The following is a 54364-nucleotide window of genomic DNA, read 5'->3' as shown; positions in this document are numbered from 1 at the left end:
CCTGGTGTGCGCGGGTGGGCGCTCCTCGCTCTGGGAGCGCGGCGCAGGGCCCCGCGGATTCTTCTGCTCGGCAGCAGGGCGCGACGACGCGTCGGGCGGGTGCTGAAATCGGCATACGGTGCCGCGGTCACGTTCTTTCCCCCGTATCGCTGTGTGCCGGGTCGGCACAACGGCTCATACGCCTTCAGCGTAGGAAGGCGCCTCGGAAAAAGTCAAGGCGGTCCCGAATTTACCCTGTTTTACCCGGCGCCGCTTTTAGGCTTTTCGTATTTACCTTCTTGGAGAATGTCGGGCGCGCGGTTGCCCGCTCCGGGGCGGTGGGTTGCGGTTCGTTGCGCGACCTTCCCTTGGCGGGGGCTTGTCGCGCAGTTCCTCGCGCCCCCGGTGTACCCGGCGGGGCATCGCGCACTCCGTGCGGGGGGCGGGGTCAGGGGCCGCCACGGGGCACCTCCTCGGAATGCGCGTCCGACCTCATGAGCTAGGTGGCGGGTCCTGCGCGCGCATTCCTCCGGGGGCACCCCGCACCGACCCCCTCCCGGCCGGAATGGCGGCTGCCTGCCGGTGGGGGTGAATGTTTTCGGGGACTGCGGCTCGCCCCCGACGGCGAACCCGCCCCACAGGAAGACCGCAACTTTCGCTCCTACCTGCACGGGTGGTGGGGGTGGGAAACACCTCGCGCCGCCAGGCGCGGGCACCCCCGCGGCGGGAAAGCCGCACGCGTGCGGGCACCCGCCCGTAGTCCGTCACATCCTCATCGCGTCCGGGTCCTCGTAGGTCTCGTCATCGCTGTCGCTCTGCGAGCCGAAGTCGATCTCCATGAACTTCGGGCCCTCCGGGTCCGACTGCGGGTCGGAGGGCGACGACCCGTCCGACATCTCGACGTCCGGGCTGCTGTCGGGCATGCTCGCGTCGTCGAACTCGGATTCCGAGACGTCCTCCAACGTGTAGACGACCGCGCCGCCGGTGTCGTCCTCGGTCACCCAGCCGGCGTCGATGTAGGCCTTGATCAGTTTGGTCCTGCGGTCCTTGGGGATGTCGCTGCGGGTCATGGCGGCCGCGAGGGTGTCGGCACTGCTGGTGAGGGGGGTTTTGCCCGCGGCCCTCGCCTGCACGTACTCCTGATGCCAGAGGTGGGTGGCCTTGTCGATCGCCAGCGCCTGCAGGGCGAACGTGTCCATCTCTTTGGCGTCCAGGGTCGTCCGGGCGCCCCATTTCTTCTTCGCCCACGCGTAGAAGCGAGCCGGGTCGCTCGGGTCCTCACCCGACCTGATCAGGTCGTTGATGTCCGGCCGGTTGTTCCAGGTGTCGTACAGGGCGTTGTTCAGGGTGATCTTGATCTTCTCCGGGACCATCACCCGGCGGTGGTTGCCCGAGCTGGTGCCGTACTCGACGTCGAACCGGAGATCGCCCCTCTTCAGGCCGACCATCTTCTTCTCCATCTGGCGCCACATGCCGGTGCCCTGGTTCAGCGACCACTGCGGAACGATGTTTTTGTCCACGTCCGTTCCGCCGACCTCCAGGCCCATCACGTGCCCGCGGTCGTACCCGGCCCCGCCGAACAGGTCCTTCCAGATCGCCTTCTTGTCGGGCCCTCCGCTCCCGCCGGACTTCTGCCTGTACGCCGTGACCAGCGAGGTGACGGCGATCGGCTCGGGCGCCTGCTTGCGTCCGGTGGTCTTGACGGGGGCGATCTTGCCGGTGACCCGCTTGGGACGCTCGATCGTCAGATCGCTCTCTGCTTCGCCGCCGCTGGTGGGGGCGTAGTGCGAGAGGGTCGCGGTCTCCAACTGGGTGGTGCTCGTGCGCTGCACCATGTCCGTGTCCGCCGCCGCCGGTGCGGCGTCCTCCGCCTGCCGCTGCACCTCCGGTGCGGGACCCGCCATGGCCTTCCGGGCGTTGGCCTCGGCAGCCCGCTCGAAACGGTCACCGGGGTCCGACACGGAGAACCCCTGCCCGGTGGTGGTCCCCGACACCGGGCCGCTGCGCTGCTGGACCACATGGGTCAACTCATGGGCCAGTGTGTGCTTGTCGCCCCCGCCCTCGCCGATCACGACATGGCTGCCGGAGGTGTAGGCGCGAGCACCGATCTCGGCCGCCGACGCCCTCGCGGCACTGTCGGTGTGGATACGCACGTCGGAGAAGTCGTGCCCGAGACGCCTCTCCATCTCGGCCCGCCTGGTCGCGTCGAGAGGGCGGCCCGGCCTGCGCAGCACGTCGGAGACGGTCGAACGCCGTTGCACCGCGGACGCGTCGGCCTCCGCGCGGCCCGCACGACGCATCATCTGCACGACGGCGGCATTGCCCACCGTGGCCTGGAGAGCTGCCGGTCCCTGCGTGGGCCCTGCCGGACCGCCCCTGGCGCGCGGGAGGTTCTGCCGCCGCTCGTGGTCGCTCGACGTCTGTTCCGGTTCGTGAGCGCGCATCGCGACCTTCCTCATGGGCCGGGGCAATCCTCTCTTGATACGCCACCGGCACCTGCCATGACCAGGAACGCGGGGGCAGAGTTCGCTGCCCCCGCGGCCCGCTACGCCCTACGCGCCCGCCGCACCTCACGGCCCTGCCCGCGTACGGCGGGCGCGAACGCGGTGCCCCCCTCCGGCGCCGCCTCCCCCACACCCACCGCACGCGGGCCGTCCTCGACCAGGCCCCGAGCAGGGACCCGTCACCCTTCTGACGCGACGTCCCCCCGAATCCGTTACACCCCCGACGCAGAACCCCTGCGGGGGGCTTGCGACTTTCCCGCCGCGGGGGTTGCCCGCGCCTGGCGGCGCGGGGTGTTTCCCACCCCCACCACCCGTGCGGGTAGGAGCGAAAGTTGCGGTCTCCCTGTGGGGCGCATTCGCCGTCGGGGGCGAACCGCAGTCCCCGAAAACATCCACCCCCACCGGCAGGCAGCCGCCAACGCTCCTGGGAGGGGGTCGGTGCGGGGTGCCCCCGCAGGAATGCGCACCGAGTGGCCGCCTCCTTGCGCGTGAGGTCGGACGCGCATTCCGAGGAGGTGCCCCGTGGCGGCCCCCGACCCCACCCCCCGGGAAAGGGCGCGATGCCCCGCCGGGTACACCGGGGGCGCGAGGAACTGCGCGAGCAACCCACCACCGGCAGAGGGTCGCGGGCACCACCGCAACCCCCCGCCCCGGAGCGCCCCCCAAGCACAGCGCAGCGCTACGGCTGGCGCGGCGGCCACGGAACAGCCGCCCCCGCGGCGGGAGCCGCGTAATCGACGCCGGGGACGTCCCACCCGTACAGCCCCCGGAATTGCGCGTAGAACCACGCCGCCCCGCCCGGCGCGAGGGCAAGCGCGGCCGCCGGGTCGGACCACAGCTCACGGACCCGCGCCTGCACCGCGGCGTCCAGCTCCCAGCCGTCGAGCCGGATGCGGTCCTGCGCGTCGAGGCGGAGCGCCGCCTCGTCCGTGAGCTGGGCCCAGAGGTCGACGGCCTGGTCCGCGGTCGTGCGCCAGCCATCGGCGCCGAGGGTGTCGCGGAGCAGGGAGATGTAGAGGGCGAGGGAGGGGATCGCGGTGGCGGCCTGCGTGACGGCGGCGCCCGCGACGACGGTGAAGGCGCGCCCGCGTCCGGCGAGGACGTCCGCCTGGAGGCGGCGCGCGGTCGCCTCCAGGTCCGCCTTCGCGGCGCCGATCGTGCCCTGCCGGTAGACGGGCGCGGTGATCTCGGAGCCGACGTACGAGAGGGCGACGGTGGTGAAGCCCTCGCCGAGGAGGTTCTCGTCGGCGAGCGCGCGCACCCACAGGGCCCAGTCCTCGCCGCCCATCACCTTGACGGTCGCGGCGCGTTCGGCGTCCGTGGCCGCCGTCAGCTCGACGCTGCCGATCTGCGGGATTCCGTCCTCGAAGACGAGCGAGGGCGAGGTGTGGTCGCCGCCGAGCGGCTTGATCACCGAGTGGTGGATCTCGCCGGTGGCCGGGTCGGTGCGGCGTGGCGAAGCGAGCGAGTAGACCAGGTGGTCGACGGGCCCGTACCGCTCGGTGAGGAGTTTCAGGACGTCCGCGCGGGTGCCGTCGGCGTACGCGTCGGCGTTGAGGAAGGTGAGGTCGCCGCCGGAGGCGCTGGCCAGTTCGGCCATCTCGGCGGTGCGGTACCACCCGGCGGTGGCGGTGCGCCGTTCGGTGCCGCCGTTCTCGTAGGCGACGCCGATCCCGCGCACCCCGTGCCGCCGCAGGCCCGCGAGCAGGACGGCCATGCCGTACCCGGCGCTCGACCCGAGCACCAGCACGACGGGCGCGCGCCCCTCGTGCGGGGCGGGCGGGATCGACTCCCACACCTGCCGCACGCTCGCGGCGCACCCGGCGGGGTGCGAGTTGACGATCAGGTAACCGCGCTGCTTCGGCGTGATCTGCTGCGGGCCCATGCGGTGTCCTCCGGAGGTCGCGGGCGGATGGGGGTCGGCCGGCGGGCCGGGCCGGCCGTACGGCACCCGGCCCCACCCCGCGGCCGATGGGGTCGGCCTGTACGGGCGGCCGGTCCGCGGGCGGGTGACTGTACGACCGCCGAAGAGCGGCCCCCGGCGGGGCGGGCGGCCCCACCGGCCCGGATGCCGGTTTGTCCGGTTTCCGCCATCGTAACCGGCGCCGTGAGCCCCCTCCGTGCGCCCGCGGCACGGAAGTGGCGTGGTGTCCTTGTCGGTGGACGGGCTTGCGCCGGCCGTGTCGGGCGCGGTAGCCGCACGGCGGGCGTCGCTACGATGGCCGATCGTGTGTCCGCGCGGGGCGGACGCCGAAGGGTGGTGCGGGCGATGCGGGACGACATCGAGGACTTCGCGCGGGTGGCGGGGGTCCGGCCGATGGCCGGCGAGGCGCTGCCCTGGGAGGAGGCGACGCGAGCGGTGGGCGTCGAACTCCCCGCCGACTACCGGGCGTTCGTGGACGCGTTCGGCCCCGGCGAGCTGTACGGGCGGCTCGCGGTGGGCACGCCCGGCCCGCTGCGGGACGGCTCCGACGGCACCGCCGCCCTGCGCGCGTACCTCGGGGACGCGACGACGCTGTGCGACGCGCTGCGCGGCCTGCGGCTCGAATACCCCGACGCCTTCCCGTACCCCTTCCACCCCGAGCCGGGCGGGCTGCTGCCGTGGGGCGGCGGTATCGGCGGTGAGCAGCTGTTCTGGCTGCCGCGCGCGGGCGGCACGCCGGAGGAGTGGCCGGTGGTGGTGTGGGACAAGGCGCAGTGGCGCGAATACCCGCCGGGGATGGTGACGCTGATGCGCCTGGCCGCGTCCGGGGCCGACGACTTCCTGCGGGCGCTCTTCCACGACGCGGACGCGGCCGTCTGGACGCCCCGCGACTGACCCCTTCCCGGGCGGGGGCTACGCCGGGTGGGGCTACGCCGGGTTGTGGCGCCGGTAGTAACGGGCGACGCGCGCCCGGTTGCCGCAGCGCGCGGACGAGCACCAGCGGCGGCGCGGGTGCGCGGGCAGGAAGAGCATCACGCAGCCGTCCGCCTCGCACTGCCTGAGCCTGCCCGCGGCCGCCGGATCGGCGAGGAGGTCGGCGGCGGATTCCGCGAGGGCGGCCGCGAGCCGTACGCCGAGGGGCCCGGAGCGGCGCGGGGTCGCGGTGACGGCCGTACCGTCCCAGGCGAGTTCGCGTACGGGCGGGGCCGCGCGCTGGGCGGCGGTCAGGCCGCGCAGGGCGGCGGCGGGGGGCGCGGCGCCGTCGAACAGGGCGCGGACGGCGGCCTCGGCGTGCGCCCGTACGGCGTGGACGGGGGCGAGGTCTGACGCGGCGGGGGTCTCCGCGCCCTCCGGGAGGCGGTGCGCCTGGGCGGCGAGCCAGCGGGTGAGCTGCGCGGGGGTCGCCAGGAGGTCGGTACGGTCGCCGTTCCCTTGCGCGGGGCGGGTGTTGACCAGGTCCAGGGCGAGGGCCTCGCCGGTGAGCGGTTCGCTGTCGTCGGGCATGGCCACATGGTAACTCGGGCCCTTCATGCATTAGTATCGCCGACGACGCCAGGCCTAATGCATTGTCGCGCCCAGGAGGCATGTGACATGAGCTTCACGCACCGCACCGGCACACCGCCGCGGATCGCCGTTCCGGCGCAGATCGTCCACCGCTTCGTCGAGGTCGACGGGGTCGAGGTCTTCTACCGGGAGTCGCTTCCGGAGCGTCCCGACGCGCCCGTCCTGCTGCTCCTGCACGGATTCCCGTCCGCGTCGCACCAGTTCCGCCGCCTCATCGACACGCTCGGACGCGACTTCCGGCTCGTCGCGCCGGACTACCCCGGCTTCGGCCACACCCGCGCGCCGCGCGACTTCACGTACTCCTTCGACCGACTCGCCGATGCCGTCGAGGCCTTCACCGAACGCCTCGGCCTTGCCCGCTATGCGATGTACCTCTTCGACTTCGGCGCGCCGGTCGGCTTCCGCCTCGCCCTGCGCCACCCCGAACGCGTCGCGGGCCTCGTCGTCCAGAACGGCAACGCGTACGAGGAGGGCTTGTCGCAGGCCGCCCGCGACTTCACGGCGCTCACGCCGGAGACGCCGGGCGCGGAAGCCGCCCTGCGCGGCCTGCTCTCCCTCGACTCGACCCGGGGCCAGTACGAGGGCGGCACCTCACGCCCCGAACTCGTCGCCCCCGAGGGCTGGTTGCTCGACCAGCACTTCCTGGAGCTGCCGGGCCGGGCGGACGCGCAGCGCGCCCTCGCGTACGACTACAAGTCCAACGTGGCCGCGTACCCGGTGTGGCAGGCATGGCTGCGCGCCCACCGCCCGCCGACCCTCGTCACCTGGGGCGCCCGCGATCCCTTCTTCCTCGCGCCGGGCGCGCACGCGTACGTCCGCGACGTCCCCGACGCCAAGGTCCACGTCTTCGAGACCGGCCACTTCGCCCTGGAGGACCACCTGCCCGCCATCGCGCCGCTGATCGCCGACTTCCTGACCCGTACGTGGCCGGGCGCGTCCGCGCCGCTCAGCCCGGGAGCCGCCCGGCCTTGACCTCCCCGAGGAAGGCGGTCCAGGCGTCCGCCGCGAAGAGGAGGGCGGGGCCGTGGGGGTCCTTCGAGTCCCGGACCGGGACGAGGTGGGGGTGGTCGAGGACGACCTCGACGCAGCTGTCGGGGTTCGACCCGCCGCTGTAGGAGGACTTGCGCCAAGCGGCGCGGCGCAAGTCAGGAACGGATTCAGGCATCCCGGGCTCCTCTCCTGCCGGGCCGCCTCAACCGGCGGCCCGATCAGCCCAGTTATGCCCGCCGGTCAGACCGGAAAACGGTCACCCTTCACGTCCGCGACGAACGCGGTCCAGGCCTCCGCCGGGAAGACCAGGGCGGGGCCCTGGGGGTCCTTGGAGTCCCGCACAGGGACGACGCCGGGGAAGTCGTCAGCGACCTCGATGCAACTGTCGGGGTTCGTGCCGTTGCTGTACGACGACTTACGCCAGGCGGCAGTATTCAGGTCTCGAGTGGAGTCGGGCATGACGTGTGGTCCTCCAGCGTGCTGCGCAGCAGGGCAAGAGAATCGGCTGTGGATAGCGCGGAATCCCTGAGGAGATCGTAGGACAAGCGCAGCTGCTCCACCTCCTCGGTTTCGGTGATGACCTGGCCGCTCCAACTGCTCTCGACGTAGGCGACCATCCGCCCACTGGGCAGCCACAGGATCCGGACCGAGCCCTCCAGCAGGGGATGCGGCCCCGCGTCGAACGGCACGATCTGCACGGCGACGTTCCGCTCCTGAGTCGCCTGCACAAGCCTCTCAAGTTGATCAGCCCAGATCTGGGGGTCGGCGACGGGCCGTCGAATCACGGACTCGTCCAGCAAGGCCCGGTAGTACAGGGCATTGGAGCCTGACAGGCGTTCCTGCCGCGCCATTCGGCCCTTCACATGAAGATCCAGCGCTTCATCGCTGGCCGGGCGCTCCATGCTCATCAGCGCCCTGGCGTATTCGGGGGTCTGCAACAACCCCGGCACGGTGCCGACGCTGAACTCGTGGATGCAGGTGGCCTCGGCTTCCACCTCGCCGAAGCCCGCGAAGCGATTGGCATTCGCCTCGCGCTTCGCCAAGCGCCACAGGTCTGCAAGCATTTCGCCCGTCCCGTACACCGCGTCCAGCGCGCAAGCGGCCTCGAGCGAGCCAAGCCGTCCCCCCTTCTCCAGCCGATGCAGGTAGGACGTGTCGTACCGCGTCTTCTCGGAGAGCTGAGCGAGGCTCCAACCGCTCCGGGCTCGAAGCCAGATCAGCGCCCGATGGTAGGCAGCGCGTATAGACAAAGGACCCGAACTGTTGTCCTGCATGCGTACGTACGCACCTCACTCTCGTTGCCTCGCCTCCAGGCAAAACCCCGCTGCCCCCCCGACCGCACGCCTGCCACCTGCACGCGAAGCGTGACAAGCGTCCGAGGCAGCGCGGTCGTCTGCCGGTCCAAAGGGGGCAATGCACCAGCCCTACCGACACTAGGTCACTTCACGCCATTCTGCCTACGGAACGTCAGATTCCCATCACGCAGAGGCGGCCCCCACCCATGGCTACGGCATCGCACCCCTACTCCCCCGCGCAGATCCTGTGGCCTGCCACACCCCGCGGCGTGCATCAGGCGCGGCACTCGCTCGATCGTCAACTCACCCGGTGGGACATGGAAGATCTGGTCCCGGAGGCCGGCCTCGTCCTCACCGAGCTCATGACGAACGTGCTTCGGCACGCCGCCGTCGCCGGGCGGAAGACGGGCGTCAGCATCCTGCGCGTACCGGGCGGGGTGCGGATCGAGGTGCATGACGCGCGGGGGCGGGCGGAGGGCGTGCCGGTCGCGCGGGAGGCGGCGCCGCAGGCCGAGAGTGGGCGGGGGATGACGGTCGTGGACCGGCTCACCGGACACCGGTGGGGGGTCACGGACCGTGTCGGGCCCGGCAAGGTCGTGTGGGCGGAGTGCGTGCGCCCCGGTGCGTGACGGCGTACGCCCCCGCGTGCGCAGTGCGCGCCCAGCGCCGGAGGGGTCGGCGCCGAAGGGGTCAGCGCGGGCCCGCCGCCTGGTGGATCTTCGCCAGGAGCCGCCGGAGGACGACGTTGCGGTCGCTGTCGGCGGGGAGCCGCGCGAGGCAGGCCTCCAGGGCCGCGACGTGGTCGACCCGCATCCGGCCGGCGCCGACCTTGTCGAGGACGGCGATGATCGCGTGGAAGCCCCAGTATTGGCTGAACGCGATCGGCTCGTCGTCCAGGACCGCCTGCGTCAGGTCGTCCAGGTAGTGCCCGTCGGGGCGGGCGTACTGCCGGGCGTACGCGGCCAGCCGGACGCCCGGGGCGGGGGACGTGAGCGCGGCCCTGACGTCGAAGTCGTCCTGCTGCCGGGTGGCGGTCACCAGGTCGGCGAAGATCTGCTCCATGTGGTCGGTGCGGGCCAGGCTCCTCGGGGTGGCGCGCACGCTCGCGTACTCGTCCGCCAGGCGCTCGACGTTCCCGGCGGGCCCGGCGGCGGTGTCGGTGTATGCGCCCGGTGCTCCGGCGTCCTCGCCGCCTCTCGTCACGATGGCGAACCGCGCGGTGCGCGACGCGTCGTCCGCCGTGCGGCCCGCCTGCGCCGAGCGCTCCTCGGCGGCCTCCACGCGTTCGGCGAGCTGCCGGTATTGGAGCTTCGTGCCGCCGGGCAGCTCGATGCTGTCGAAGAGGTCGCCCAGCCACGGGACGACGGCCACGGCGAGGAGTACGACGGTGACGCCGTCGACCTTGAGGCCGGGCCTGACCATGTGCACGATCGCGGCGGCGACCGCCGCGCAGGTGACGACGACGGCGATCACGTCCCGCCTGCGGACCCGGCCGCGGTCCGGCCGCTCTCCCCGCCCGCCCGCTGCGTCCGCTCCGTCCGCTCCGTCTGCCACGCGGACCACCCTGGCAGACGCCCCGCCGCCCGCGCGAGGGGATCGCGTTCTCAGTCCTCGTCGCGGTGGGTGAGGCGGCCGCCGGACAGCCGCCAGTGGTGTCGGTGGTCGCCCAGCCGCCAGGTCTCGTCCGCGGTGAGCGCCTGCTCGATCCACGCGCGGAGCTGCGGGAGGGCGTGCGCGCGCAGTTGGGCGCGGGTGGCGGCGCGGGCGGCCGCGTCGACCGGGTGGACGTCGATGCGGAAGCCGACCGCGTCCGGGTGGACGCCCCGGCCGTACGTGCGCGGTGCCGGCGCTGTCCAGGCCGCGGACAGGACGAGGGTGCCGCTGTCGTGGCCCGTGAGGAAGCGCAGGTCGGTGACGTGGTCCATGAGCGGGCCGAGGCATGCGGAGACGTCAGTGGCGGTGAGGGGCCGGGCGAGGTGCGCGGGGAGTCGTCGGTCGCGGGCGGGCACATGAGCCAGCGTGGCAGATGCCCGCGGCGAACGCCCGTGCCAGGATGGGCGGATGGGGATGCGGAGGGCCGTACGGCGGCTGGACCTGGGGTACTTCGTCCGCCCGGCGGCGGAAGTGGGCGGCCCGCAGCCGCGGGTGGAGCCCGTCCTCGCGTACCTCGTACGGCACGACGACGGGCTCATCCTCTTCGACACCGGCATGGGGGACGCGGGGCCCGAGACCGAGGCGCACTACCGGCCCCGGCGGCGGGCCCTGCCGGAGGCGCTGGCGGCGGCGGGAGTGGGCCTCGACGACATCGCGCTGGTCGTCAACTGCCATCTGCACTTCGACCATTGCGGCGGGAATCCGCTGCTGGCCCGGCGGCCGATCCTCGTCCAGGACGTCGAGTTGGCGACGGCCCGGCGCGGCGACTACACGGTGGACGCGCTGGTCGACTTCCCCGGCGCGGTGTACGAGGAGCTGGAGGGCGAGGCGGAGATCCGTCCCGGGGTGTGGGTCGTCCCGACGCCCGGGCACACCGCGGGGCACCAGTCGCTGGCCGTCCGGCAGGACGACGGCACGGTGGTCCTCGCGGGCCAGGCCCACGATTTCGCCTCGGAGTTCGCCGCCGACCAGCTGGCCCGCGAGGCCGCCCGGGACGGCGCGGAGCCGCCCCTCCCCGGCTACGCCCCCTGGCTGGACCGCCTCGCGGACTTCGACCCGCGCAGGGTGCTCTTCGCGCACGACTGCTCGGTGTGGGAGCCGTCGCACGTGGCCGCGGGCTGAGCGGCGGGGCGGCGCGCAGCCGGGCCGGTCACCCGAGACCGAGGCGCCGGCCGCCTCCCGCGCCGGGCCGGGCGAGGTGCCGCGGCTCGCGGGTCAGGCGGGGAGGAACACCGTGGGGAACGTGTACCGGTACTCCTCGCCCCACGTCAGGCGGCCGTCCTCGTCCCGTTCGAGGGCACCGCAATCGCACTCCTCCTCCGGGTCGCCGACCCGCAGGGCGCTCGGTGGGTGGATCATGCAGTGGTCGCACCGCACGTAGGCGTCGGGCCGGGAGAGCCACTCGTCGGCGCTCTGCGGGGAGTCGATCCTGCCGGCGAACCGCAGGGGTGTCCCGTCCTGCGCGGTCACGGCCAGGGGCGGGTGGTCCGCATGTCTGTCCGAGCCGTCCGAGCCGTCCGAGGGGTATTCGTCGACCTTGCCTCCGCCGACGTACAGCCCGAAGTCGTCGTAACCGGCGGGCAGCAGGTCCCCGGGCGATCCCCGGTAGAGGGGCTCGAACAACGCGCCCAGGCCGTCGTCCGTCGCGATCCAGTACCCGAAGGTGGAGCGCCCGTCCCGGTGGACGTCCTGCTCCGGGCAGCGGCTCACCCACACCTGGCATCCGCCGCGCCGCATCGCCGCCACCTCGCGCTCGACGAACGCCTCGGCCGCTTCCTGCACGGTCACCATGGCCGCCCCCGCCCCCGCTCCCGCGCCGTCCCCGCCCACCGCAGCCCCCATCGTCGACAGCCCCCTCGTGTTCACCGAACGCGCCACGAGCGTAGACGGTGGTTCGGACACCCGGGCCCGCGTCCTAGGATCGGCGGCGCGGGTTCGCCGTTTCGCGGGAGGAGACAGGGTGATGAGCGCGTTCGACGTACCGCTGGAGGACGAGCGCACGCAGCTCGACGCCTTTGTCGAGGACTACCGCGCTGCCGTCGAGGCGGCGCTCGACGGGCTGAGCGAGGAGCAGGTGCGGCGCAGGCTCGTGGCGTCGGCGACGACGCTGCTCGGGCTCGTCAAGCACGTCACGTGGATGCAGCGGGTGTGGTTCGAGGAGTGCGTGGGCGGCATCCCGCGCCGCGAACTCGGGCTGGCGCTGGGGCCGGACGAGTCCTTCCGGCTCACCGACGAGGACAGCGTCGCGTCCGTCACGGCGGCCCACCGGGCGGCGTGCGCGACGGCCCGCGCGCTGGTCGCGGGGCTGCCGCTGGACACCGTGGTGACCGGTCACCGCACCGGGCCGCGCACCCTGCGCTGGGTGTACTTGCAGGTGCTGCGGGAGCTGGCCCACCACTGCGGGCACGCCGACATCCTGCGCGAGCAGGTGCGCGCGGGCTGAGCCGGGAACCGCCCCCGGTCACAGCCCGGGGAGGACGTCGGCGAAGAACGCGTGGTCCCCCGCGAAGGTCGGCTCCAGCTGCCGGTATTCCTCGACGGTGACCCAGCGGGCCTCGCTGACCTCCCTCGGATCGAGCGTCAGCTCACCGCCGGTGATCTCGGCCGTCCACCAGTGCAGGACGAAGCGGCCGTCCGCGCTCGCGCTCTCCCAGACCTTGCCGAGCGGCGCCACCCGCAGCCCCACTTCCTCGTACACCTCCCGCACCAGCGTGTCCGGCTGCGCCTCCCCCGGCTCGACCGTGCCGCTGAGCGGCGCCCAGTACCCGGGCTCCGGCACCTCCGGCCCCCGCCGGATCACCAGCACCCGGCCGCCCTCGCGCAGGACGGCCACGACACCTTCGCGTTCGGCCTCGGTCTGCTCCATGGCGGGGAAACTACCCTGCGGGGATGACCTATGTGAGCCCGCTGGGGTATCTGCTGGGCATCGAAGGAGCCGCGCTGCTGCGCGGGTTGCGGGAGGGGACGGCTGACCGGGCGTTCGTCGAGGCGCGGGTCGCGGAGGTGCGGGCGCTGCTGGACGACCCGGGGCTCGCCGCAGGGGTGGAGGCGGGCGAGGGCGGGATCGGGGTGGCGGAGGTCTACCGGGAGTGGGCCGCGCGCTACGACTGCCCCGGCAACCAGATGGTCGACGTCGAGCAGCCGGTCGTCCGGCGGATCCTGGACGGGCTGCCGGTCGGCACCGCACTGGACGCGGCCTGCGGGACCGGGCGGCACAGCGCGTATCTGCGGGAGTTGGGGCACGACGTGATCGGCGTGGACGCCTCACCGGAGATGCTCGCGCGGGCCCGCGTGCGGGTGCCCGACGGGGACTTCCGGGAAGGGGACCTGCACCGGCTGCCCGTCCCGGATGCCTGCGCCGATGTCGTCGTGTGCGGGCTCGCCCTCACGCACGTGCCCGAACTGGCGCCGGTGCTGGCGGAGTTCGCGCGGGTGCTGCGGCCCGGCGGGCATCTGGTGATCTCGGACGCCCATGTGATGTCGGCCTACCTGCGGCCGACGCCGGTACGCGGCGCCGCGTCCCTGCTCACCGAATACCACCGCCCGCTCAGCGCCTACCTGGCCGCCGCGCTCCCGCTCGGCTTCCGCGTCCTGGCCTGCGAGGAGCCGGTACGACCCCGGCCCGCACTCGGCCCGGCCCCCGAAATGCTGCCCGACCACGTCTCGTGGGGCCTGCTGCACCGCTACCCGGACGCGGCGGCCGCGGCGCTCGACGGCTCCCCCGTCGCGGTCGTGTGGCACTTCCAACTCGACGGCTCCGACAGGTAGGGAAGGGCCCATGGACATCCTCCCCGCGACCGTCGCGGACCTCCGGCAGGTGCTCGCCGACCACCACCGCTACTGGGGCGAGCGCGACCTGCGCGCGCTCCATCTCAGCGCCCTGGTGCAGGAGTTCGGCGACACCTGCCTCACCGCCCGCGCGGCGGACGGCATTCGCGGATACGTCATCGGCTTCGTCACCCCGGACGCCACGGGCTACGTCCACCTCATCGCCACCCGTGACGAATCCCGCGGCAGCGGCCTGGGGCGGCAGTTGTGGGCCGCCTTCGCCGAAGCGGCCCGAGCCCGGGGCGCCCTGCGGCTGAAGGCGATCACCTCGCCGGGCAACACCGGCTCGATCGCCTTCCACCGCAGCCTCGGCTTCTCCGCCGAGACCGTCGCCGACTACGACGGCCCCGGCGTGGACCGGGTGGTCTTCCGGCGCGAACTGCCCCCGCGGCCGTGACGGCGGCTCAATCCCACCAGAAGCGCCACACCGGGTCGGCCACCAGCTGGTTGGCGGCGTACTCGGCGAGTATCTCGTCCTCCTCCTGGACGATCGTGTCGGAGGAGAAGGCGAAGTGCTCGGCCGCGACGCGCTCCGCCTCCTCCGTGGTACGGGGCGGGGCGGCGACGGAGAGGATCACCGTCTCGTGGTCGAGGCCCACCAGGCGGGTGCCGAAGCGCTCCTCCCAGGAGGCCAGGACGGCGGTGAACTCCTCGGCGCCGTAAGGGAAGAGGTCCGCCACCCCGGGGCGGGCGAGCAGGGCCGCGGCCTCGGCCGCGCGGTAGGGGCGGTCGAGGGCGAAGGCCGGGCGGTCGCCGATGATGCCCTGGCGAGCGTCGCGTTCGTACTGCTTGATACGGCGCTTCTGCGCCGCCTGCACGTCGGCGAGCACGTGCGCCGCCAGCTCGTCCGGATCGGCGTCCCAGGGGCGGGCCCGGGGCGGGGCCAGGCCCGGCCAGCCCGCGCCGAAGGGGGCGACGACCTCCTCGTAGGAGTCGGGCTCGCCGTACAGCGCGACGAGACGGGCCCGTACCTCCGGGTCCGTCCCGTCGTCCGCCGCCGCCTGCGCCGCGTACGCCGCCCACTGCCGGGCCAGCACCTGCTCCGCCGTCGTCTCGCTCATGGGCGGGAAGTTATCCGACGCCACCGACATCGGGGAGTGAGACGTAGAGGCGGGTGCCCGCGCGGCGGAAGCCCGTGCGGGCGTAGACGCGTTCGGCGTCGGGGCCCGAGGATTCCAGCCACACGGAGGCGGCGCCCTGCGCGAACAGGGCCGAGGTCAGGGCGGCGGTCACCGCGGCGCCGATGCCGCGGCCGCGGTGGGCGGGGCGGGTGCCCAGGCCCGCGAGTTCGGCGGTGCCCGCGGCGGGCGCCGAGCAGGAGCCGCCGCCCGCGCAGCCCGTACCGTCCGGCAGGCGCACGAAGCGGACCGCGCCGCCCGACTCCTGCGTACGGCGCAGGCGCGCGGCCCCCTCCGCGGAGGACGGGAACTCACCGCCGAACGCCTCCGCGAGGGCCGCGTCGATCGCGGCGAAGTCCGCGTCAGCGGACGGGGTTTCGACGCGGACGGACGCGGGCGGCACGGTCAGGGTGCCGGGCGTGCACACGAGGTAGTCGTGCACGGCCTCCGTACGGAATCCCGCCGCCCGCAAAGCGGTTGCGACCACGGGCGCGGCTTCCGGCGCGAACTCCAGCCGGGGCAGCAGCCCGCGCTCCCGGAAGGCCGCGACCAGCGCGGCGACCTCCCGCGCGGACGGCTCCGCACCGGGCAGCGGGGTGGCGTAGTTGACGTAGGGGCTGTCGGTGCCCGGGTCGAACCCGGCGACGAAACCGCCGACTTCGGCGGCCGCGGGACGGCGGCGGAGATTGGCGACGGCGAACTGCTGGACCTGGGTGGCGTCCATGGTGAAGGGGTGACCTCACGGATTCTGCGCAGGCTGCTGCTGCGCACGGGAAGGCAGGGCAAGGACGCGTCGCCGTACGCCGTCCGGACGCGTGCGGTCCGGGGTACGCGGGACGCGCGGGGGTGTGCTGCCGCCGTCGCGGATGCTGCGCCGGGTGCTGCTCAGCGCGCGCGGCGGCCGGTGCGGCTCGCCGGAATCATTGGCGTTCGGTCCTTGCCGTGAGTGAGGTCGAGGTACTGCGGCGCTCACCCTCGCACGCGGCCCCGCGGCCGTCAACGGAAAAAGGGCGTTGTCAGTGCCCCCTGCAAGACTTGCAGGCATGGCGACATGGGAGCGGTTCGAGGAGGAGGCGGCCGAGCTGGCGGCCGCCGTGCGCGCCCGGTTCGGGGCGGGGCAGACGCATGTGCTGGCCACGCTGCGGCGGGACGGTTCGCCGCGGGTGAGCGGCACGGAGATCGACTTCCGCGGTCCTGACCTGTCCTTCGGCTCGATGCGAGGCGCGGTCAAGGCGCGCGACCTGCTGCGCGACGGGAGGTGCGCGATACACGCCCACCCGTACGGCGACGGGGACGGGGACGCGAAGGTCGCCGGACTCGCGGTCGAGGTCACCGGCGCGGACCGGGCGGCGTACACGACCGGCACCGAACCGGCGGGCGACTTCCACGCCTTCCGGCTCGACCTCCACGAGGCCGTCCTCACCCGGGTGGTGGGCGAGGAGCTGGTCATCAGCGTGTGGCGCCCGGGGCGCGGGGTGGCGACGCACCGCCGGGCGTGACGCGGGACGGCCGACTCCCCCCGGGGAGTCAGCTCCGGCCGCCGCCGCGGAGGTTCGCGCGGTCCGCGGCGGATTCGCCCTCCGACCAGCCCGCCGCGTCGCGGGCGCGCAGCCGGGAGGTGGTCGTGGACGGGAAGAGGCGGCGGGTGGTGTCCTCGACCGCGAGGGCGCGGGACGCGAGAGCCGGGAGCAGTTCGGGGGCGGACGCGGCGGACGCCGACTCCGCCGCCGCGGTCGCGTCGGTCAGGCGGGCGCGGATACGGGACGCGTACGCGATGAGGAAGGACTCGCGGAAGTCGCGGGAGCGGGAGACGCGTCCCGCGTGGAGGGCGCGGTCGGCCTGGACGAGCAGCGAGGTGTAGAGGATCTCGGCGGCGTCGAGGTCGGCGGTGTGGCCGACGACGGTCGCGAAGCCGTAGTCCGAGGACCACACGGACTGGCAGCGGTTCGCCTCCGCGACGGCGTCCAGCAGCAGCGCCTTCGCGCCCTCGTACGGCCGGTCCACCCCGATCCGCCGCGCCCCCGGCCCCTCCCCGGCGGCCGCCCCGAGCAGGGCGGCGTCGATGCTGTGCCGCGCCATGAGGTGCTGCGCCTTCGCCGACAGCGCCTCGGCCTCCTCGGGAAAGCCGGTCGACTCCGCCTTCGCGAGCAGCGCCCGGATGCGGGCGAGCATCTTCCCCGCCCCCGGGGGCGCCTGCGTGCCCGGCGCCTGCAGCGCGGGCAGCCGCGGCAGCCGCCCGTACAGCCGGAGCAGCTCGACGCACACGGTGGCGGCGGAGAACCGGTCGAGCTTCTCCCCCCGCGCGAACCCCGTCATGACGCCGGGCGCGTCCCCGGAGGAGCCGCTTGCGGGGGAGGAGCGACGGGAGCTTGCGCGGGAGCCTTCGCCGGGTGCGGCGCCGGAGGAGCCGCCTGCGCCGGACGAGCCGCGGGAGCCCGCGCCGGAAGCCTCCCGCGCGCGGGAGCCCCCGCCGGGTGCGGTACCGGAAGCTTCGCCTGCGCCGGAGGGGCCGCCTGAGGCGCCGGGTGCCGTGCCGGAGGCGTCCGGGGCGCCGTCCGCGAGGGTCAGGGCCAGGCGTTCGTGGCGGGCGCCCAGTTCGCGGGCCGCCATCCGTACGAGGTCCTGCGGCTGCCAGCCACGCCGGGCGCAGCCGCTCATGACCTCGGCGGCCCGCCGACCCGCGGCGCCGTCCCAGTCGGGCTGGGCGGCGAGCACGGACGCGGCCGCGTCCACCTCGTCCTCGCCGCCCCCGAGCGCCCGCGCGTACGCCGCCGCGAATACGTCCTCCACCTGGCCATTGTCCCCGAGCCGCCGGTCAGTCGGTGTGCTCCCCCTGGGCGACCTCGATGGAGCCGTGGAGGTCGTGGGCGGCCTCCAGGGCGCAGGCGGCGGAGAGCGCGAGGCACGCGGCGAGGGCGGTGGCGACCGTTTTGGGGGCGCGGGGCGCGCGGGGGTGGGACAGCAGGGCGGCGACGCGGCGGGGGACGGGGCCCGCGGCCGCCGGGAGGGCGGTACGGGGACGGGCCGCGGTGGGGCGGGCGGCGAGGGCGGCGCGGCCGATGGCGCGGGCGGCGACCCGGCGGTCGCCCACGGCGGCGGCCGCGGTTTCGTCGGCCCAGCGTTCGAGGGCGTAGGACAGCGGTGCGCGCAGCATCCGCAGGGCCGGGTGGCAGGCGGCGGCGAACGCGAGGGCGGTAAGGAAGTGGTGGTGCCGCCCCGCGAGATGGGCACGCTCGTGCGCGAGCAGCACCTCGCGCTCCGCGGGGTCGAGCGCCCGCAGCATGCCCGTCGTGACGACGATCCGCCCGGGGCGGCCGGGCAGCGCGTACGCGTCCGGCCCGTCGTCGTCCAGGACGGTGAGGTCGCCGCCCGCGGGCCCGGCGGCGTCGGCGGCGCGCCGGGCCCGCAGGCTGGTCCGCACGCGCTGCCGGTACGTACGCGCCAGCGCCGCCCCGACCGCCGCGAGCAGCCCGGCGGCCACGCACGCGGCGGGCACCGTCACCTCGTCCCCGACGACCGGCAGCACGAGGTGCCCGAGCGCGGCGACCGGCGGCAGCCGCAGCGCCCCCGCCCCGGCGAGCAGCGCGAGCGCGGCCGTACTGCACGCGGCGAGCGCGACCGCCGACCCGGCGAGCAGCCACGCCCCGACCCGCGGCGCGACGGCCTCCGCGAGCCGCCGCGCGACGGGAGCGGCGAGCAGCGGCACCACCAGCGGCAGCCAGACGGCGTAATTCACCGCCCCTCACCTCCGCACCCGCCCCGGGCCTGCCCCGGCCGCACGCCCTCGCCGGGGACGGCACCGCGCACGGGGTCCGCTCCCGCCGCAAGGCCCACACCCGAGGTGCGGCGCGAAACGGCGCGCAGCCCACCGCCCCGACCCGCGAGGAGGTCCTCCCCCGCCGCGGAAGACCGGCGCGGCCGCACGCCCGCAAGGCGCCCGGCACCGCCTGCCCCCGCCACGGAAACGAACCGGCGGGCCACGCGTCCCCACCCGGCGCCGCCCGCACCCGCCACGGAAACGAACCGGCGGGCCACGCGTCCCCACCCGGCGCCGCCCGCACCCGGCACGGAAACGGATCGCCGGGTCATGCGGCGCCGCCCGGCACCGCCCGCACCCGCCGCGGGAACGAACCGGCGGGTCATGCGTCGCCGCCCGGCGCGTCGGGGGGGTCTGCCTGCGTCAGCAGTTCGCGGAGGAGGCGTTCGTCGGCCGGGTCGAGTTCGGAGACGAAGCGGGCCAGGACGGTGCCGCGCTGGCCCTCGGCGGATTTGTCGAGTTCGGAGCGCATGCGGCGGGCGGCGAGGCCGGGCGGGTCCTGGGCGGGGAGGTAGGCGTAGCCGCGGCCCGCGCGGGTGCGGCTGACGGCGCCCTTGTCGTGGAGGCGGGCGAGGATCGTCGTGACGGTCGTGCGCGCGAGGTCGGCGCCGAGGTCGCGCTGCACGTCCGCGGGGGTGAGGGCGCGGCCACCGGCCGCCCACAGCGCGGCGAGCACGCTCGCTTCCAGCTCGCCCGACGGGCGGCGGGCCGCGCCCGCCTGCGTCTCGGGGGTCTCGGGGGACTCGCCCTGAGCCCCGTGGACCCCATCCGCCTCCGGCATGGAATCGCTCCTTCCCGCTCGTTCGTCTACAGTGCTGTAGACCGACTACATCACTGTAGACGGCGGGGGCGCCGCACCGCGCCCCGGAACCCCATTATGGGAGGGCTCCCCCGTCATGCTCCTGCCGATCGCCGCGCCACCACCCGTACCGGTCCCGCACGGGCCCGCCGCCCCCCTCGCGGTCAACGTCCTCGACGCCACCTCCCTCCTCTCCTCCTTCGGCGCCCTCGGCATCGCCGTCATCCTCTTCGCCGAGACGGGCCTGCTCGTCGGCTTCTTCCTCCCCGGCGACTCGCTGCTCTTCACCGCGGGCCTGCTGTGCGCCTCCGGCACCTCCGGCACGGTGCACCTCACCCTCTGGCAGGTGCTCCTCTCCTCCGTCGCGGGCGCGCTGCTCGGCGCGCAGACGGGGTACGTCCTCGGCCGCCACGGCGGCCCCGCGCTGCTCGCCAGGACGAAGAGCGCCCGGCTGCACGAGGGCGCGGCCCGCGCCACCGAACTGCTCGACCGCTACGGGCACGCCAAGGCCGTCGTCCTGGCCCGCTTCGTACCCGTGGTCCGCACCGTCCTCAACCCGCTCGCGGGCGCGCTCGGCGTGCCCGCCCACACCTTCGCCGTGTGGCAGGTCGCCGGCGGCACGGTGTGGAGCGCCGGGCTCGTCCTCGGCGGGTACGCGCTCGGCTCGTCCGTACCGCACGTCGACACGTACCTGCTGCCGATCGTCGCCGTCATCGTCGTCGTCTCGCTCGTCCCGCTCGCCCGCGAGGTGCTGCGCGGGCGCCGTGCGAGGACCGGGGAGGACATGTGACCGCCACCTTCGACGCCGGGCTCTACCGCTGGGTCGTCGGCCTCGCCCACCGCACCCCGGAGCCGCTCGACGACCTCGTCCGCGCCTTCAGCGACTACGGGCTCGGCATCTTCGCCGCGCTGATGCTCGCCGTGTGGTGGCGGGCGCGGGCCGCCGACGACCGGCGGATGGCCGCGGCGCTGTGCGTGCCGCTCGTCGTCGTCGCCGTCTTCCTCGTCAACGACGCGGTGAAGTCGCTCGTCGCCGAGCAGCGGCCCTGCCGCACGCTGCACATGACCGCGACCGTCGAGACCTGCCCCGGGCTCGGCGACTACGCCTTCCCGAGCAACCACTCCGCGATCGCGGCGGCCTGCGCCGTCGCGCTGCTGCTCGCCCGGCGGCGGGCCGGACTGGCCGCCGCGCCCGTCGCGCTGCTCATCGCGGCGTCCCGGGTGTGGATCGGCGTCCACTACCCGCACGACGTACTCGCCGCCCTCGCGCTGGGCGCGCTGGTCGCGTGGCCGCTCGCCCTGGCCTCCCGCCGCGCGGCCCCGCTCGTCGCCCGGCTGCGGGCGACCCGCTGGCGCGCACTCGTCAGCACGCCCGCGTAGGGGCGCCCCCACAGACGGCGGTCCCGTCCCGGACCCGTGTCGGCGGGGCCTGGGACGGGACCGCCTCCACCTGCCTCAGTAACGGTCGAGGATCGTCTGCGTCTTGAGGATGTCGCCGTGGTAGAGCCAGCCGTGCGCGTCGGCCACGGAGATGGCGTCCGCGTGCAACTGCGCGGCGTCGTCGTAGTCGTCGACCTTGAAGGAGACCTCGACGATGTACTCCGTGCCCGTGCCCGCGGCGTTCCGCACCGGCAGCACCTCGATGCTCGCGTCGTCCGAGGACTCCCAGGAGCCCTCCCACACCTGCGAGGTGACCGGGCCGTGCACGGCCGACGCCTGGAGCGTGTTCTTGCCCCAGTTCGAGGACTTCCAGTCCTCCAGCTTGCCGGGGATCTCGTTCACCAGCCACGACAGGCCCGTGCCCGCGGCGGGCATCGACGTCCCCGAATAGCCGCTGCCGCTGTGGCTCTTCTCGTCGCTGAAGCTCAGCGTCTGCTTTGCGTAGCCCCAGTCGACCTCGGCGTCGTAGTTGTCGTCGCTGCTGTCGAACCCGGCGGCGTTCGCGGTGTCGAGAGCCGCGTCGATGTCGCCGCCGGTCACCGGGAAGCGCTTCTTGTACGACTCCTCGAAGTCCTTGCCGGACTTGTGGCGCAGCCGTACGTCCCAGCCCTCGGCGTTCAGGGCCAACCCCGAGGTGTCGAAATACTCGTACGAGCGGGCCTTGGACGAACCGGAGATCCCGAAAGCGGACTTCACCGCCGAGGTCGGGGCGTGCGAGGCGTCCAGGGCGGACGCGGTGAGGTCGATCTTGACCTCGTAGGTCGGCTTCGCGTTCGACGCGGCGCTCGCCGGGGCGGCGGGCACGCATACGGCTGCGCCGCTGAGGGCGAGCAACGTCACGAGCAGGCGCCTGCGGCGGGCGTGGGAGGAAGTGGCCATGCCCGCACGGTGCCGCCCCCCGGCGAGCGGGGGGTTCACGCGGGGCGCCCCCCGCATGAACGCTTCACGTCACGCCGGGGGACGCCCCGTCAGGGGAGCTACGCGGGCAGGTGCGGGTCCGACGGGAGGGTCAGAGCGGAGTTGTAGGCGGTGTCGTCGCCCGTGACGGCGCGGCTGGGGGCGCCGGTCACGGAGACCGGGACGTCCCCGACGAGGGTGATGCGCTGCACCCGCCGCGCCTGGTCCCCGTAGTCCGCGACGGCGTAGTGCTGGGTCGCCCGGTTGTCCCAGAAGGCCACGTCCCCCGGCGCCCAGCGCCACCGCACGGTGTTCTCCAGCTCGGTGACGTGCGCCTGGAGCACGCGCAGCACGTCGCGCGAGTCCGCGCCCGTCCAGCCGACGAAGCGGCGGACGAAGCCGCCGAGGACGAGCGCCTTCTCGCCGGTCTCGGGGTGCACGCGCACGACCGGGTGCTCGGTGACGTACTCCGTGGAGGTGAAGACCTCCCGCCGCTTGCGTGCCTCGTCCGACTCGTCGCCGTGCCGCGCGTCGGCGACGTAGTCGTACGCGTTGGAGTGGACCGCCCACAACCGGTCGGCCAGCTCGCGCAGTTCGGCGGGCAGGGTGTCGCGGGCCCGGACGGTGTTGGCCCACACGGTGTCGCCGCCGTAGGGCGGGATGGTGACCGCGCGCAGGATCGAGCCGAGCGGCGGGTGCTGGACGAAGGTGACGTCGGTGTGCCAGTTGTTGGCCCGGCCGCTGCCGCGCGAGTAGTCGAGGTCGAGGACGGCCGGACTGCCGTCGAGGGAGGGGACGGTGGGGTGCGCGGCGGTGGGCGAGCCGAAGCGGCGGGCGAACGCCTCCTGGGAGGCGGCGTCCAGGTCCTGGCCGCGGAAGAAGACCACCTTGTGCGCGAGGACGGCCGCGCGGATCGCGGCGACCGTGCCCTCGTCGAGGTCGGACGCGAGGTCGACGCCGTCGATCTGCGCGCCGATGTTGCCTGCGACCTTGGTGATCGCCAGCTGTGTCGCGGTGGTGACGGTCATGTGCTGTCTCCTGTGGTCGAGTTGCGGGACAGGGAAGCGCGGCGGCGTCAGACCGGCGGCCTGCGCCAGCGCGAGAAGCGGTTCTCCAGGGCGACGAGGACCTGGTTGACCACCAGTCCGAGCAGGGAGATCGTGAGGATGCCCGCGTACATCTGCGGGATCTCGAAGTTGTACTGGTCGGCGTTGATGAGGTAGCCGAGGCCCGCCTTCGCACCGGTCATCTCGGCCGCGACGAGCACCAGGATCGACGCGGCGCCGGCCAGCCGGATGCCGGTGAAGACGGTGGGCAGGGCGGCGGGCAGCACGACCTTCCGGAAGAGCTGGAAGGGCCGGAAGCCCAGCGAGCGGGCGGACTTGATCAGCAGCGGGTCCACCGTCCGCACCCCGGCGATGGTGTTGAGCAGGATCGGCCAGGTGCAGGCGAACATCACCAGCGAGATCTTGGAGCTCTCGCCGAGGCCGAGCAGCAGCACGAACACCGGCAGCAGCGCCAACGCGGCGGTGTTGCGCAGCAGTTCGAGCAGCGGGTTGAGGAGTTCGGCGAGCAGCGGGTACCAGCCGATGAGCACGCCGAGCGGGATCGCGACCAGCACCGCGAGTGCCAGCCCGGCCAGCGAACGCACCAGGCTCGCTTCGAGGTTGGTCCACAGGTCGCCGCTGACGAGCAGCTGCCACCAGGCGTGCGCGACCTTCGAGAAGGGCGGCAGGAAGACGCTGTCGACCGCGCCGGTGCGCGGCAGCACCTCCCAGCCGCCGAGGAAGGCCGCGACCGCGACCGTACGGCGCAGCACCGCGAGCAGCAGCCGGCCGGTGGTGCGGACGGCCGCGCGGGTGCGGCCGGAGGTGGCGGCCGGGGTGCCGCGGGGGACGGCCCGCGCGGGGGCGTGCGCGAGGTCAGACATGGACGGCCTCGCTCTCGGTGCGCGCAGCCGGGGCGCCGGGGCGGGCGGCCGACTCGTCGCGCAGCAGGGACCAGATCTCGTGCCGGTGGTGGGCGAATTCGGGGCTGGAGCGCACGTCGCCGTCGGCGTCGCCGCGGCCGGGCAGGTCGACGGTGACGATCTCCTTGACCCTGCCGGGGCGGGCGGTGAGGACGGCGACGCGCTCACCGAGGTAGACGGCCTCGTCGATGCCGTGGGTGATGAAGACCACCGTCTTGCCGGTGCGCTGCCAGATCCGCAGCAGTTCCTCCTGGAGCGACTCGCGGGTCTGCGCGTCGAGCGCGGCGAAGGGCTCGTCCATCAGCAGCACCCCGGGGTCGAAGGCGAGGCTGCGGGCGATGGCGACGCGCTGCTTCATCCCGCCGGACAGCTCGTGCGGGTAGCGGTCGGCGAAGCCGTCGAGACCGACCAGCGACAGGTACTCGCGGGCCCGCTCGCGCCGCTCCCGGCGCGGCACCCGCTTGGCTTCGAGGCCGAACTCGACGTTGGCCTGCGCGGTGCGCCACGGCAGCAGGGCGTACTGCTGGAAGACCACCCCGCGGTCGAGTCCCGGGCCGCGTACGGGTTTCCCGTCCACCAGCACGCGCCCCGAGGTCGGTTCGGCGAGGCCGCCGAGCAGGTCGAGAAGGGTGGACTTGCCGCATCCGCTGGGGCCGACGACGGCGAGGAACTCGCCGGCCGCGATCTCCAGCGACACGTCCCGCACCGCCGCGAAGTCGGCCGAACCACCTTTGCGCGTACGGCCGTTGCGTGCGCCGCGCTCCTCCCGGACGGGGAAGCTCTTGGATACCTGCTCGAAGACGATGCCGCTGCTCACGTCACTCCTCGGGAGGCGTACGGATTGAACCGGTTGGTGTACAGCTGGGCGACGGGCGCCTCGTGGCGGCCGACGATGCCCTCGTCGACAAGCCGGTCCCGCCAGACCGTGAACTCCCGCTCCGCGATGACCGCGCCGCGCTCGGCGATGCCGTAGCCGAGCCAGAACCTCAGCTGCGAGGTGTCCTCCTGGCGCCCGCGGGCGGCGATGATCCGGGCGAACTCGGCGATCACCCGCTCGCGCGGCTGGGTCTGGCTCCACGCGACGGCCCGCGCGGTGCCCGCGACGACGGTGCGCACCGTGTCGGGGTGGTCGCGTACGAACTTGTCGCGCATCACGTCGCAGCCGCACGTGAAGGTGCCGAGCACCTGGTAGTCGGTGAAGACCGGGCGGATGCCGCCACGGGACAGCGCGAGGTCGCGCAGCGTCCCGCCGAGCACCGCCACGTCCAGCTGGCCGGACCGCAGCGAGGCCTCCGCACTGACCGGCGGCACCACGACCAACTGGGCGGCGTCGTCGGGCAGTCCGGCCTGCCGCAGCCGCAGCTTGAGGACGTCCTCGGTCTGGCCGCCGATGGTGTTGGCGCCGATGGTGCGGCCCGCGAGCTGCTTGACCGAGCGGATCGGGCTGTCCTCGCGGACGTAGAAGCCGCTCCAGATACGGGAGTCGATGCCGTAGTAGCCGTAGAGCGAGGTGATCGGGGCGCCCGCGGCGATCAGCCGGATGATCGCGCCGTTGAAGGCGCCGCCGATGTCGGTGTCGCCGGTCACCGTGGCCTGGATGTCCTGCGGGCCGCTGATGCTGTTGCCGATCCAGTCCAGTCTGACGTCGCCCAGGTAGCCCAGCGCCGCGGCCAGTTCGAGCGGTAGAACGGTGCCGACGCTGCCCTGGTAGCGGATCACCTTCCCGCCGCCACCACCCGCCGCGCGGGCCGGGCCCGCGCACGCCGCGGTCGCCGCGAGCCCCGCGGCGGCGCCGAGCCCCGCCAGCGAGCGCGCGAACAGCCGCCGCGGCAGGGCGCCGCCGGGCCCGGTCCCGGGGCTCAACCCGCCACCCCCGCCACCGGGTCGGTGTCCCGCGCGTACCGGTTCGCGGGCCGCGCGAGGCCGTAGTGCTCGCGCAGTGTGCTGCCCTCGTACGCCGACCGGAAGAGCCCGCGGGAGCGCAGGATCGGCACCACGTGCTCGGTGAAGGCGGTCAGGCCCGACGGCAGCAGGGGCGGCATGACGTTGAAGCCGTCGGCCGCGCCGCGTACGTACCAGGTCTCGATGTGGTCGGCGATGCGCTCGGGCGTGCCGACGACGACCTGGTGGCCGCGCCCGCCGCCGAGCCGCCCCACGAGCTGCCGCAGGGTGAGGCGTTCGCGCTCGGCCAGGTCGCGGATCAGCTCGAAGCGGCTCTTCGCGCCGTTGATCGCGGTCACCGGCGGCAACGGCGGCAGCGGTTCGTCCAGCGGGTGCGCGCTCAGGTCCACGCCGAGGACGTCCCCGAGCACGCTCACCGCCCGGTGCGGCACGATCAGCTCGTCCAGCTCCCGGTCCAGGGCGCGGGCCTCGCGGTCCGTCGAGCCGATGACGGGGACGATGCCCGGCAGGATCACCACATGCCGCGGGTCGCGCCCGAGCGCCGCCGCCCGCCGCTTGAGGTCGGCGGAGAACTCCTGCCCCTCCTCCAGGGTCTGCTGGGCGGTGAACACCGCCTCCGCCCAGCGCGCCGCGAAGCCCCGCCCGTCCTGCGAGGACCCGGCCTGCACCAGCAGCGGGTGCCCCTGCGGCGGGCGCGGGATGTTCAGCGGGCCCCGCACCCGGAAGTGCCTGCCCGCGTGGTCGATCGTGCGCACCCGGTCCGGGTCCGCGAACGTGCCCGACGCCCGGTCCAGCAGCAGCGCGTCGTCGTCCCAGCTGTCCCACAGCGCGGTCACGACCTCCAGGAACTCGTCGGCGCGCTCGTAGCGCACCGCGTGCTCCTGGTTGGCGTCGCGGTTGAAGTTCCGGGCCGCGAGGTCGCCCGCCGACGTCACGATGTTCCAGCCCGCCCTGCCGCGCGAGATGTGGTCGAGCGAGGCGAACTGGCGTGCCAGGTTGTACGGTTCGGTGAACCCCGTGGACACCGTGCCGATCAGGCCGATCCGGCTCGTCACGGTCGCGAGCGCCGCCAGCAGTGTGAACGGTTCGAAGTGGCTCGCCAGGCTGTGCGCCGTGTCCGGCCGCGCCTCCACCCCGTCGGCCAGGAACACCGAGTCGAAGCCGGCCGCCTCCGCCTCCCGGGCCAGGCCCTGGAAGTGGCCGATGTCGGCCAGCCGGGCCGGGTCGGTGGCCGGGTGCCGCCAGGCGGCCTCGTGGTGGCCCACGCCCATCAGGAACAGGTTCAGGTGCAGCACGTGTCGACTCCCGGGGAGTTGTCTCGATGAGGGGGGTGCGCACGCCCACGGAACCGGCCGGGGCGGGAAGGGAGAGCCGCGCGAGGGGCGGCGGGTACGCGTACGCCCACGTCAGGGGGCGGCAGACCGCCGGGCAGGCCCTGCGGGACGGGAGCGTCAGGCGGACGCGCGGCCCGGGCGACACCCGAGGCCCGCGAAGTGGTGGAGCCGGAAGGCGTTGACCGCCTCGCGCCCCGCGGCGGCGGACATCGCCGCCACCGTCGCCGTGCTCCGCTCGTCCATACCCCGATTCTCCGGGCCCCCCGCAACCGCGGCAATGATTTCCGACGCGGTGGAAGGAATCCTCACCGCGGCCCCCGCCGCACCGTCCGCAGCGCCATCGGCCCCCGGTACACCGCGTCCAGCACCGCCGCACCCGCGGCCACACCCAGCACGTCCCGGCCGAAACTCGTCGGCACCACCACCTGCGCCGCGTCCCGCGCCAGATGCGAGCGCACCGCGACCTCCCGGTGCACATCGGCCAGCAGCTCCGGCAGCCGGATCACCGCGGCCTCGGTGAGCACCAGCACGGACGGGTTGATGACGTCCAGCAGCAGCGCGACGCCGTGCGCCACCGCCCGCAGGCGCTCGCGCAGCAGCCGCAGCGCGGTGGCGTCCCCCGTCTCCGCGCGGTCCAGCAGCAGCGTGAAGTCGGGAGCCGCGATCAGCCCGTCCGCGTGCGCCTGCCGGGCCAGCACACGCTCGGAGACCGCCGCCTGGAAGCAGCCGTGCCGCCCGCAGGAGCAGCGCGCGACACCGCCCGGCACCGGCAGGTGCGCGACGTCCCCGGCGCCCGAACGCGGCCCGCGCAGCATCGTGCCGCCCGCGGTGATCGCGGCGTCCACGACGTTGCCGACGAAGAGGTGGACGATCTCCGAATGCCCGCGGCCCGCGCCGAACAGCAGCTCCGCACGGGCCAACGCCCGTGCGTGCCCTTCGAGATGGACCGGCAGCCGCACGCCGCCCCCCGCCGCTCCGCTCAGCGCCCGGCGCACCGGCACGTCCCGCCAGCCCAGCGGGGCGTGCTCGACGACGGTGCCGCTCTCCGCATCCACCCAGCCGCCGGTCACCACGCCGAGCCCCAGCGGCGAACGCCCCCGCGCGTGCGCCGCCAGGAACCCCGGCAGCCGGCGCCGGATCCCCGCCAGCACCTCGGGGGCGTCGCCCTGGCGTACGTGGCGGCGCTCCGCGACCACCCGGCCGCGCAGGTCCACCAGCGCGAACGTCACCCACGGCACGCCGATGTGCACGCCGAGCGCGACATGCCGCGTCGTGTCGATGTCGACCAGCAACTGCGGCCTTCCCGCCCGCGGCGGGCCCGCGGGCGGCGGCAGCTCCCGCAGCAGCCCCAGCCCGGCGAGGGCCGCGGTGTGCCGCGACACCGCGGCGGGGCTCAGCCCCGTCCGCCCGGCCAGCGCGGTCCGCCCCAGCGGCCCGTACCGCACGACCGCCCTCAGCACGGCACCCGCCCCGCCGCCCTCCCCTTCCCCGGCCACCGGCGACGCCACCAGCGGCGGACCGCTCAGCCGGGGCGAAGGTGGCAGAGGCATGCCCCGATGCTCGCAGGGCCCTGACGGGCGGTCAACGAACGCGTGTTGCGGCCGTATGGCGATCCTGCGAACGCCTCCGGCGGGGCGGGTGCGTGACGCTCCGGGGTGCCCCCGGGGCTGCTTTGCACGACCTTCCCGCCGCGGGGGTGCCCGCGCCTGCGGCGCGGGTGTTTCCCACCCCCACCACCCGTGCGGGTAGGAGCAGGAGTTGCGGTCTCCCTGTGGGGCGCATTCGCCGTCGGGGGCGAACCGCAGTCCCTCACACACCCACCCCCACCGGCAGGCAGCCGCCAACGCTCCCGGGAGGGGGACGGTGCGGGGTGCCCCCGCAGGAATGCGCACGCAAGACCCGCCACCTACGGCATGAGGTCACACGCGCATTCCGAGGAGGTGCCCCGTGCCGGCACCCGACCCCACCCCCCGGGAAAGGGCGCGATGCCCCGCCGGGTACACCAGGGGCGCGAGGAACTGCGCGACCAGCCCCCGCCTAGGGAAGGTCGCGCAACGAACCGCAACCCACCGCCCCGGAGCGGAAGCCTCAGCCCCGCAACGCCGCAAGGCGACGAAGCGCCGCCCCCGCGCCGGAGGCGAGTGCGTGGGCCTCGGCCCGGTAGTGGTCGGTGATCAGCGCGTCGACGTCGGCGAACGTCAGCGACGGATGCAGCCGCGCCGTGAGGCGGTTCATGTCCCGGTAGGACCCCTGGAGTTGGAAGGGCTCGCCCTCCGACTCCCCCGCCACCGCCCCGATATATTCCGCGTTGACCGCAAGCAGTACGTCCCGCACCCGCAGCGCCTGCCGCAACACGGCTACCACGGCGTCGAGTTCGTCCGGCTGGTACGGATGCGCCAGCGCGTCCGCCCGCGCGGTCGGGTCGTCCGCGGCGAGCCGCAGCAGCACCGCGAGGTCCCCGCGGTCGCGCCCGGCCAGCGGGGCAAGGACCGCATTCGCGGTGAGCGCGTTCTCGACGTAGCTCAGCGCGAAGACGTCCTCCCGGCCGCCGAGCACGTCCCCGAGGTTCCAGACGTCCGCCCGGTTGGCGAGCATGTCGGGCACCCGGAAGAGCGTGCCGGATTCGGTGTACGGGTTGCCGGACATGCAGACGGCGAACCGCTTGCCGCGCAGCTCGAACGTGCCGCCGGGTCCCTCGATCCGCCGCGTCGCGTCGCACAACGGGATGAACTTCTGGAGGAGTTCGGCCGAGGTGTGCTGGATGTCGTCGAGGTGCAGCAGCACGTTCGTGCCGAGCGAGAGCGCGAAGACGAGCTTCTCGACCTCGCGGCGGGCGGTCGCGTCGGGTGCGCGCTCGGGGTCGAGGGAGGTCACGCCGGTGCCGAGGGCCGGGCCCGAGACGGTGACGAGCGCGAGCCCGAGGCGGGCGGCGACGTATTCGACGAGGGTCGTCTTCCCGTAGCCGGGCGGCGACAGCAGCATGAGCAGGCCGCCCGCGGAGCCGAACTGCTTGGCGAGGCTGTCGCCGACGAGCGGGAGGTAGACCTCGTCGATGAGCCGGTTGCGGACGAAGCCGGTGAGCGGCCGCGGCCGGTACGCGGCGAGTCCGAGCCGCTCGCGCTCGGCGGTGACGACGGCGGTGCGGTGCCGCTGGTAGGTGCGGTAGGCAGGGACGTCGTCGGCCTCGAAGCGGCGGACGCGGGTGAGGAGTTCGTCGAGGCGGAGGGTCAACGTGCCCTGCTGGATGCGCGGATGGGAGCCGAGCAGGCCCTCGACGGTGGTCTCGACGGGGCCGCCCGCCGGGTAGCTGTCGCCGGGGCACAGGAGCGCGGCCGCGGCTTCGAGGTGGTCGCCGTGCGGCCCGGCGAAGGGGGCGAGCCAGCCGAGGGCGAGCTGGCGGCGGGCGGCGAGGTCGCCGCCGAGCGCGTCGAGATCGCCGAGCACGTCCTTGTACGGGACGGCGTCCGTCCCCCCGAGCGCGTCCGCGAAGCGCCGGGAGATCTCGCCCGCGGCGGCCCCGGCGACGAAGCCGGGCTGCTCGGCGGCGAGTTCGGCGACGAGGTACTCGCCGAGGAGGTCGGCGTCCCCGGCCGGAAGCCCGGCGGACCCGAGGAACTCCCCGGCGGCGCCTCCCAGTTCGGAGCCGAGCGCGTCGAGCGCGTCCGTCCCGACCGCACCGGCCCCGAAGGCCGCGGCCCGGGTGAGCGAACGCGCCCGCGTCGTCCACGCGGCCCGCGACGCGGGAGTGGTCCCGTACTCCCAGTACAGCCGCGCGTCGGCCCGCACCCCCGGCGGATACCGCAGCAGCCCGGCACCGGAAGCGAGTTCGCCGAGCGCGGCCAGCAACAGCGCGGCGTCATGATCGTGCACCCCGCGCTGATACCCCTCGTCGACCCGCGCGGCAACGGCGTCCCGCACGAGCGCCTCGACGTCGCCCGAGGCGCCCGCGGCAGCGCCGCCGAACCCGGCCACGGCACCCGACCCGCCCGGCGAACCGGCACCCAGCGCGGTGCCACCCGCACCAAGCCCCAGCCCGGCGGCAGCACCGGCAACGGCACCGCCCGCACGGGCGGCACCCCCGGCGCCGGGCAAGGCGCGCAGGAGCAGGCTCGCCGCCAGGTATTCCGCGCGGTAGAGGGTGGGGGTCTCGGAGACGAGGGGGCGGTGCCAGAAGCGGCGGGTCTCGGTGAAGGCGGGGTCGGTGACCGGGGAGAGGTAGTCGGTGCCGGTGACCGTGAAGGCGAGGGCGTCGGCGTGCGGGACGAGGGCGAGGTCGAGGGGCTGGGTGTTGACGGCGAAGCGGTGGCGGCCCAGCCGGATGGTGGCGCCGCCGTCCTCGTAGAGGTCGGTGCGGTCGCGCAGGGTGCGGGCGGTGTCCTGGCGGGCGGCGGCGAGGGAGTCCGCCAGCTCGGCCGCCTTCGCCGGGTCGCCCAGGGCCCGCAACTCCTCGCCGATACGGCGGTGCTCGGCGGCCAGCGGGTCCGCCGCGAAGAGCGTGTTGACCTCGTCCGCGGAGGCCAGCGTGGCCGCGCGGCGGCGGATCGTGTCGAGGATGCGGTCCGCCGACGCGGCGAGCCGGGCCGCGCGCTGGGCCCGCTCGTCGGCGAGCGCCTGCCTGCGGGCGGTGAGGGTCTGCTGGATCTCGTCCCGGCGCTCGGCGAGCGCGGCGATGCGCTCGGGTTCCGCGGCGAAACGCGTCGTCAGGCTCTCGACCTGCACGAGCAGCCGCCCGAGGTGCAGGTCGCACGCCTCGGGGGTGTCCGCGGCGGCGAGCGCGCCGCTCACGCTCTGCGCCAGCAGCGCGCTCTCCGCGGCGAATTCGGCCGCGCTCTCCGCGCCGAGCAGATCGCGGCGGCGGGCGTCGAGGACGGCGCGGGCGCGGTTGACGGCGCCCAGGACGTCCGCGGCGGAGGCCAGGATGCGGGTGCGGACGGTCGCGTCGGAGATCTCCAGGCCGCCCGCGGTCTCCGTGACGGTCGCCAACCCGGCGGCCAGCGCGTCGAGTTCGGCGGTGAGCGCGTCGCCGCCCGCCGCTGTCGCCAACTCGCCCGCGCGGGTGGCGAGATCGGCGGCCCGGTCGCGGAAGGCGTCGAAGGCGTGCTCGTCGGCGAAGCTTTCGGCGGCGCGGGCCGCCGCGTCGGCGAGGTCGTCGGTCAGGGACGCGGCGAGGTCGTCGAGGCGCGCGAGGTCGGCGTACCGCGTCTCGCGGAGGGTCGCCAACCGACCCTGTGCGGCGCGCAGTTCGCCGAGCTTCTCGACCCACTCGGCGGCGGAGGCGTCCCGCGTCTCGCCCCGCACCCGCCGTACGAGCCCGGTGACGTACGCGGCGACCTCCTCGACAGCCGCCGCGGCCCGCGCGGTCGCCTCCCGCACCCGCGCGTACTCGGCGAGCACGGCCCGCGCGGTGTCCCGCACGGCGAGCAGCGGCCCGGCGAGATCCCGCCCCCCGGCGCGGCCCGCCCCGGGGTCCGCCCCCGCCGCGGAATCGACCACCCCCGCCACCGCGGAACCGGCGCCCGTACCGGCGCCGCCCCCCGCGAGGGAGCTAGCGCCCGGCGCAGAGCCGGAAGCACCACCTGCGCCCGGCGCCGAGCCGGAATCGGCCGCCCCCGCCGTGCCGGGCGCAGCCCCGTCCGCCACCGCGGGTCCCGCCGCCGTACCGGCGCCACCCCCCGCGAGGGAGCCCGCCCCCGGCGCGGAGCCCGAAGCGCCACCCGCACCCGGCGCCGAGCCGGAAACACCGCCCGGCGCCGAGCCGAAAGCAGCGCCCGGCGCGGAGCCGGAAGCACCGCCCACGCCCGGCGCCGAGCCGAAAGCACCCCCCGGCGCGGAGCCCCAAGCCCCACCGCCCGGCGCAGCCGTACGCTCCTGGCCCGTGTCGACGTCGATGTCGGCGAGCCAGTGGTGGCGGTCCAGGACGCGGTCGCAGGATGCTGCCAGCGCCTCGTAGACCGCTGCGCCCGGGGCGGTCTCCAGGGCGGCGCGGGCCACCGACAGCGCGTCGGAGACGGCGCGGACGAGGTCGGGGTTGCCGATGCGGGCGAGCGGGCCGTCCGCGGCGGGGCGGGAGGCGGCCCAGGTGTCGCTGACGAAGGGCGTGGACCAGCGCTGGAGGGTGTGGACGCGCGCGGGCTCGTCGCCGTCGGCGGGGCGCAGCGTCAGGAGCGTGCCGTCGTCGTGCAGGGCCCAGCCGCGCGCGGTGAGCGGGGCGGCGACCTCCTTGCGGACGAGGTTGTACGGGAGCAGCAGCCTGCGGCCCTCGGCGTGGAAGACGTAGAGCACGTCCTCGCCGTTCGCGGAGCGCACGAGCCGCTCGAACTCCAGCCGCTCGCCCGCCGTTTCGAGGTCGAACGTGCGGGTGCCGCCGGTCGCGAGGGCGTAGCCGCCGGGGAAGACGACGCCCTGCTCCTCGGGCAGCCGCAGGCACGCCTGGCCGAGCGCGTCGATGCGATCGACCTGCTCGGTGCGGGTGTTGACGGCGAAGTGCCGCGCGGCTTCCTCGTGGTAGGGGCGGATGCGCAGCAGCACCAGCGGTTCGGCGTCGGCGAAGTGGACTTCGGCGTCGGCGAGCGACTGGAGCGCGTCCTCGACGGGCTCCTCGTACGTCGTGTCGCCGACGCGGATCGTGAGGGTGCCGCCGGTGGGGTCGACGGTGACGCCGCCGATCGCGAGGTGCGGCTGCCTGCCGGGCACGTGCGTCTCGCGTCCGGCGGGCGTCCACTCGACGGTGTGGCCGCCGCCGTCGTAGGCGGGGGTGTCGCGGGTGGTGCCCTCGTACGCGCAGGTGCCCGCCGCCTCGTCGACGCGCCAGGCGAGCGCCTTGACGTCGGCCGCGGAGGGGCCCGTGCGGAAGACGGCGAGCAGCCGCCCCTCCGCGGCGCGCAGCCGCAGCAGCCGGGTCTGCCGGTAGTAGCGGTGGAGCTCGCGGAATTCCCGGACGAACTGCGGGTCGTCGAGCAGGCCGGGTACGGGGGCGTCGCCGTCGCGCAGCCGCAGGACGTCGCCGACGTCCGTGACCTGCGCGGGGTTCGACGCGAAGAGCAGCCGCCCGGCGACGGGGGCGATGTCCGCGGGCAGCGCGGGCTGCTCCGTCGCGACCCGCTCGCTGCCCGCGAGCCGCACCTCGCCGCCCCCGAACACCGCCTGTCGCGCCGCGTTCAGCGCCCCGGCCCGCGCCCCCAACTCCCGTGCTGCGGCCCCCAACCGCCCCCGCAGCACCTCGTAGGCGTCGGCGTCCAGCCGATCCCCACCGGCGCCCCCGGCGGCCGACGCCCCCGCCGTACCCACGCCACCGCCACCGGTGCCGGACGCCTGCGCGGCGCCCGTACGGCGGGACGCACCACCCGCCGTTCGCCCAACGCCCGAACCGGCCCCCCCGGGCGCGCCCGCCGTACCGCCGCCCGCCGGGGCACCCGCATCCCCCGGCGCGCCCGCCAGGGCGCCCCGCTGCTCGCCGCTCATCGTCCGCCGACCGCCTTACTTCGTCGCCGTCGCGGTCCCGTTGGCCGTGGCCTTGGTCAACGGGAGCTTGGGCTCCTGGAGTTGGGCGAGCAGGTGCGCCAGCACGGTCGCCGCGTTGCCGTTGCCGACGTTCGTGCCGTTGCCCGCCGCGAGGGCGGTGAGGACCTTCGTCGCGTCGTCCGTGAAGCTGCCGGAGTCGTCGAGCCAGCCCGCGCCCAGGGTGCGTACCGTCTCGGAGTTGGCGACGAAGCTGTCGACGCTGCGGCCCGCGGAGACCGCGCCCAGCAGGCGGTCGAAGAAGACGGTGTCGCCGCCGACGATCTGGATGTCGGCCTTCTCCAGGCCGGTCGCCAGCACCGTGGCCTGCGCCTCGGCGATCTGCCGCTGCGTCTCCAGGCCCGCGAGGCGGACGTCCTTCTCGGCGGCCAGCCGCAGCCGGTATTCCTCGTGGCCGCGTGAGGCCTCGTCCAGCGCGGCCATCGCCGCGGCCTTCTCGGTGAGGCCCGCGGCCTCCGCCTTGAGGCGGCCGCCGATGAGCGCGGCCTCGGCGGCGGCCTGCGCGGTGACGCCGTCCGCGTCCGCGAGGGCCTTCGCCTTGGCGCCCTCCGCCTCGGCCTTCAGGCGCGCGGCGATGCCCTGCGCCTCGGCGGCGCCGATCTTGCTGATGGCGGCCGCGCTGCGCTCCTGCACCTCGACCTCGGCGAGCCCGGCCGCGGCGGCCTCGGCGCGCAGGCCCTCGGCGAGCCGGATCTTCGCGGTGGCGTCCAGCTCGGACGCGGCCTTGCGGGCCTCCGCCATCGTCAGCGCCTCGCGCGCCTTGTGCTGCGCGGCCTGCTCGGCGGCCTCGGCCGCCTTGATGTCCTTGACGAGCTGCTCCTGCGCCTGCGCCTCCGCGGTGATGACGAGCGCCTGCCGCTCCCGCTCGGCCTCCTGCACCAGCCGCAGGGCCTTGATGGACTCCTCCTGCTCGGCGACCGTCCGCTCGACGGCGATCCGCTCCCGCACGACGTCGGCGACCTCCCGGCGCTCGCCCTCGACCTCCTTCTCCTTGGAGATACGGGCGAGTTCGGTCTCCCGCTCGCGCGCGATGACCTCCAGGACGCGATCCTTCTCGATGCGCTCGTTCTCCACCGCGATGACCCGCTCGCGGTTCTTCTGCGCGACCGCGATCTCCCGCGCCTGGTTCTCCCGCTGCACCCCGAGCTGCTCCTCGGTGCGCAGGAACGCGCCCTGCGCGCCCAGCCGTTCCTCCTCGGCGACCTTCGCGGTGGTGGCCTCCTCCTTCGCGCGCAGCGTCTCGACCTCGCGGCGCTGCCGGATCTCCGCCTCGGCCTGCCGCCGTTCCAGCTCCAGGATGGTCTCCCGGGCGTCGACGTTCTGCCGGGTGATCTCCTTCTGCTCGGTGCGCTCGTACTCGTTGGTGCGGACGTGCTCGATCGCGGTCAGCTCGGTGATCTTCCGGATGCCCTGCGCGTCCAGGATGTTGGCGGGGTCGAGCTGGGTGACGGGCGTCTGCTCCAGGTAGTCGATCGCGCAGTCCTCCAGGTGGTAGCCGTTGAGGTCGGTACCGATGACCTGGATGATCTGGTCGCGGAAGTGCTCGCGGTGGGTGTAGAGGTCGACGAAGTCCAGTTGCTTGCCGACGGTCTTGAGCGCCTCGGAGAACTTGGCGCTGAAGAGCGCCTGCAACGTCTGCTGGTGGCTGGCCCGTTCGGTGCCGATCGCCTGCGCGACCTTGATGACGTCCTCCTTCGTCTTGTTGACCCGGACGAAGAAGGTGAGGTGGATGTCCGCGCGGATGTTGTCCTGGCAGATCAGGCCCTCGCGGCCGGTGCGCTGGATCTCGATGGTCTTGACCGAGATGTCCATCAACTCGGCGTTGTGCAGCACCGGGAGGACCACGGCGCCGGTGAAGGTGACGTCCACCTGCCGGGTCCGGGAGATGATCAGCGCCCGTCCCTGCTCGACCTTGCGGAAGAGCTTGCTGATGGTGAAGAGCACTCCGACGGCGATGAGCGCGAGAACGGCGACGAGCACGCCGATCCCGATGGCAGTGGCGTCCATGGTGGATCCTTCGGTTTCCTCAGACGGTCGACGGGTCGGTTGACGCGCCACCCGGCACGTCGAAAGGCGCGACCCAGAAGAACTCGCCTTCGGGGTCGTAGTCGTAGAGCAGCGCGGTGCTGCCGGCGGTGAAGGTGTCGTCGCCGTGCTGCCGCACCTGGACGACGGCGGTGGAGCCGTCGGGCGCGGCGACCTCGGCCTGCCCGAAGTGTGCGGTGACGCGGCCGGTGCGGACGACGCACACCCGGCCGGTGAAGTCCGCGCGGGAGGGCGGCCGCACGTCGGGGAAGAGCCGGCGCAGCGGCCGTACCAGGACCCAGGTCGCGCACCACGAACCGACCAGCGCGGCGCCGGCCACGGCTGCGTACAGCAGCGCGCGGACGGGCGCGGTCGGAATGTCGGCGGAGCGGACGGCGGCGGAGCCGGCCAGGCTCAGGAACCACGCGAGGGCGACGAGCAGCGACAGCACGACGGTGACGGGCACACCGCCCAGACCCGCGGCGGCCAGCAGCCCGGCCCCGCCGCCGTGCCCGGACCCGTGGTCGGATCCGTGGCCGGATCCGTGGCCGGATCCGTGGTCGGTGAGGTCATGGCGCCCCCCGACGCCATGACCTCCGTGCCCCCCGATCCCCCCGTGGGCCTCCCCCAAGGCCCCGTGCTCCCCGTAACCCCCCGTTCCCCCGTGCCCACCGGCTGCGCCGTGGTGGTGCCAGGGGCCGTGCGCGTCGGCGCCGCCGACGACCACGAGCCCCCAGAACGCCACCACGGCCACCAGAGCGCCGGTGAACACCACGGTCGGAAACCCCAGGACGACGCCGGCGAACTCTTCCATGTCCCCCTCCGCCTCCCCCGTGCGGTGCTTCCGATCCCCGCGGAGATCGTCGCAGGGCGGGCAGGGGCCGGGCATTTCCGCTTCCCGGCAGACTTCACCGGGCGATCACGTCCGGAACGTGCGGGAACCGAACGCGAAAGGCCGCCGTCCGCGGGAAGACGCGGACAGCGGCCTGACGTGTGCGGGGCCCGAGGTGTGCGGGGCCGGACGGGGCTCAGGCCTGGGCGAGGCCCGCCTCGATCTCCAGCGCGATCTTGATCTTGTCGCTGACGGCGGCACCCGCGGCGCCGCCCGTCACGCCGAACTCACCGCGGCTGATCTCGGTCGCGGCGGAGAAGCCGGCCACCGGGTTGCCGTCGAAGCCCTTGCCGAAGCCGTTCAGCTCCAGGGTGAGGGTCACGGGCTTGGTCACGCCGTGCAGCGTCAGCTCGCCGTCGACCTCGAACAGCTCGGAGGTCTGCGGGCGGATCCCGGTGGAGGCGAAGGTCAGCTCCGGGTGCGCCTCGACGTCCAGGAAGTCCGCGCCGCGCACGTGGGCGTCACGGGTCTCGTTGTTGGTCGAGATGGAGTTGGTCTTGATCACCGCGTTGACGCTGGACTCCAGCGGGTCCTCGGCGGTGACGATGGTGCCCTCGAAGGCCGCGAAGTGGCCGCGGACCTTCGAAACACCGAGGTGCCGGACGTAGAAGGACACGTCGGAGTGCACGGTGTCGATCGTCCACGTCCCGGCGACATAGCCGTCGATCACTTCGGTCTGCGTGCTCATGGCGGAAACTCCTTGGGACGGATCATCAGAGCAGGTGGTGATTGAAACCTCAGTAACCATAACTCGCTGGTGTTGAGAGTTCAACCACCTTTATAGTGGACCTATGGACGATGTGCGATGGCTGAGCGCGGACGAGCAGGACATCTGGCGGGCCTACCTGTCCGCCAGCGTCACCCTCGCCGCGCATCTGGACCGGCAGATGCGGCAGGAGGCGGGTATGCCGATGGCGTACTACGAGATCCTGGTGCGCCTCTCGGAGGCGCCGCACCGCCGCCTGCGCATGAGTGAACTCGCCGACGCGTCGCTCTCTTCCCGCAGCCGCCTCTCCCACGCGGTGGCCGCGCTGGAGCGCAACGGCTGGGTCGAGCGGCGTCCCGCCGACGGCGACCGGCGCGGCTGGGTCTGCGCGCTGACCTCCGCCGGGTACGAGGCGCTCGCCGCAGCGGCGCCGGGGCACGTCACGACCGTACGCGAACACCTCTTCGACGTCCTGACACCCGAGCAACTCGCTGCGCTCCGCCAGATCGGGCAGGCCATCACGGCGGGGCTCCAGCCGGCCTGCGAGGCCGCCCGCGCGGAAGAGCCGCCCTGCGACGAGTGACCCGCCCCCTCGCGCGAGCGGTCAGGTCCAGCCGAGCAGGCGGGCGCCGAGGGCCGCGGTTTCCAGGGTGTAGCGCTGGAGGGGGTCGTCCGGGGCGAAGCCGGTGAGGGCGGCGATGCGCTCCAGGCGGTAGGCGAGGGCGCGCACGCTGAGATCGAGGCGGCGTGCCGCCTCCGCGTTGACGTAGCCGGAGGCGGCGTACGCGGAGATGGTCTCCAGCAGGGGCGCGGCCCCGCCGCGGGCGTCCCGCAGCGGCCCGAGCACGGACTGCACGAGGTCGGACATCGCGGCCCGGTCCCGCATGAGGACCGGGAAGACCAGCAGGTCGGCCGCCAGCAGGACGCGCGGTTCGAGGGCCAGGCGCTCCGCGAGGTCCAGCGCGCTGAGCGCCTCCTCGTAGGAGCGCACGACACCCGCCGCGCCGCTGTGGGCGCGGCTCACGGCGACCCGGCCGCCGTCCTCCTCCGCGGCTGCGAGCTTCACGAAGGCGTCCAGCACCGGCTGCTGCTCGGTGGGCACGACGCACACCAGCCGCCCGTCCTTGGGCACGACGAGCGCGTCGTGGTCCCCGAAGCGGCCCGCCAGCTCGCGTTCGACGCGCCGCAGCAGCGGATGCCGCTCGTCGTAGGGCTCGCCCGGCGCCGCGGCCACGACCACGGTGTGGCGCTCGGCGAGCCGCAGCCCGAAGCGTTCGGCCTGCTCGGCGATCCGGCCGGGGTCGCTGCGGCCGTACAGCAGGTCGTCGACGAAGGCCCGCCGCTCGGCCTCGGCGCGGCGCACCGCGTGCCGCTGGGCCCGCGCGTGGCCCTCGGCGAGCGCGTGCACGCCCGCCTCCAGCGCGGCCAGCACCGCGGCTCCGGTACGGCGCAGGTCCCCGGGGTCGCGGGCGCCGGTGACGCCCGGCAGCGTGGCCCAGGCCCGGCGGGCGGCGGCCAGATGCCCGGCGGTCAGCTCGCGCAGCCCTATCCCGGCGTCGGCGGCCTGCTCCCCGAGCACCCGGCGGCTCTCGCGCTCGGCGCGGGTCAGCGTGCGGCAGCTGAGGGAGACGTCGGCCAGGGCCTCGGAGAAACCGGCGAGGAATTCCGCGGGGACGCCGTGCCCGTGCCCGTGCGTGGGCGCGCCGGCACCCGTCGTCGTGCCCGTGCCCGTCGCCACGTCCCCACCCCTGCCCGTCCCCATGACCGCCGGTTGCCGTAAGCCGGACACGGAGAACCTACCAACGCTGCCGGATCCCGGAAACGTCGGGGCGCCCACCGGCTCCCGCCCCCGGACAGCACGGAACCCCGGACGGCCGCGGCCGTCCGGGGTTCCGGGTGCTGCTTCGGGCGCTGCCCGGTGCTACTGCGCCGTCGTCGACGCCTGCGGGGACGCCGCCGGGGCGGCCTCCTGCGCGGTCACGACGTCACTCGGGGTGATGGCCTCGGGCGCCGGCGTCGCCGTGGACGTCGGCGCGCTGCTCGCGGCGGCGCCGCCGTCGTCCGACTTCATGGCCTTGGCCTCGGACTTCAGGATGCGCATCGACTTGCCGAGACCGCGCGCGGCCTCGGGAAGCTTCTTGGACCCGAACAGCACGATGACGACGATCGCCACCACGATCAGGTGCCACGGCTCCAGCCCGTTTCGCAACATGGGATCCTCGTTTCGCTCAGGGTCCGACTACCTCTTACGTCGGCGCCTCGACTCGCATTGTCACCCGAGAGCAGCCGCAAGCGGCACCCGGGTACTCAAAGCATGCGCAAAAAGCGCGTGAACGGGAAGACCCTCAGGTCTGGCGCCTCGGCCGCACATGTGCGACACGCCCCCCGAACGGCGCCGGTCAGAGTGCCGGACCCGGGATCGACGGAGGCAGTGTCGCGGCGAGATCTTTCCAGACGTCGTCGACGGCGATACGTATGAGGTCCGCCTGGTCCAGCAGGAAGTCGTCCGGTGCCCCGCGCATGGAGCCGCGCTCCTCGACAGCGACGGCGTAGTGGTCCTTGTAGAACCACACGGAGATGCGCGGGGGGTTGTGGAACCCGTCCTTGGTGAACTCGGGGGTCGCGGTGATCACGAGGGAGCCGCCCTTCGCCGGGAGCACACTGCACTCCGCGGGCGGGGTCGGCGAGGGGCACGTGGCGTCGCCGGAGTCGGCATTGCCGACGGAGACCCCGACCTCGTAGGAATCCAGATCCCCCTGGAGGAGGGCGTACGCGGACGGGGGGGCGGGGTGTGCCCCCGTACGCGGCGGCTCATCCATGACGTTCGTCACAGGACCGGAGGGCAGCCGCGAGGTCAGGGCTGCGGACATCTCCTCACCGCTCACGACAGGGCGCGTCGTCGCCGGGGGCAGCACGTCGGCCGGGCCCCCGGGGCGCGGCAGGACCGCTGCCGCCGTCACCCCGCCGACCACGACCAGGACCAGCGCCACCGCCCCCGCCACCACCCCCGCCGTCCGGCGGCGGCGGAGTCGGCGGCCTCTGGCGTGGCCCGCGGCCACCAGCGCCGACGGGTCGTCGGGGGTGAAGGCCTCGGCCGCGTGCCGCAGCGTCGCGTTGAGGCGGTCTTCGAAGTCCACGTGCATCGGGGTGCCCTCACAAGGCGCGGAGGAAGGTACGGGGTGGCGTGGTCAGTGCTCGACCAGGTCGGGCAGCGCGTCGCCGAGTTCGGCGCGCAGGCGGTCCAGCGCGCGGAAGGACCGGGTCCGGATCGCCCCCGGGCTCACACCGAGCGCGGCGGCCGTCTCCTCGGTGCTGCGGTCCTCCCAGTAGCGCAGCACCAGGACGGCCCGGTCCTTCGGGCTGAGCCGGGCCAGCGCGGCGAGCAGTACGACGCGCAGGTGGGGATCGTCGGCCGCGTACGCCGGGCGCGGTGGCGGCTCCACCGGTTCCGCCGTGGGGCGCTCCCGGCTGCTGCGGCGGCGCTGGTGGGTGAGGAAGTTCCGGACGAGGACCGTCTGGGCGTACGCGGCCGGGTTGTCGAGTCCGGCGCGGCGGCGGCCCCAGACGACGTACATCCGGCCCAGCGTCTCCTGGACGAGGTCTTCCGCCAGGTGGGTGTCGCCGCCGGTCAGCAGGCACGCCGAGCGGTAGAGCGGGCCCGTGCGCGTACGGGCGAATTCGAGGTACTCCTCGGTCTGTGCTGTACGCACCGCGTGCGGCCCCCTCCGGATGAAGCGCTCACGTCATGAAGACGTTTCGGCCCGCCCGGTGCGTTACACCCCCACGCGCCCCTCAGCCCTTCTTCCCGCTGCCCCGCAGCATGCTCGCGGTCGCCGCCAGCAGGCCCATCGCCGCGGCGGCGGTGAAGACGATGACGAGGCCGTGGTGGAAGGGGGCGGAGATGAGGTTCGGGAAGAACTCCTTGCCGGTGAGGACCGCGCGGTTGTGGGCCGGGAGGGTGGGGAGGACGCCGCTGGGGCCCAGCAGGGTCTGGACGGGGTTGATGCCCAGGAAGGCGGAGAAGACCGTCGAGACCGGCGGCAGCGCCGCGGCCTGCGCCGCGGTGGAGGCGGGGACGCCCTGGGCCTGGAGGCCGGAGGAGAGGGCCGCGGGGAGGCGGTCGGCGAGGCCGACGATGAGCAGCGAGAAGAAGATGCCGATGGACAGCGACATGCCGCTGTTCTGGAACGTGGACCGCATCCCGGACGCGGCCCCCCGGTGCGTGTTCGGCACGCTGCTCATGATCGCCGAGGTGTTCGGCGCCGAGAACATCCCCGAGCCCATCCCGTTGCACATGATGAGCAGCGCGAACGCCCAGTACGGGAAGGTGATCGGGAGCAGCAGCAGCCCCACGAAGCTGCTGCTGAAGAGCACGAGGCCGCCGGTGGTGAACAGCCGTACGCCGTAGCGGTCGGACAGCCAGCCGCACAGGGGTCCGGCGATGAGGAAGCCGGCGGTCAGGGGGAGCAGGAAGATGCCCGCCCACAGCGGGGCGTCCTCGAAGTCGTAGCCGTGCAGCGGCAGCCAGATGCCCTGGAGCCAGATGATCAGCATGAACTGCAGGCCGCCGCGCGCGATCGACGCGAGCAGCGAGGCGGCGTTGCCGGCGGTGAAGGCGCGGTTGCGGAAGAGCCCGAGGTTGAACATCGGGTCCGCGACGCGGGATTCGATGGCGCAGAAGGCGATCAGCAGCACGCTGCCGCCGATGAGCCCGGCGAGGACCTTGGGGCTGGTCCAGCCCATGGTGTGGCCGGCGTAGGGCTGGATGCCGTAGGTGATGGAGATGAGGATCGCGCCGAGTCCGGCGGCGAAGGTGAGGTTGCCCCACCAGTCGATACGGGACCGGGTGCGTGCCGAGGTCTCGCGCAGCGAGCGGTAGGCCCAGATAGTGCCGAGGATGCCGACGGGGACGTTGACCCAGAAGACGGCGCGCCAGTCCCACGCGGACAGCAGCCCGCCGAGGACCAGGCCGATGAACTGGCCGGACAGCGCGGAGATCTGGTTGATGCCGAGCGCCATGCCGCGCTGGTGGGCGGGGAAGGCGTCGGTGATGATCGCGGCGGAGTTGGCCATGAGCATGGAGCCGCCCAGTGCCTGGACCACGCGCCAGCCGATGAGCCACAGCGCGCCGGACGGCCCGAGGAAGGGGTCGAAGGACAGCGCGACGGAGGCGAGGGTGAAGACGACGAAGCCGAGGTTGTACATCCGCACCCGGCCGACGATGTCGCCGAGCCGCCCGAGCGTGACCACCAGGACCGCGGTGACCAGCAGGTAGCCCATGATCATCCACAGCAGGTAGCTGATGTTGCCGGCCGCGAAGGGGTCGAGGTGGATGCCGCGGAAGATCGCCGGCATGGAGATGATCACGATGGAGGAGTCCACCGTGGCCATGAACATCCCGAGGCTGGTGTTGGACAGCGCGACCCACTTGTAGCGGTCGGGACGCTCCCCGGTCGCGGTGGCGCCACCGCTGCCGCCGCCTTCGGCGAGGTGTATGTGCGCGGGCTCAGACACGCCGGGTGATCCTCTCCAGCAGGGGGAGGGCCGCCGCGAGGGTGGCCTGTTCCTCGGGGGTGAGCTCGTCGGTGATGGCGCGGGTCAGCCGCCGGCCCTTCTCCTGGCGGGAGCCGCGCAGACCCGCGCGTCCGGCCTCGGAGACGGTGACGACGATGCGCCGGCCGTCGCGGGGGTCGGGCTCGCGGGTGACGAGGCCGCGCTCGTACAGCCGGGCGACGATGGTGGCCATGGACTGCGGGCGGATGCCCTCGGCGGTGGCCAGCTCCGAGGCGGTCGCGGGGCCCTCGCGGTCCAGCCGGACCAGGGCCGAGGTCTGCGAGAGGGTCAGCTCGTCGCTGGGCTTGAACTGCCGCAGCCGCCGTACCAGCGGGCCGAGCGCGGCCCGCAGGTCGGCGGCGAGCCGGGCGGGGGTGCCGGGCTCGTCCGGCAGGTCGGGCTCGGCGGGTGCCGCGGCCGAGGGGGGCAGGCCTTCCGGGGCGGCGGGCGGAGGGCCCGCCGCGTCCTGGTGCGTGTCCGAGCTGCCGCTGGGCTCCATGATTCTCAGTATAAACTGTTCAGTCCGTCCTTATGGTAGAGATGGCGGCATGACTGAAGCCTCTGCTTCCTCCGCTCACCCGGCCTACCCAGCCGACTTCCCGGACACCTCCGCCGGGTCCCTCTTCGCCACCACGACCACGGTCGCCGGCCACGGCGGCGACGAGATCGAGGCGTATCTCGCCCGCCCCGCGGGCTCCCGCAGCCGCGGCGGTGTCGTCGTCATCCACCACCTTCCCGGCTACGACCGCGGCACCAAGGAGTTCGTGCGCCGTTTCGCCGAGATGGGCTACGACGCGATCTGCCCCAACCTCTTCCACCGCGAGGCCCCCGGCGCCGCCCCCGACGACGCGGCCGCCGTGGGCCGCGCGGCCGGCGGCGTCCCGGACGAGCGGCTGGTCGGCGACGTGGCCGGCGCCGCCGCGTACCTGCGCGCGCTGCCGTACGCCAACGGCCGGATCGGCGTCATCGGCCACTGCTCCGGCGGCCGCCAGGCGGTGCTCGCCGCCTGCCGGCTGGACGACGTGGACGCGGCCGTGGACTGCTACGGCGCCTTCGTCGTCGGCGAGGTGCCGGAAGGCATGAACATGAAGGTCACCCCGCTCGTCGCGGACCTGCCGAACCTGGGCGCGCCGCTGCTGGGCCTGTTCGGCAACGAGGACAAGTACCCGAGCCCGGAGCAGGTCGCCGAGCTGGGCCAGATCCTCACCGAGCACGGCAAGGACTTCGAGTTCCACTCGTACGACGGCGCGGGCCACGCCTTCTTCGCCACCCACCGCCCGAGCTACGACGTCGCCGCCGCCAACGACGGCTGGGAGCGTATCGAGGCCTTCTACGGCAGGCACCTCGCGCCGGCGGAGGGCTGAGCGGCATGTGCACGTACACCACGATCAAGGACGTCGTCGACGGGAGCGCCAAGCCCGGTCCCGACGGCGGGTGGTTCCACGTCTCGGACGTGACCGTCTACTTCGACCACCCCGTGCACGCGATGGCCGAGCACACGCTCAACATCGACTTCACCGACCCCTCGCGCGGCCCGGCCGCCCGGGTCGCCCTCGAACTCACCGCGGAGTCCGCGGTGCGCCTGGTCGAGGCGATCCAGGCCGCGCTGGACGCGGTCCCGAAGGAGATGCGGGTCTGACCTTGCGGCGCCGCGCACGAAAGGGGCGCGGGGAACGTGCTGTTCCCTGCGCCCCTTCCGGCGGGGCCGTGCCGCGTCAGCGGCGGGCGCTGCGGTCTGCTGCCGCTTCGCTGCGGGCCGCGGCCGCCTCGCTGCGGTACGCCGCGCGGGAGCCGCGCTTGCTGCCGCCCATCATGCCGAGCCCCATCGTGGCCAGCCCGAGCGCACAGGCGACGCCGCCGACGATCGCGTTGTTGACGATCGTGTGGGTGACGGCCGCGTTCGGTCCGGCGATCGCCCAGGGCGCGACGATCGTCCACGCGCCGATCGCGATGGCGCACCAGCCGAGGCCGACGGTCCGCTCCAGCACGGAGCCGAAGCCCATCGCCAGCACGGCGAGCGCGATACCGGTGATCAGGTTGCTCACGCGCAGGCCGGTGAACCCGGTGAAGTTCACCACCCACGGCGAGATGGCGAGGTAGAGACCGGTCAACAGGCACAGGCCCTCGATCAGCCCCGAGATCGGCTTCGCAGAGGCCTCGGCGTAACGGCCGCGCAGGGCCATCAGGTCGGGATGGGTGTCGATCTGCGATGTCGAGTGAGTCGAATCGGTGGCCATTCGAGCCACCTCCTTCGCATTGCAGAGTGCAGTTCGTTTCTGCCGACGGATGTCTCCGGGTCTCCGCCCCGAAGTGCCGCATCCATAACTCAGCGTAGGTCTGGGGGGAGCGGAGTGGCCACTTATACGAGGCATACATTCAGAATGTTTTGCCCCGTTCACGCACGGTGTGCCCCGTGCGACGCACCGCTACCCTTTTCGTCCGATTACCACGCCGCGTCCCACGACTGCGCCTCGGCGAGGACGGCGGAGGCGAGCCGCGCCGACCGTACGGCGATGCTCCGCGGCGGGCAGGGCCGCCCGCGCTCCAGCCACCACGCGATGGACTGCACCGACAGCGCGGCGAGCACGGTCGGTACGAAATCGGGCCCGGAGCCGGGTCCGGGGCCCTGGTTCCGCGGGGGCGGCAGGTGCGCGCCGACCATCCCGGCGAGCGTCGCGCGCATGCGGTCGGCGAACCACGGGCTGCCGTTCCGCCCGAGCAGGGCGCCGTAGAAGCGGTGGTAGCCGTCGATGTGCTCGTAGAAGCCGATCCAGCGCTGCAGCGGCGTGCGCTCCGTGCCGTCCGCGCCGCCGCCCTCCCCTATCGCGCCGAGCATCTCCGCCACGGCCTCGTCGAAGATCGTCTCGACGAGCTGGTACTTGTCCCGGTGGTTGCGGTAGAAGGCCGCCCGGCTGACCATCGCCCGCGCGCAGATCTCGCCGACGGTGACGCGGTCGAAGCCGCGCTCCTCGATCAGCTCGATGAGCGCTTCCCGCAGGAGCTTGCGCGTCCGCCGCACCCGTACGTTCTCCACGCCTCGTGCGTTCTCCACGCCTCCCGAGGATGCCACGTCAACGCGGCGTGTCCAGCGCCGTGTTGAGGCGGGCCGCCTGCCGGGTCAGGTGCGTGCGCTCCGGGAGGGCGGCGGCCTGCCCGGCGGCCTCCGCGTAGAGGCGGGCCGCGGTGCGCAAGTTCCCGGCCCGCTCGTGGAGGTAGGCGGACGCGGCGGTGTGGCGCGGCAGCGCGGGGTCGAGGGCGCCGAGCGCGGCCAGGCCCGCGCGCGGGCCGTCCGCCTCGCCGACCGCGACCGCGCGGTTGAGGCGGACGACCGGGCTGCCGGTCAGCCGCTCCAGCTCGTCGTACCACTCGACGATCTGCACCCAGTCCGTCTCGCCGGCGGTCGGCGCGTCCGCGTGCAGGGCCGCGATCGCCGCCTGCGCCTGGAATTCGCCGAGCCGGTCGCGGGACAGCGCCCGTTGCAGGACCGCCACGCCCTCGGTGATCGCGTCGGTGTCCCAGCGGCCGCGGTCCTGCTCGGCGAGCGGCACGAGGGCGCCGTCCGGCGCGGTACGGGACGCGCGCCGGGCGTGGTGCAGCAGCATCAGCGCCAGCAGGCCCGCGACCTCCGGGTGGTCGATCGCGGCGGCCAGCTGCCGGGTGAGCCGGATCGCCTCGGCGGCGAGGTCGACATCGCCGGAGTAGCCCTCGTTGAAGACCAGGTAGAGCGTGCGCAGCACGGTGCCGACGTCCCCGGGCCGGTCCAGCCGCTCCCCCGAGACGGTGCGCTTGGCGCGGCTGATGCGCTGCGCCATGGTCGCCTCGGGCACGAGGTAGGCGCGGGCGATCTGCCGCGTCGTGAGCCCGCCGACCGCGCGCAGCGTGAGCGCCACCGCCGAGGAGGGGCTGAGCGCGGGGTGGGCGCACAGGAAGTACAGCCGCAGCGTGTCGTCCGCGCCGGGCGCGGGCCCCGGCGGCGGCTCCCGGTCGACCTGGTCCTCCCGGCGCCGGCGCGCGCTCTCGGCCCGGGTGGCGTCCAGGAAGCGCCGCCACGCGACGGTGACGAGCCACCCGCGCGGGTCGCGCGGCGGCTCGCCGGGCCAGACGCGTACGGCCTCCACGAGCGCGTCCTGCACCGCGTCCTCGGCCGCGGCGAATTCCGCCCCGCGCCGGACGAGGACGGTCAGGACGTACGGGGTCAGGGCGCGCAGCAGGGCCTCGTCGAGGGGGGCGGACCCGGCGGGGGCGGGGGCCGGGTGGCGGCCGGCCCCCGTACGGTCCTCGCGCACCGTCACTCCGTGATCGTCGGGGGCGCTTCGGTCATGAACGGGCGCAGCTCCAGCCACTCGTGGATCGGCCGGCCGCCCGCGCCCGGGGCCGCGGACAGCTCACCGGCGAGTTCGAGGGCGCGCTCGTAGGTGTCGACGTCGATCACCATCCAGCCCGCGATGAGGTCCTTGGTCTCCGCGAACGGCCCGTCGGTGACCGGCGGGCGCCCCGCGCCGTCGTAGCTGACCCAGGTGCCCTCGGGTGCGAGCGCCTGCGCGTCGACGAACTCGCCCGTCTCCTCCAGCTTCGCCGCGAAATCCCGCATGTACTGGATGTGCGCGGTGACCTCCTCGGGCGTCCACCGGTCCATGCTGATGTCGTTGACCGGCGCCGGAGCACCCCGGTAGTGCTTGAGCAGCAGGTACTTGGCCATGGTGGTCTCCTCCGTGCGGTGCGGCCCATTGTGGCCGCCTTCACTTCGAGGACGGAGCAGCCCCGCGGTTCTCGACACCGCCCGCGCTGTTTTCCGGGTTTTTTTCTCCCCCGCCGCCCGCGCCCGGTGCGAGCTGCGCGTGGTCGGCGTCCGGGAGCCAGTCGCGCCCCGGCACGTAGTCGAGCCAGCGGCGGGCGCGGGCCGCCGCGGTGAAGGCGCCGAGCAGGGCGTCCAGCAGCGGGTGGCGCGGGGTGTCGCGCCAGGCCAGGGACCAGGCGTAGAGCGGTGTGGGGCCGGTCAGCGGGATCGCGCGCAGGCCCGCGGTGGACGGCAGGGGCGCGTCCGCGGGCACGAGCGTGAAGCAGCTCGGGTCGGCGCGCAGGTGCTGGACGAGGTGGTCGGGGCCGAGGTTGGGGCCGCTGCGGCGGGCGGCGATGCCGAATTCGTCGGCGAAGCGGCGCAGGAAGTCCAGCCGCGGCAGCTCGGCGGGGGCCCACAGGACGCTGTCGCGCAGGTCGGACGGGCGCAGCTCGGCCGCCCCGGCGAGCGGGTGCGCGGCGCCGACCACCGCGTCGACCGGCTCCAGCCGTACGAGCCGGTGGGCGAGCCCCCGGTCCCGCCCGTCGGGCAGCGGGTGCACCCGCCCGAACCCGGCGTCCGCCGCGCCGCTCAGCAGCGCCTCGGCGACGGAGGGCCAGTCCCGTCCGGGCCCCGGCTCCAGCCGCAGCGCGGGGTCGGCCGCCGCGGCGGCGTCGGCGGCGTGCGCGACGGTGCGCATCGGGGCGTACAGATGCCCCCAGACGTCGAGCCGCAGCGCCTGCCGCCCGCCGTGCACCGCGGCCACCGCCCGCTCCCCCGCCGCCAGCGCCTCCCGCGCGGCGGGCGCGAACCGTTCCCCGGCGTCGGTGAGCCGGGTGCCGCCGTCGCGGTCGAAGAGGCGGGCGCCGAGCAGTGACTCAAGGCGGGCGACGCGTTTGGACAGCGCCTGCTGGGAGATGCCGAGCCGGGCGGCCGCCTGCCCGAAATGCAGCGTCTCGGCGGTGGCGGCGAAGGCCCGCACATGGGCGAGGTCGAGATCGATACCGGGTCCGGGAGCCGCGTCCATGCCCCTGACCGTAGCCGACAACCTCCGGTTGTCAGCGGGGCCGGGAGGTTGTTGGCCCGCGACGGGCCCGGGGCGGTGGGATGGTCACCAGACGCCGAGGGCGCCGCAGAACATACCAGAAGGAGGCAAGCCGAGATGAAGGCCTACATACCCACCGGGGACGCCGCGGAATCCGTCGTGCTGGCCGAGGTACCGGAGCCCGTACCGGGGCCCGGCGAGGCGCTCGTGAAGGTCGAGGCCTTCTCCGTCAACCGGGGCGAGACGTTCAAGCTGGAGGCCCCCGCGGACGGGGACCGCCCCGGCAAGGACATCGCAGGCCTCGTCGTCCAGCCCGCCGCGGACGGCACGGGCCCCGCGGGCTTCGCCCGGGTCGTCGGCCACCCGATGGGCGGCGGCTGGGCGGAGTTCGCGGCCGTCCCCACCACCGCGCTCGCCGTCCTCCCGGACACCGTCACCCCCGTCCAGGCCGCCGCCCTCCCCCTCGCCGGCCTCACCGCCCTGCGCCTGCTGCGCGCCGCGGGCCCCGTCCCCGGCCGCCGGATCCTGCTCACCGGCGCGTCGGGCGGCGTCGGCCACTACGTCACGGAGCTGGCGGCCGCCGCCGGTGCCGAGGTCACCGCTGTCACCCGGGACGCCGAACGCGGGGCGCGGCTGCGCGAGTTGGGCGCCGCCGAGGTCGTCCACGACGTGACCGCGGCGCACGGCCCGTACGACGTCGTCCTGGAATCCACCGGCGGCGCCGCGCTCCCCGCCGCCCTCGCCCGGCTCGCCCGCCGCGGCACCCTCGTCTGGTTCGGCCAGGCCAGCCGCACCCCCGTGACGCTGGACTTCTTCGACTTCTTCGCGGGCCCGGAGTCGGCGGTCATCCGCCACTTCCACTACCTCGACGCGGACACCCCGCTCGACGCGGACCTCGCCGCGCTCGTCCGCCTCACCGCCGGCGGCCGGCTGCACCCGGAGATCGGCCGCGTCGCCGACTGGGCGGACACGGCGGCGACGTTGACGGACCTGCGGGAGCGCAGGATCCGCGGCAAGGCGGTGCTGACGGTGTCCTGACCGGATTTCCCGCCTCCCCCGCAGCCCCCTCCCTCCTTTTCCACCTCAGAAAGGTTCAGCGCCATGAACGAGACCACCACCCCGCAGGCCCCCCTCACCGACCCCCGGGCGGTCGTGATCCGCTACGTGGAGGCCGTACGCGACGGCGACGCGGACGTCATCCGCGAGAGCTTCGCGCCCGACGCGACCTGGCACTACCCCGGCTCGCTGCCGACGTCGAAGATCTGGCAGGGCCGGGACACGATCGTGGACGACTTCCTCGGCAGCATGGGCACGGTGTTCGTGCCCGGCACGGTCCGGATCGAGCTGGTCAGCACGATCGCGGAGGGCGAGCGCGTCGTCGCCGAATGGACGTCGAAGGCGCAGACGGTGCACGGCGCCGCGTACGACAACCGGTGCATAGGGATCTACACGGTGCGGGAGGGGCGGATCACCTCGGTGATCGAATACGCGGACACGCACCACGTGGCGGCGACGCTCTTCCCGCCGGAGTCGGGGCGGTAAATGAGGTGCCGGGTGCGGCAGGCGGTGCGTAGGTTCGCCGGATGACGTCACCCGAGCACGCACCGCAGGCCCCGGCCCCTTCGAGCGAGGCCGGGGCCGGTACGGACGGGCCGCCGCGGCTCACCGGGCTGGTCTTCCACGGGCCGATCGGCGAGGCGCGGGCCGCGCGCTGGGTGGAGCGGCTCGCCCCCGTGCTGGCGGCGGCGCCGGACGGCGGGCGCGTCCTCGACATCGGCTGCGGCTGGGGCGAGCTGATGCTGCGGCTCCTGGCGGCGGCCCCGCGGGCGCGCGGCACCGGCCTCGACCTCAACACCGCGGACCTCGCGCGGGGCCGGGCCGACGCGGCGGCCCGGGGGCTCGCCGGGCGGGCCGACTTCGTCGAGGGCGACGCGGCGAAGACCCCGTACGAGCAGGCCGACGTCGTCCTCTGCCTCGGCGCGAGCCACGCGCTCGCCGAGGACACGGCGGAGGCGCTCGCCGCGCTGCGCGCCCGGGTGCGCCCCGGCGGCCGCGTACTCCTCGGCGAGGGCTTCTGGGAACGCGAGCCCACGCCCGCGGAGCTGGCGGCCTCCTGGCCGGGCGCCGCCGCCACCGACCACACGGACCTCGCGACCCTCGTCGACACGGCGGTGGCGGCGGGCTTCCGCCCGGTGTGGGTCGAGTCCGCGGACCGCGCGGAGTGGGACGACTTCGAGTCTGGCTACCTCGCCGACGCGGAGGTCTGGCTCGCCACCCACCCCACCCACCCCGAGGCGCCCGCCACCCGCGAGCGCCTCACCATCCACCGCTCCGCCTGGCTCCGCGGCTACCGCCTCACCCTGGGCCTCGCCTACCTGACCCTCACCCCGTCCCTCTAGCCCTCTACGCGGGGCCGCCCACCCACCCGTCGGAGTGGAATCCGCGCGGCATTCAGATGACGCCCCCTTCCGGGCCGCGGGCCGCCGCGGGAAGGGGCGCGGGGGGTCGGGAACCTGGACGCGTCCGCAGGAATGGAGCTCGCGCGTCGAGAGGGACTCTCAGGTGAAACGTCAGGATCTCGCCCGCTTCCGGAGGAAGCGAAGCGCCGCCGCAACCGTGAGCTCCGTGCTCGCCGTGACATCCGCCCTGCTCGCCATGACGGTCGCCGCCTCGCCGACCGCCTCCGCGGCAGGGCTCCCGGGCGGGCTCGGCCCGTGCGTGGGCGCGCAGTGCCCCGCGGTCTTCCCGCCCGTCAACAGCGGGCCCTTCGCGGGGCGCGACGAGGGCGTCAACATCTTCGTCGGCGGCGACTTCGACGTGCGCCAGGGCGCCGTGGAGGCCGAGGGCCACGTCGTGACCCTCGGCAACTTCGACCTCGACAAGGACGCGCTCGGCGGCGCCGCGTACAACGTCGGGATCGTCGGCGCGGGCTCGCGCGTCCCCCCGCCGGACGGCGCGGACTTCCTCACCGCGGGCGGGGACGTGACCGTCGCGGACGGCCAGCGGCTCATCGCCGAGGGCGGCGTCGTACGGTACGCGGGCACGACGTCCGGCGAGATCGACGGCACCACGACGCACGACGCGGACGCGGTCGCCGCGTACGAGCCGCTGCGCGACGAGCTGACGGCGGCGAGCCGGTGCTACGCCGGGGACCCGACGCAGCGCCCGGCCACCGGCACGGCGGTCAACGAAGGCTTCCAGACGACCTTCACCGGCGACGGCACCTCCGCCCTCCAGGTCTTCAACGTCGACTTCGACCTGACGAACACCGGCGGCGGCTCGCAGGCGCTCGCCTTCGCCGGGATCCCTGCGGGCGCGACCGTGCTGGTCAACCTGCTCGGCGGCGCCCGGACGATCAACACCACGAGCGGCGACCTCACCGACGACGACCCGTGGAACAAGCTCCGCGACACCATGCTGTGGAACGTCCCGGACGCGTCCTCGCTCACGCTCACCGGCAGCGGGCAGTTCCAGGGCAGTGTGCTGGTCGGCAACCAGGCGAGCACGACGACGGTGAACATGCCCGGCGTGAACGGCCGGGTCTTCACGACGGGCTCGCTCCTCCACACCTCGGGCGGCTCGGGCACCCCGGGCACGCGGGGCAACGAATTCCACGCCTACCCCTTCAACGGCGACCTCCCGGACTGCTCGGTCCCCGTGCCGACCGCGTCGACGACCGTGACGAAGGTCGACACCGCCTCCGGGGCGCCGCTGGCGGGAGCGACCTTCCAGCTGTGGCACGAGACCAACGGCGTCACCGGCTTCCAGACCACCGGCACCGACCCCGACACGCAGGTCGGCGCCCCCTGCACCACGGGCGCGGACGGCATCTGCTCCGCGAACGACCTGCCCCTCGGCACGTACTACTGGCAGGAGACCGCCCCGCCACCCGGCTACGTGGTGGCCGACCCGGTCACCGAGGCCGTACTGGACACGGCCGGGCAGAACGTCGCCGTGACGGCGCGGGACGCCGCGTCCCGCGAGGACACCGGCTCGACCACCGTCACCAAGACCGACGCCACCACCGGCACCCCCCTCGCGGGCGCGACCTTCCAGCTGTGGCACGAGACCAACGGCGTCACCGGCCTCCAGACCACCGGCACCAACCCCGACACCTCGGTCGGCGCCCCCTGCACCACCGGCCCCGACGGCATCTGCACCGCGAACGACCTGCCCCTCGGCACGTACTACTGGCAGGAGACCGCCCCGCCACCCGGCTACGAACTGCCCGACCCCGCGGTCTTCGACGTGCAGCTCACCACGGACGGCCAGCACGCCGACGTCACGGCCAAGGACACCCCCGCCACCGAACCGACCGGCAGCACCACCGTCACCAAGACCGACGCCACCACCGGCACCCCCCTCGCAGGCGCGACCTTCCAGCTGTGGCACGAGACCAACGGCGTCACCGGCCTCCAGACCACCGGCACCAACCCCGACACCCCGGTCGGAGCCCCCTGCACCACCGGCCCCGACGGCATCTGCACCGCCGACGACCTGCCCCTCGGCACGTACTACTGGCAGGAGACGGCCGCGCCCGACGGGTACGAGCTGGCCGAACCGGGCGTCACGACCGTCGTGCTCACGGCGGGCGACCCGGACGCGGCCGTGACCGTCGCGGACGCGAAGTGCCCGCCGGAGCCGTGCAAGCCCACCGAGTACAAGCCCTGCGACGACAGGCCCGCCTACTGAGGCTGAACCGCACGAGGTGCCCGGGGTCCGCAGGAGCGGGGCCCGGGCACCTTCGCGTCGTCCCCGTAGGATGCGGCGGGGGGCACGGCAGCGCGCAGCACACCGCACGACCGGACTCCCGCCGACCGTTCCCCGACGAGAGCG

General features: G+C 74.3%; 55 protein-coding genes. 17 read left to right on the top strand and 38 right to left on the bottom strand.

Translation table 11 applies throughout. The features are described from left to right. Window positions 1-743: 743 nt before the first annotated feature. Together ACH4SL_RS02570 and ACH4SL_RS02565 are read right to left on the bottom strand one after the other, a co-directional pair. On the bottom strand, window positions 744-2423 hold the full coding sequence (locus ACH4SL_RS02570; protein ID WP_398441491.1) for a DUF4157 domain-containing protein: 1680 nt from the start codon (window positions 2421-2423) through the stop codon (window positions 744-746). Window positions 2424-3162: 739 nt separating this feature from the next. Next, window positions 3163-4368 carry an enoyl-[acyl-carrier-protein] reductase FabV gene (locus tag ACH4SL_RS02565; RefSeq protein WP_398441488.1) on the bottom strand — a complete coding sequence of 402 codons (1206 nt, stop codon included), beginning with the start codon at window positions 4366-4368 and terminating at the stop codon, window positions 3163-3165. Window positions 4369-4752: 384 nt separating this feature from the next. Here ACH4SL_RS02565 and ACH4SL_RS02560 point away from each other — a divergent pair, with 384 nt between their 5' ends. Then, the gene (locus ACH4SL_RS02560; RefSeq protein WP_398441486.1) at window positions 4753-5301 is read left to right on the top strand and encodes a hypothetical protein; all 549 of its coding nucleotides are present in this window, start codon (window positions 4753-4755) and stop codon (window positions 5299-5301) included. Between the two features lie 33 nt (window positions 5302-5334). Here the strand turns inward: ACH4SL_RS02560 and ACH4SL_RS02555 are convergent, their stop codons facing one another. Continuing rightward, window positions 5335-5910, bottom strand: coding sequence for a CGNR zinc finger domain-containing protein (locus ACH4SL_RS02555; RefSeq protein ID WP_398441485.1), 576 nt, complete (start codon window positions 5908-5910; stop codon window positions 5335-5337). 87 nt (window positions 5911-5997) lie between these two features. Here ACH4SL_RS02555 and ACH4SL_RS02550 point away from each other — a divergent pair, with 87 nt between their 5' ends. Next, entirely contained in the window at window positions 5998-6942 is a 945-nt protein-coding gene (locus tag ACH4SL_RS02550; RefSeq protein ID WP_398441483.1) for an alpha/beta fold hydrolase, read from the top strand. On the opposite strand, the gene ACH4SL_RS02545 is transcribed toward ACH4SL_RS02550, so the two are convergent. The 3 genes from ACH4SL_RS02545 to ACH4SL_RS02535 all read right to left on the bottom strand — a co-directional run bounded on the left by ACH4SL_RS02545 (window position 6917) and on the right by ACH4SL_RS02535 (window position 8234). Beyond that, the gene (locus ACH4SL_RS02545; RefSeq protein WP_398441481.1) at window positions 6917-7135 is read right to left on the bottom strand and encodes a DUF397 domain-containing protein; all 219 of its coding nucleotides are present in this window, start codon (window positions 7133-7135) and stop codon (window positions 6917-6919) included. The genes ACH4SL_RS02550 and ACH4SL_RS02545 overlap by 26 nt on opposite strands. Before the next feature lie 65 nt (window positions 7136-7200). Beyond that, complete coding sequence (locus ACH4SL_RS02540; protein WP_398441480.1) at window positions 7201-7419, bottom strand: DUF397 domain-containing protein; 219 nt, start codon at window positions 7417-7419, stop codon at window positions 7201-7203. Further along, window positions 7395-8234 (bottom strand): helix-turn-helix transcriptional regulator, encoded by an 840-nt coding sequence (locus ACH4SL_RS02535; RefSeq protein ID WP_398441479.1) that lies wholly within the window; start codon window positions 8232-8234, stop codon window positions 7395-7397. The genes ACH4SL_RS02540 and ACH4SL_RS02535 overlap by 25 nt, the downstream gene beginning before the upstream one ends. Before the next feature lie 227 nt (window positions 8235-8461). Here ACH4SL_RS02535 and ACH4SL_RS02530 point away from each other — a divergent pair, with 227 nt between their 5' ends. Beyond that, entirely contained in the window at window positions 8462-8884 is a 423-nt protein-coding gene (locus ACH4SL_RS02530; RefSeq protein ID WP_398441478.1) for an ATP-binding protein, read from the top strand. 61 nt (window positions 8885-8945) lie between these two features. On the opposite strand, the gene ACH4SL_RS02525 is transcribed toward ACH4SL_RS02530, so the two are convergent. Together ACH4SL_RS02525 and ACH4SL_RS02520 are read right to left on the bottom strand one after the other, a co-directional pair. Beyond that, window positions 8946-9809 (bottom strand): hypothetical protein, encoded by an 864-nt coding sequence (locus ACH4SL_RS02525; protein ID WP_398441477.1) that lies wholly within the window; start codon window positions 9807-9809, stop codon window positions 8946-8948. A 50-nt stretch (window positions 9810-9859) separates the two neighbouring features. Next, a complete protein-coding gene (locus tag ACH4SL_RS02520; RefSeq protein WP_398441476.1) occupies window positions 9860-10264 on the bottom strand; it encodes a hypothetical protein in 405 nt (134 codons plus the stop codon). 52 nt (window positions 10265-10316) lie between these two features. Between ACH4SL_RS02520 and ACH4SL_RS02515 the strand changes: the two genes are divergently transcribed. Then, entirely contained in the window at window positions 10317-11030 is a 714-nt protein-coding gene (locus ACH4SL_RS02515) for an N-acyl homoserine lactonase family protein (RefSeq protein ID WP_398441475.1), read from the top strand. 93 nt (window positions 11031-11123) lie between these two features. On the opposite strand, the gene ACH4SL_RS02510 is transcribed toward ACH4SL_RS02515, so the two are convergent. Then, entirely contained in the window at window positions 11124-11774 is a 651-nt protein-coding gene (locus tag ACH4SL_RS02510; RefSeq protein WP_398441474.1) for a hypothetical protein, read from the bottom strand. Window positions 11775-11871: 97 nt separating this feature from the next. Between ACH4SL_RS02510 and ACH4SL_RS02505 the strand changes: the two genes are divergently transcribed. Continuing rightward, window positions 11872-12351: a DinB family protein gene (locus ACH4SL_RS02505; RefSeq protein WP_398441473.1), complete on the top strand. Its 480-nt coding sequence runs from the start codon at window positions 11872-11874 to the stop codon at window positions 12349-12351. 18 nt (window positions 12352-12369) lie between these two features. Here the strand turns inward: ACH4SL_RS02505 and ACH4SL_RS02500 are convergent, their stop codons facing one another. Then, window positions 12370-12774, bottom strand: a complete 405-nt coding sequence (locus ACH4SL_RS02500) for an NUDIX hydrolase (protein WP_398441472.1) — start codon at window positions 12772-12774, stop codon at window positions 12370-12372. 23 nt (window positions 12775-12797) lie between these two features. Here ACH4SL_RS02500 and ACH4SL_RS02495 point away from each other — a divergent pair, with 23 nt between their 5' ends. Beyond that, window positions 12798-13676, top strand: coding sequence for a class I SAM-dependent methyltransferase (locus tag ACH4SL_RS02495; RefSeq protein WP_398441471.1), 879 nt, complete (start codon window positions 12798-12800; stop codon window positions 13674-13676). Window positions 13677-13686: 10 nt separating this feature from the next. Beyond that, complete coding sequence (locus ACH4SL_RS02490; RefSeq protein WP_398441470.1) at window positions 13687-14133, top strand: GNAT family N-acetyltransferase; 447 nt, start codon at window positions 13687-13689, stop codon at window positions 14131-14133. Window positions 14134-14140: 7 nt separating this feature from the next. On the opposite strand, the gene ACH4SL_RS02485 is transcribed toward ACH4SL_RS02490, so the two are convergent. Next, a complete protein-coding gene (locus tag ACH4SL_RS02485) occupies window positions 14141-14797 on the bottom strand; it encodes a DUF4253 domain-containing protein (protein WP_398441469.1) in 657 nt (218 codons plus the stop codon). Between the two features lie 10 nt (window positions 14798-14807). After that, entirely contained in the window at window positions 14808-15578 is a 771-nt protein-coding gene (locus ACH4SL_RS02480) for a GNAT family N-acetyltransferase (protein WP_398441468.1), read from the bottom strand. A gap of 319 nt (window positions 15579-15897) precedes the next feature. Here ACH4SL_RS02480 and ACH4SL_RS02475 point away from each other — a divergent pair, with 319 nt between their 5' ends. Further along, on the top strand, window positions 15898-16353 hold the full coding sequence (locus ACH4SL_RS02475; protein ID WP_398441467.1) for a pyridoxamine 5'-phosphate oxidase family protein: 456 nt from the start codon (window positions 15898-15900) through the stop codon (window positions 16351-16353). Between the two features lie 28 nt (window positions 16354-16381). On the opposite strand, the gene ACH4SL_RS02470 is transcribed toward ACH4SL_RS02475, so the two are convergent. From ACH4SL_RS02470 to ACH4SL_RS02460, 3 genes are all read right to left on the bottom strand, one after another. Next, complete coding sequence (locus ACH4SL_RS02470; RefSeq protein ID WP_398441466.1) at window positions 16382-17644, bottom strand: DUF2786 domain-containing protein; 1263 nt, start codon at window positions 17642-17644, stop codon at window positions 16382-16384. 25 nt (window positions 17645-17669) lie between these two features. Beyond that, window positions 17670-18590 carry a M56 family metallopeptidase gene (locus ACH4SL_RS02465; RefSeq protein ID WP_398441465.1) on the bottom strand — a complete coding sequence of 307 codons (921 nt, stop codon included), beginning with the start codon at window positions 18588-18590 and terminating at the stop codon, window positions 17670-17672. A 403-nt stretch (window positions 18591-18993) separates the two neighbouring features. After that, entirely contained in the window at window positions 18994-19452 is a 459-nt protein-coding gene (locus ACH4SL_RS02460; protein WP_398441464.1) for a BlaI/MecI/CopY family transcriptional regulator, read from the bottom strand. A gap of 115 nt (window positions 19453-19567) precedes the next feature. Here ACH4SL_RS02460 and ACH4SL_RS02455 point away from each other — a divergent pair, with 115 nt between their 5' ends. Together ACH4SL_RS02455 and ACH4SL_RS02450 are read left to right on the top strand one after the other, a co-directional pair. Continuing rightward, window positions 19568-20260, top strand: coding sequence for a DedA family protein (locus tag ACH4SL_RS02455; protein WP_398441463.1), 693 nt, complete (start codon window positions 19568-19570; stop codon window positions 20258-20260). Further along, entirely contained in the window at window positions 20257-20850 is a 594-nt protein-coding gene (locus ACH4SL_RS02450) for a phosphatase PAP2 family protein (RefSeq protein ID WP_398441462.1), read from the top strand. The genes ACH4SL_RS02455 and ACH4SL_RS02450 overlap by 4 nt, the downstream gene beginning before the upstream one ends. Window positions 20851-20925: 75 nt before the next feature. Here the strand turns inward: ACH4SL_RS02450 and ACH4SL_RS02445 are convergent, their stop codons facing one another. From ACH4SL_RS02445 to ACH4SL_RS02390, 12 genes are all read right to left on the bottom strand, one after another. Beyond that, window positions 20926-21789 carry a hypothetical protein gene (locus tag ACH4SL_RS02445; RefSeq protein WP_398441461.1) on the bottom strand — a complete coding sequence of 288 codons (864 nt, stop codon included), beginning with the start codon at window positions 21787-21789 and terminating at the stop codon, window positions 20926-20928. Window positions 21790-21887: 98 nt separating this feature from the next. Then, entirely contained in the window at window positions 21888-22835 is a 948-nt protein-coding gene (locus tag ACH4SL_RS02440; RefSeq protein WP_398441460.1) for a TauD/TfdA dioxygenase family protein, read from the bottom strand. Between the two features lie 47 nt (window positions 22836-22882). Beyond that, window positions 22883-23737, bottom strand: coding sequence for an ABC transporter permease (locus ACH4SL_RS02435; protein ID WP_398441459.1), 855 nt, complete (start codon window positions 23735-23737; stop codon window positions 22883-22885). Next, window positions 23730-24593, bottom strand: coding sequence for an ABC transporter ATP-binding protein (locus ACH4SL_RS02430; protein ID WP_398441458.1), 864 nt, complete (start codon window positions 24591-24593; stop codon window positions 23730-23732). The genes ACH4SL_RS02435 and ACH4SL_RS02430 overlap by 8 nt, the downstream gene beginning before the upstream one ends. Continuing rightward, window positions 24590-25639 carry an ABC transporter substrate-binding protein gene (locus tag ACH4SL_RS02425; protein ID WP_398441457.1) on the bottom strand — a complete coding sequence of 350 codons (1050 nt, stop codon included), beginning with the start codon at window positions 25637-25639 and terminating at the stop codon, window positions 24590-24592. Before ACH4SL_RS02425 ends, ACH4SL_RS02430 begins: the two co-directional genes overlap by 4 nt. Further along, a complete protein-coding gene (locus tag ACH4SL_RS02420; RefSeq protein ID WP_398441456.1) occupies window positions 25636-26973 on the bottom strand; it encodes an LLM class flavin-dependent oxidoreductase in 1338 nt (445 codons plus the stop codon). The genes ACH4SL_RS02425 and ACH4SL_RS02420 overlap by 4 nt, the downstream gene beginning before the upstream one ends. Before the next feature lie 156 nt (window positions 26974-27129). After that, entirely contained in the window at window positions 27130-27255 is a 126-nt protein-coding gene (locus tag ACH4SL_RS02415) for a hypothetical protein (protein ID WP_398441454.1), read from the bottom strand. Between the two features lie 62 nt (window positions 27256-27317). Continuing rightward, on the bottom strand, window positions 27318-28562 hold the full coding sequence (locus tag ACH4SL_RS02410) for an ROK family protein (protein ID WP_398441453.1): 1245 nt from the start codon (window positions 28560-28562) through the stop codon (window positions 27318-27320). Between the two features lie 538 nt (window positions 28563-29100). Continuing rightward, window positions 29101-34299 (bottom strand): DNA repair ATPase, encoded by a 5199-nt coding sequence (locus ACH4SL_RS02405; RefSeq protein WP_398441452.1) that lies wholly within the window; start codon window positions 34297-34299, stop codon window positions 29101-29103. Between the two features lie 189 nt (window positions 34300-34488). Next, window positions 34489-36537, bottom strand: coding sequence for a flotillin family protein (locus tag ACH4SL_RS02400; RefSeq protein ID WP_398441451.1), 2049 nt, complete (start codon window positions 36535-36537; stop codon window positions 34489-34491). Window positions 36538-36556: 19 nt separating this feature from the next. Continuing rightward, on the bottom strand, window positions 36557-37369 hold the full coding sequence (locus ACH4SL_RS02395; RefSeq protein ID WP_398441450.1) for a hypothetical protein: 813 nt from the start codon (window positions 37367-37369) through the stop codon (window positions 36557-36559). Window positions 37370-37583: 214 nt separating this feature from the next. Continuing rightward, a complete protein-coding gene (locus ACH4SL_RS02390) occupies window positions 37584-38135 on the bottom strand; it encodes a YceI family protein (RefSeq protein WP_398441449.1) in 552 nt (183 codons plus the stop codon). A 103-nt stretch (window positions 38136-38238) separates the two neighbouring features. Here ACH4SL_RS02390 and ACH4SL_RS02385 point away from each other — a divergent pair, with 103 nt between their 5' ends. Beyond that, window positions 38239-38736: a MarR family winged helix-turn-helix transcriptional regulator gene (locus tag ACH4SL_RS02385; protein WP_398441448.1), complete on the top strand. Its 498-nt coding sequence runs from the start codon at window positions 38239-38241 to the stop codon at window positions 38734-38736. A gap of 21 nt (window positions 38737-38757) precedes the next feature. On the opposite strand, the gene ACH4SL_RS02380 is transcribed toward ACH4SL_RS02385, so the two are convergent. The 6 genes from ACH4SL_RS02380 to ACH4SL_RS02355 all read right to left on the bottom strand — a co-directional run bounded on the left by ACH4SL_RS02380 (window position 38758) and on the right by ACH4SL_RS02355 (window position 44205). Then, the gene (locus tag ACH4SL_RS02380) at window positions 38758-39891 is read right to left on the bottom strand and encodes a PucR family transcriptional regulator (protein ID WP_398441447.1); all 1134 of its coding nucleotides are present in this window, start codon (window positions 39889-39891) and stop codon (window positions 38758-38760) included. Between the two features lie 183 nt (window positions 39892-40074). Further along, window positions 40075-40365, bottom strand: coding sequence for a Sec-independent protein translocase subunit TatA (tatA, locus tag ACH4SL_RS02375; RefSeq protein ID WP_398441446.1), 291 nt, complete (start codon window positions 40363-40365; stop codon window positions 40075-40077). 187 nt (window positions 40366-40552) lie between these two features. Continuing rightward, complete coding sequence (locus tag ACH4SL_RS02370) at window positions 40553-41290, bottom strand: hypothetical protein (protein ID WP_398441445.1); 738 nt, start codon at window positions 41288-41290, stop codon at window positions 40553-40555. 51 nt (window positions 41291-41341) lie between these two features. Then, window positions 41342-41863 carry a SigE family RNA polymerase sigma factor gene (locus ACH4SL_RS02365; RefSeq protein WP_398441444.1) on the bottom strand — a complete coding sequence of 174 codons (522 nt, stop codon included), beginning with the start codon at window positions 41861-41863 and terminating at the stop codon, window positions 41342-41344. Window positions 41864-41945: 82 nt separating this feature from the next. Further along, complete coding sequence (locus tag ACH4SL_RS02360) at window positions 41946-43550, bottom strand: MFS transporter (RefSeq protein ID WP_398441881.1); 1605 nt, start codon at window positions 43548-43550, stop codon at window positions 41946-41948. Between the two features lie 109 nt (window positions 43551-43659). Further along, the gene (locus ACH4SL_RS02355) at window positions 43660-44205 is read right to left on the bottom strand and encodes a MarR family winged helix-turn-helix transcriptional regulator (RefSeq protein WP_398441443.1); all 546 of its coding nucleotides are present in this window, start codon (window positions 44203-44205) and stop codon (window positions 43660-43662) included. Window positions 44206-44254: 49 nt separating this feature from the next. On the opposite strand from ACH4SL_RS02355, the gene ACH4SL_RS02350 reads away from it, so the two are divergent. Together ACH4SL_RS02350 and ACH4SL_RS02345 are read left to right on the top strand one after the other, a co-directional pair. After that, entirely contained in the window at window positions 44255-45070 is an 816-nt protein-coding gene (locus tag ACH4SL_RS02350) for a dienelactone hydrolase family protein (protein ID WP_398441442.1), read from the top strand. A gap of 5 nt (window positions 45071-45075) precedes the next feature. Then, window positions 45076-45345: a DUF6295 family protein gene (locus ACH4SL_RS02345; protein ID WP_398441441.1), complete on the top strand. Its 270-nt coding sequence runs from the start codon at window positions 45076-45078 to the stop codon at window positions 45343-45345. A gap of 76 nt (window positions 45346-45421) precedes the next feature. On the opposite strand, the gene ACH4SL_RS02340 is transcribed toward ACH4SL_RS02345, so the two are convergent. From ACH4SL_RS02340 to ACH4SL_RS02320, 5 genes are all read right to left on the bottom strand, one after another. Next, window positions 45422-45943 carry an SPW repeat protein gene (locus ACH4SL_RS02340; protein WP_398441440.1) on the bottom strand — a complete coding sequence of 174 codons (522 nt, stop codon included), beginning with the start codon at window positions 45941-45943 and terminating at the stop codon, window positions 45422-45424. Window positions 45944-46149: 206 nt separating this feature from the next. After that, on the bottom strand, window positions 46150-46758 hold the full coding sequence (locus ACH4SL_RS02335; protein WP_398441439.1) for a TetR/AcrR family transcriptional regulator: 609 nt from the start codon (window positions 46756-46758) through the stop codon (window positions 46150-46152). 19 nt (window positions 46759-46777) lie between these two features. Then, complete coding sequence (locus tag ACH4SL_RS02330) at window positions 46778-47917, bottom strand: RNA polymerase sigma factor (RefSeq protein ID WP_398441880.1); 1140 nt, start codon at window positions 47915-47917, stop codon at window positions 46778-46780. A 77-nt stretch (window positions 47918-47994) separates the two neighbouring features. Continuing rightward, window positions 47995-48405, bottom strand: a complete 411-nt coding sequence (locus ACH4SL_RS02325; protein WP_398441437.1) for a YciI family protein — start codon at window positions 48403-48405, stop codon at window positions 47995-47997. A gap of 40 nt (window positions 48406-48445) precedes the next feature. Continuing rightward, a complete protein-coding gene (locus ACH4SL_RS02320; RefSeq protein ID WP_398441436.1) occupies window positions 48446-49510 on the bottom strand; it encodes a LysR family transcriptional regulator in 1065 nt (354 codons plus the stop codon). A 135-nt stretch (window positions 49511-49645) separates the two neighbouring features. Here ACH4SL_RS02320 and ACH4SL_RS02315 point away from each other — a divergent pair, with 135 nt between their 5' ends. The 4 genes from ACH4SL_RS02315 (at window position 49646) to ACH4SL_RS02300 (ending at window position 54220) form a co-directional block, all read left to right on the top strand. After that, complete coding sequence (locus ACH4SL_RS02315; protein WP_398441434.1) at window positions 49646-50566, top strand: zinc-binding dehydrogenase; 921 nt, start codon at window positions 49646-49648, stop codon at window positions 50564-50566. 63 nt (window positions 50567-50629) lie between these two features. After that, a complete protein-coding gene (locus tag ACH4SL_RS02310; protein ID WP_398441433.1) occupies window positions 50630-51070 on the top strand; it encodes a nuclear transport factor 2 family protein in 441 nt (146 codons plus the stop codon). A gap of 41 nt (window positions 51071-51111) precedes the next feature. Further along, window positions 51112-51927: an SAM-dependent methyltransferase gene (locus tag ACH4SL_RS02305; protein ID WP_398441432.1), complete on the top strand. Its 816-nt coding sequence runs from the start codon at window positions 51112-51114 to the stop codon at window positions 51925-51927. A 226-nt stretch (window positions 51928-52153) separates the two neighbouring features. After that, complete coding sequence (locus ACH4SL_RS02300) at window positions 52154-54220, top strand: SpaA isopeptide-forming pilin-related protein (protein ID WP_398441431.1); 2067 nt, start codon at window positions 52154-52156, stop codon at window positions 54218-54220. Window positions 54221-54364 lie beyond the last annotated feature (144 nt).

This window comes from Streptomyces sp. NPDC021020, from assembly GCF_044333285.1.
Taxonomy (GTDB): domain Bacteria; phylum Actinomycetota; class Actinomycetes; order Streptomycetales; family Streptomycetaceae; genus Actinacidiphila.
The sequence above is the reverse complement of the archived record's forward strand: the minus strand, read 5'-3'. Positions and strand labels throughout refer to the sequence as shown.

Excerpts from the sequence above, each read along its gene's own strand:
- ACH4SL_RS02460 (WP_398441464.1), bottom strand. The coding sequence starts at position 19,452 with ATGCCGGAGGCGGATGGGGTCCACGGGGCTCAGGGCGAGTCCCCCGAG.
- ACH4SL_RS02440 (WP_398441460.1), bottom strand. The coding sequence starts at position 22,835 with ATGACCGTCACCACCGCGACACAGCTGGCGATCACCAAGGTCGCAGGC.
- ACH4SL_RS02495 (WP_398441471.1), top strand. The coding sequence starts at position 12,798 with ATGACCTATGTGAGCCCGCTGGGGTATCTGCTGGGCATCGAAGGAGCC.
- ACH4SL_RS02480 (WP_398441468.1), bottom strand. The coding sequence starts at position 15,578 with ATGGACGCCACCCAGGTCCAGCAGTTCGCCGTCGCCAATCTCCGCCGC.
- ACH4SL_RS02435 (WP_398441459.1), bottom strand. The coding sequence starts at position 23,737 with ATGTCTGACCTCGCGCACGCCCCCGCGCGGGCCGTCCCCCGCGGCACC.
- ACH4SL_RS02555 (WP_398441485.1), bottom strand. The coding sequence starts at position 5,910 with ATGCCCGACGACAGCGAACCGCTCACCGGCGAGGCCCTCGCCCTGGAC.
- ACH4SL_RS02545 (WP_398441481.1), bottom strand. The coding sequence starts at position 7,135 with ATGCCTGAATCCGTTCCTGACTTGCGCCGCGCCGCTTGGCGCAAGTCC.
- ACH4SL_RS02310 (WP_398441433.1), top strand. The coding sequence starts at position 50,630 with ATGAACGAGACCACCACCCCGCAGGCCCCCCTCACCGACCCCCGGGCG.
- ACH4SL_RS02340 (WP_398441440.1), bottom strand. The coding sequence starts at position 45,943 with ATGGCCACCGATTCGACTCACTCGACATCGCAGATCGACACCCATCCC.
- ACH4SL_RS02455 (WP_398441463.1), top strand. The coding sequence starts at position 19,568 with ATGCTCCTGCCGATCGCCGCGCCACCACCCGTACCGGTCCCGCACGGG.
- ACH4SL_RS02305 (WP_398441432.1), top strand. The coding sequence starts at position 51,112 with ATGACGTCACCCGAGCACGCACCGCAGGCCCCGGCCCCTTCGAGCGAG.
- ACH4SL_RS02565 (WP_398441488.1), bottom strand. The coding sequence starts at position 4,368 with ATGGGCCCGCAGCAGATCACGCCGAAGCAGCGCGGTTACCTGATCGTC.
- ACH4SL_RS02560 (WP_398441486.1), top strand. The coding sequence starts at position 4,753 with ATGCGGGACGACATCGAGGACTTCGCGCGGGTGGCGGGGGTCCGGCCG.
- ACH4SL_RS02550 (WP_398441483.1), top strand. The coding sequence starts at position 5,998 with ATGAGCTTCACGCACCGCACCGGCACACCGCCGCGGATCGCCGTTCCG.
- ACH4SL_RS02505 (WP_398441473.1), top strand. The coding sequence starts at position 11,872 with ATGAGCGCGTTCGACGTACCGCTGGAGGACGAGCGCACGCAGCTCGAC.
- ACH4SL_RS02570 (WP_398441491.1), bottom strand. The coding sequence starts at position 2,423 with ATGCGCGCTCACGAACCGGAACAGACGTCGAGCGACCACGAGCGGCGG.
- ACH4SL_RS02540 (WP_398441480.1), bottom strand. The coding sequence starts at position 7,419 with ATGCCCGACTCCACTCGAGACCTGAATACTGCCGCCTGGCGTAAGTCG.
- ACH4SL_RS02355 (WP_398441443.1), bottom strand. The coding sequence starts at position 44,205 with ATGGAGCCCAGCGGCAGCTCGGACACGCACCAGGACGCGGCGGGCCCT.
- ACH4SL_RS02400 (WP_398441451.1), bottom strand. The coding sequence starts at position 36,537 with ATGGACGCCACTGCCATCGGGATCGGCGTGCTCGTCGCCGTTCTCGCG.
- ACH4SL_RS02490 (WP_398441470.1), top strand. The coding sequence starts at position 13,687 with ATGGACATCCTCCCCGCGACCGTCGCGGACCTCCGGCAGGTGCTCGCC.
- ACH4SL_RS02535 (WP_398441479.1), bottom strand. The coding sequence starts at position 8,234 with ATGCAGGACAACAGTTCGGGTCCTTTGTCTATACGCGCTGCCTACCAT.
- ACH4SL_RS02360 (WP_398441881.1), bottom strand. The coding sequence starts at position 43,550 with ATGTTCATGGCCACGGTGGACTCCTCCATCGTGATCATCTCCATGCCG.
- ACH4SL_RS02325 (WP_398441437.1), bottom strand. The coding sequence starts at position 48,405 with ATGGCCAAGTACCTGCTGCTCAAGCACTACCGGGGTGCTCCGGCGCCG.
- ACH4SL_RS02485 (WP_398441469.1), bottom strand. The coding sequence starts at position 14,797 with ATGAGCGAGACGACGGCGGAGCAGGTGCTGGCCCGGCAGTGGGCGGCG.
- ACH4SL_RS02475 (WP_398441467.1), top strand. The coding sequence starts at position 15,898 with ATGGCGACATGGGAGCGGTTCGAGGAGGAGGCGGCCGAGCTGGCGGCC.
- ACH4SL_RS02515 (WP_398441475.1), top strand. The coding sequence starts at position 10,317 with ATGGGGATGCGGAGGGCCGTACGGCGGCTGGACCTGGGGTACTTCGTC.
- ACH4SL_RS02415 (WP_398441454.1), bottom strand. The coding sequence starts at position 27,255 with ATGGACGAGCGGAGCACGGCGACGGTGGCGGCGATGTCCGCCGCCGCG.
- ACH4SL_RS02395 (WP_398441450.1), bottom strand. The coding sequence starts at position 37,369 with ATGGAAGAGTTCGCCGGCGTCGTCCTGGGGTTTCCGACCGTGGTGTTC.
- ACH4SL_RS02345 (WP_398441441.1), top strand. The coding sequence starts at position 45,076 with ATGTGCACGTACACCACGATCAAGGACGTCGTCGACGGGAGCGCCAAG.
- ACH4SL_RS02350 (WP_398441442.1), top strand. The coding sequence starts at position 44,255 with ATGACTGAAGCCTCTGCTTCCTCCGCTCACCCGGCCTACCCAGCCGAC.
- ACH4SL_RS02530 (WP_398441478.1), top strand. The coding sequence starts at position 8,462 with ATGGCTACGGCATCGCACCCCTACTCCCCCGCGCAGATCCTGTGGCCT.
- ACH4SL_RS02390 (WP_398441449.1), bottom strand. The coding sequence starts at position 38,135 with ATGAGCACGCAGACCGAAGTGATCGACGGCTATGTCGCCGGGACGTGG.
- ACH4SL_RS02500 (WP_398441472.1), bottom strand. The coding sequence starts at position 12,774 with ATGGAGCAGACCGAGGCCGAACGCGAAGGTGTCGTGGCCGTCCTGCGC.
- ACH4SL_RS02315 (WP_398441434.1), top strand. The coding sequence starts at position 49,646 with ATGAAGGCCTACATACCCACCGGGGACGCCGCGGAATCCGTCGTGCTG.
- ACH4SL_RS02320 (WP_398441436.1), bottom strand. The coding sequence starts at position 49,510 with ATGGACGCGGCTCCCGGACCCGGTATCGATCTCGACCTCGCCCATGTG.
- ACH4SL_RS02410 (WP_398441453.1), bottom strand. The coding sequence starts at position 28,562 with ATGCCTCTGCCACCTTCGCCCCGGCTGAGCGGTCCGCCGCTGGTGGCG.
- tatA (WP_398441446.1), bottom strand. The coding sequence starts at position 40,365 with ATGTTGCGAAACGGGCTGGAGCCGTGGCACCTGATCGTGGTGGCGATC.
- ACH4SL_RS02385 (WP_398441448.1), top strand. The coding sequence starts at position 38,239 with ATGGACGATGTGCGATGGCTGAGCGCGGACGAGCAGGACATCTGGCGG.
- ACH4SL_RS02445 (WP_398441461.1), bottom strand. The coding sequence starts at position 21,789 with ATGGCCACTTCCTCCCACGCCCGCCGCAGGCGCCTGCTCGTGACGTTG.